The organism is Halopenitus sp. POP-27 (assembly GCF_029889855.1).
GTDB lineage: Archaea > Halobacteriota > Halobacteria > Halobacteriales > Haloferacaceae > Halopenitus > Halopenitus malekzadehii.
Window position 1 is genome coordinate 1 of record NZ_JARANU010000009.1, and the last position, 55,119, is coordinate 55,119.

At 68.1% G+C, this 55,119-nt stretch carries 59 protein-coding genes (1 of these 59 only partly in view); 25 read left to right on the forward strand and 34 right to left on the reverse strand.

Annotation, left to right across the window (positions count from 1 at the left end):
* The 3 genes from OQF70_RS06940 to OQF70_RS06950 form a co-directional block, all read right to left on the reverse strand.
* Positions 1–665 (reverse strand): hypothetical protein (locus OQF70_RS06940; RefSeq protein ID WP_280536658.1); only part of this gene is annotated, 665 nt, incomplete at its 3' end.
* Positions 666–775: 110 nt separating this feature from the next.
* Complete coding sequence (locus OQF70_RS06945) at positions 776–1,306, reverse strand: hypothetical protein (RefSeq protein WP_280536659.1); 531 nt, start codon at positions 1,304–1,306, stop codon at positions 776–778.
* A gap of 238 nt (positions 1,307–1,544) precedes the next feature.
* Positions 1,545–1,904, reverse strand: coding sequence for a response regulator (locus tag OQF70_RS06950; protein WP_280536660.1), 360 nt, complete (start codon positions 1,902–1,904; stop codon positions 1,545–1,547).
* A gap of 150 nt (positions 1,905–2,054) precedes the next feature.
* Between OQF70_RS06950 and OQF70_RS06955 the strand changes: the two genes are divergently transcribed.
* Positions 2,055–2,690 carry a hypothetical protein gene (locus OQF70_RS06955; protein WP_280536661.1) on the forward strand — a complete coding sequence of 212 codons (636 nt, stop codon included), beginning with the start codon at positions 2,055–2,057 and terminating at the stop codon, positions 2,688–2,690.
* A 56-nt stretch (positions 2,691–2,746) separates the two neighbouring features.
* On the opposite strand, the gene OQF70_RS06960 is transcribed toward OQF70_RS06955, so the two are convergent.
* Both OQF70_RS06960 and OQF70_RS06965 read right to left on the reverse strand, forming a co-directional pair.
* Entirely contained in the window at positions 2,747–3,253 is a 507-nt protein-coding gene (locus tag OQF70_RS06960; RefSeq protein WP_280536663.1) for a PUA domain-containing protein, read from the reverse strand.
* Between the two features lie 175 nt (positions 3,254–3,428).
* Complete coding sequence (locus tag OQF70_RS06965) at positions 3,429–3,764, reverse strand: cupredoxin domain-containing protein (protein WP_280536664.1); 336 nt, start codon at positions 3,762–3,764, stop codon at positions 3,429–3,431.
* 446 nt (positions 3,765–4,210) lie between these two features.
* On the opposite strand from OQF70_RS06965, the gene OQF70_RS06970 reads away from it, so the two are divergent.
* Entirely contained in the window at positions 4,211–5,629 is a 1,419-nt protein-coding gene (locus OQF70_RS06970; RefSeq protein ID WP_280536665.1) for an MFS transporter, read from the forward strand.
* Positions 5,630–5,710: 81 nt separating this feature from the next.
* Here OQF70_RS06970 and OQF70_RS06975 read toward each other — a convergent pair whose 3' ends face one another.
* Both OQF70_RS06975 and OQF70_RS06980 read right to left on the reverse strand, forming a co-directional pair.
* Entirely contained in the window at positions 5,711–5,896 is a 186-nt protein-coding gene (locus OQF70_RS06975; RefSeq protein WP_092813882.1) for a hypothetical protein, read from the reverse strand.
* Positions 5,897–5,918: 22 nt separating this feature from the next.
* On the reverse strand, positions 5,919–6,416 hold the full coding sequence (locus OQF70_RS06980) for an NYN domain-containing protein (RefSeq protein ID WP_280536666.1): 498 nt from the start codon (positions 6,414–6,416) through the stop codon (positions 5,919–5,921).
* A gap of 463 nt (positions 6,417–6,879) precedes the next feature.
* Here OQF70_RS06980 and OQF70_RS06985 point away from each other — a divergent pair, with 463 nt between their 5' ends.
* On the forward strand, positions 6,880–8,193 hold the full coding sequence (locus OQF70_RS06985) for a transposase (protein ID WP_280536667.1): 1,314 nt from the start codon (positions 6,880–6,882) through the stop codon (positions 8,191–8,193).
* Positions 8,194–8,252: 59 nt separating this feature from the next.
* Here the strand turns inward: OQF70_RS06985 and OQF70_RS06990 are convergent, their stop codons facing one another.
* Complete coding sequence (locus OQF70_RS06990; protein ID WP_280536668.1) at positions 8,253–8,714, reverse strand: pyridoxamine 5'-phosphate oxidase family protein; 462 nt, start codon at positions 8,712–8,714, stop codon at positions 8,253–8,255.
* 288 nt (positions 8,715–9,002) lie between these two features.
* Between OQF70_RS06990 and OQF70_RS06995 the strand changes: the two genes are divergently transcribed.
* Complete coding sequence (locus OQF70_RS06995; protein WP_280536669.1) at positions 9,003–9,929, forward strand: DUF6293 family protein; 927 nt, start codon at positions 9,003–9,005, stop codon at positions 9,927–9,929.
* A gap of 49 nt (positions 9,930–9,978) precedes the next feature.
* Here the strand turns inward: OQF70_RS06995 and nadC are convergent, their stop codons facing one another.
* From nadC to nadA, 3 genes are read right to left on the reverse strand one after another with little or no spacing between them, the layout of a single operon-like run.
* Positions 9,979–10,827 (reverse strand): carboxylating nicotinate-nucleotide diphosphorylase, encoded by an 849-nt coding sequence (nadC, locus tag OQF70_RS07000; protein WP_280536670.1) that lies wholly within the window; start codon positions 10,825–10,827, stop codon positions 9,979–9,981.
* Positions 10,817–12,385 (reverse strand): FAD-dependent oxidoreductase, encoded by a 1,569-nt coding sequence (locus OQF70_RS07005; protein WP_280536671.1) that lies wholly within the window; start codon positions 12,383–12,385, stop codon positions 10,817–10,819. The genes nadC and OQF70_RS07005 overlap by 11 nt, the downstream gene beginning before the upstream one ends.
* A 5-nt stretch (positions 12,386–12,390) precedes the next feature.
* Positions 12,391–13,524 carry a quinolinate synthase NadA gene (gene nadA, locus OQF70_RS07010; protein ID WP_280536672.1) on the reverse strand — a complete coding sequence of 378 codons (1,134 nt, stop codon included), beginning with the start codon at positions 13,522–13,524 and terminating at the stop codon, positions 12,391–12,393.
* A gap of 303 nt (positions 13,525–13,827) precedes the next feature.
* Between nadA and OQF70_RS07015 the strand changes: the two genes are divergently transcribed.
* The 9 genes from OQF70_RS07015 to OQF70_RS07055 all read left to right on the forward strand — a co-directional run bounded on the left by OQF70_RS07015 (position 13,828) and on the right by OQF70_RS07055 (position 21,675).
* Entirely contained in the window at positions 13,828–14,226 is a 399-nt protein-coding gene (locus OQF70_RS07015) for a hypothetical protein (protein ID WP_280536673.1), read from the forward strand.
* A 149-nt stretch (positions 14,227–14,375) separates the two neighbouring features.
* A complete protein-coding gene (locus tag OQF70_RS07020; RefSeq protein WP_280536674.1) occupies positions 14,376–14,681 on the forward strand; it encodes a hypothetical protein in 306 nt (101 codons plus the stop codon).
* 222 nt (positions 14,682–14,903) lie between these two features.
* Complete coding sequence (locus tag OQF70_RS07025; protein ID WP_280536675.1) at positions 14,904–15,032, forward strand: hypothetical protein; 129 nt, start codon at positions 14,904–14,906, stop codon at positions 15,030–15,032.
* Positions 15,033–15,171: 139 nt separating this feature from the next.
* Positions 15,172–16,107: a 4-hydroxy-tetrahydrodipicolinate synthase gene (gene dapA, locus OQF70_RS07030; RefSeq protein WP_280536676.1), complete on the forward strand. Its 936-nt coding sequence runs from the start codon at positions 15,172–15,174 to the stop codon at positions 16,105–16,107.
* The gene (dapB, locus tag OQF70_RS07035; RefSeq protein ID WP_280536677.1) at positions 16,104–16,922 is read left to right on the forward strand and encodes a 4-hydroxy-tetrahydrodipicolinate reductase; all 819 of its coding nucleotides are present in this window, start codon (positions 16,104–16,106) and stop codon (positions 16,920–16,922) included. Before dapA ends, dapB begins: the two co-directional genes overlap by 4 nt.
* A 58-nt stretch (positions 16,923–16,980) precedes the next feature.
* Positions 16,981–17,820: a 2,3,4,5-tetrahydropyridine-2,6-dicarboxylate N-succinyltransferase gene (locus OQF70_RS07040; protein WP_280536679.1), complete on the forward strand. Its 840-nt coding sequence runs from the start codon at positions 16,981–16,983 to the stop codon at positions 17,818–17,820.
* Positions 17,817–19,313 (forward strand): diaminopimelate decarboxylase, encoded by a 1,497-nt coding sequence (gene lysA / locus OQF70_RS07045; protein WP_280536680.1) that lies wholly within the window; start codon positions 17,817–17,819, stop codon positions 19,311–19,313. The genes OQF70_RS07040 and lysA overlap by 4 nt, the downstream gene beginning before the upstream one ends.
* Entirely contained in the window at positions 19,310–20,425 is a 1,116-nt protein-coding gene (gene dapF / locus OQF70_RS07050) for a diaminopimelate epimerase (RefSeq protein ID WP_280536682.1), read from the forward strand. Before lysA ends, dapF begins: the two co-directional genes overlap by 4 nt.
* On the forward strand, positions 20,422–21,675 hold the full coding sequence (locus OQF70_RS07055) for a M20/M25/M40 family metallo-hydrolase (protein ID WP_280536683.1): 1,254 nt from the start codon (positions 20,422–20,424) through the stop codon (positions 21,673–21,675). Before dapF ends, OQF70_RS07055 begins: the two co-directional genes overlap by 4 nt.
* A 25-nt stretch (positions 21,676–21,700) precedes the next feature.
* Here the strand turns inward: OQF70_RS07055 and OQF70_RS07060 are convergent, their stop codons facing one another.
* A complete protein-coding gene (locus OQF70_RS07060; RefSeq protein ID WP_280536685.1) occupies positions 21,701–22,705 on the reverse strand; it encodes an agmatinase family protein in 1,005 nt (334 codons plus the stop codon).
* Between the two features lie 256 nt (positions 22,706–22,961).
* Here OQF70_RS07060 and OQF70_RS07065 point away from each other — a divergent pair, with 256 nt between their 5' ends.
* The 4 genes from OQF70_RS07065 to OQF70_RS07080 all read left to right on the forward strand — a co-directional run bounded on the left by OQF70_RS07065 (position 22,962) and on the right by OQF70_RS07080 (position 27,314).
* Positions 22,962–24,152, forward strand: coding sequence for an NrpR regulatory domain-containing protein (locus tag OQF70_RS07065; RefSeq protein WP_280536686.1), 1,191 nt, complete (start codon positions 22,962–22,964; stop codon positions 24,150–24,152).
* Between the two features lie 135 nt (positions 24,153–24,287).
* The gene (locus tag OQF70_RS07070) at positions 24,288–25,721 is read left to right on the forward strand and encodes a sodium:solute symporter (protein ID WP_280536687.1); all 1,434 of its coding nucleotides are present in this window, start codon (positions 24,288–24,290) and stop codon (positions 25,719–25,721) included.
* A 106-nt stretch (positions 25,722–25,827) separates the two neighbouring features.
* Positions 25,828–26,544 (forward strand): cyclase family protein, encoded by a 717-nt coding sequence (locus tag OQF70_RS07075; RefSeq protein ID WP_280536688.1) that lies wholly within the window; start codon positions 25,828–25,830, stop codon positions 26,542–26,544.
* Between the two features lie 149 nt (positions 26,545–26,693).
* Entirely contained in the window at positions 26,694–27,314 is a 621-nt protein-coding gene (locus OQF70_RS07080; RefSeq protein ID WP_280536689.1) for a halocyanin domain-containing protein, read from the forward strand.
* A gap of 118 nt (positions 27,315–27,432) precedes the next feature.
* Here OQF70_RS07080 and OQF70_RS07085 read toward each other — a convergent pair whose 3' ends face one another.
* The 11 genes from OQF70_RS07085 to OQF70_RS07135 form a co-directional block, all read right to left on the reverse strand.
* A complete protein-coding gene (locus tag OQF70_RS07085; RefSeq protein ID WP_280536690.1) occupies positions 27,433–28,491 on the reverse strand; it encodes a glycosyltransferase family 4 protein in 1,059 nt (352 codons plus the stop codon).
* Between the two features lie 94 nt (positions 28,492–28,585).
* Positions 28,586–30,310, reverse strand: a complete 1,725-nt coding sequence (locus OQF70_RS07090; RefSeq protein WP_280536691.1) for a cobyric acid synthase — start codon at positions 30,308–30,310, stop codon at positions 28,586–28,588.
* A gap of 18 nt (positions 30,311–30,328) precedes the next feature.
* Positions 30,329–31,048 (reverse strand): cob(I)yrinic acid a,c-diamide adenosyltransferase, encoded by a 720-nt coding sequence (locus OQF70_RS07095; protein ID WP_280536692.1) that lies wholly within the window; start codon positions 31,046–31,048, stop codon positions 30,329–30,331.
* 5 nt (positions 31,049–31,053) lie between these two features.
* On the reverse strand, positions 31,054–31,347 hold the full coding sequence (locus tag OQF70_RS07100) for a hypothetical protein (RefSeq protein ID WP_280536693.1): 294 nt from the start codon (positions 31,345–31,347) through the stop codon (positions 31,054–31,056).
* A 56-nt stretch (positions 31,348–31,403) separates the two neighbouring features.
* A complete protein-coding gene (locus OQF70_RS07105) occupies positions 31,404–31,859 on the reverse strand; it encodes a Rieske 2Fe-2S domain-containing protein (protein WP_280536694.1) in 456 nt (151 codons plus the stop codon).
* 142 nt (positions 31,860–32,001) lie between these two features.
* The gene (locus OQF70_RS07110) at positions 32,002–32,607 is read right to left on the reverse strand and encodes a helix-hairpin-helix domain-containing protein (RefSeq protein WP_280536696.1); all 606 of its coding nucleotides are present in this window, start codon (positions 32,605–32,607) and stop codon (positions 32,002–32,004) included.
* A 145-nt stretch (positions 32,608–32,752) separates the two neighbouring features.
* Positions 32,753–33,208 carry a transcription elongation factor Spt5 gene (locus OQF70_RS07115; protein WP_021075180.1) on the reverse strand — a complete coding sequence of 152 codons (456 nt, stop codon included), beginning with the start codon at positions 33,206–33,208 and terminating at the stop codon, positions 32,753–32,755.
* A complete protein-coding gene (locus OQF70_RS07120; RefSeq protein ID WP_280536697.1) occupies positions 33,208–33,384 on the reverse strand; it encodes a protein translocase SEC61 complex subunit gamma in 177 nt (58 codons plus the stop codon). The genes OQF70_RS07115 and OQF70_RS07120 overlap by 1 nt, the downstream gene beginning before the upstream one ends.
* Before the next feature lie 160 nt (positions 33,385–33,544).
* Complete coding sequence (gene ftsZ / locus OQF70_RS07125) at positions 33,545–34,759, reverse strand: cell division protein FtsZ (RefSeq protein WP_280536698.1); 1,215 nt, start codon at positions 34,757–34,759, stop codon at positions 33,545–33,547.
* A gap of 147 nt (positions 34,760–34,906) precedes the next feature.
* A complete protein-coding gene (locus OQF70_RS07130) occupies positions 34,907–36,469 on the reverse strand; it encodes a D-aminoacyl-tRNA deacylase (protein WP_280536700.1) in 1,563 nt (520 codons plus the stop codon).
* Between the two features lie 95 nt (positions 36,470–36,564).
* Positions 36,565–36,855 carry a hypothetical protein gene (locus tag OQF70_RS07135; RefSeq protein WP_092813802.1) on the reverse strand — a complete coding sequence of 97 codons (291 nt, stop codon included), beginning with the start codon at positions 36,853–36,855 and terminating at the stop codon, positions 36,565–36,567.
* 138 nt (positions 36,856–36,993) lie between these two features.
* Here OQF70_RS07135 and OQF70_RS07140 point away from each other — a divergent pair, with 138 nt between their 5' ends.
* Positions 36,994–37,755 carry a PHP-associated domain-containing protein gene (locus OQF70_RS07140; RefSeq protein WP_280536701.1) on the forward strand — a complete coding sequence of 254 codons (762 nt, stop codon included), beginning with the start codon at positions 36,994–36,996 and terminating at the stop codon, positions 37,753–37,755.
* Positions 37,756–37,822: 67 nt separating this feature from the next.
* Here the strand turns inward: OQF70_RS07140 and OQF70_RS07145 are convergent, their stop codons facing one another.
* Positions 37,823–38,317 carry a metal-dependent hydrolase gene (locus OQF70_RS07145; protein ID WP_280536702.1) on the reverse strand — a complete coding sequence of 165 codons (495 nt, stop codon included), beginning with the start codon at positions 38,315–38,317 and terminating at the stop codon, positions 37,823–37,825.
* A gap of 161 nt (positions 38,318–38,478) precedes the next feature.
* Here OQF70_RS07145 and OQF70_RS07150 point away from each other — a divergent pair, with 161 nt between their 5' ends.
* Complete coding sequence (locus OQF70_RS07150; RefSeq protein ID WP_280536703.1) at positions 38,479–39,405, forward strand: sulfide-dependent adenosine diphosphate thiazole synthase; 927 nt, start codon at positions 38,479–38,481, stop codon at positions 39,403–39,405.
* Positions 39,406–39,438: 33 nt separating this feature from the next.
* On the opposite strand, the gene OQF70_RS07155 is transcribed toward OQF70_RS07150, so the two are convergent.
* The 3 genes from OQF70_RS07155 to pth2 all read right to left on the reverse strand — a co-directional run bounded on the left by OQF70_RS07155 (position 39,439) and on the right by pth2 (position 41,818).
* Positions 39,439–39,897 (reverse strand): transporter, encoded by a 459-nt coding sequence (locus OQF70_RS07155; protein ID WP_280536704.1) that lies wholly within the window; start codon positions 39,895–39,897, stop codon positions 39,439–39,441.
* Between the two features lie 76 nt (positions 39,898–39,973).
* A complete protein-coding gene (truD, locus tag OQF70_RS07160; RefSeq protein WP_280536705.1) occupies positions 39,974–41,476 on the reverse strand; it encodes a tRNA pseudouridine(13) synthase TruD in 1,503 nt (500 codons plus the stop codon).
* 3 nt (positions 41,477–41,479) lie between these two features.
* The gene (pth2, locus tag OQF70_RS07165) at positions 41,480–41,818 is read right to left on the reverse strand and encodes a peptidyl-tRNA hydrolase Pth2 (protein ID WP_280536706.1); all 339 of its coding nucleotides are present in this window, start codon (positions 41,816–41,818) and stop codon (positions 41,480–41,482) included.
* 53 nt (positions 41,819–41,871) lie between these two features.
* Here pth2 and OQF70_RS07170 point away from each other — a divergent pair, with 53 nt between their 5' ends.
* From OQF70_RS07170 to OQF70_RS07180, 3 genes are read left to right on the forward strand one after another with little or no spacing between them, the layout of a single operon-like run.
* A complete protein-coding gene (locus OQF70_RS07170) occupies positions 41,872–42,660 on the forward strand; it encodes a YIP1 family protein (protein ID WP_280536707.1) in 789 nt (262 codons plus the stop codon).
* Between the two features lie 57 nt (positions 42,661–42,717).
* Positions 42,718–43,368, forward strand: a complete 651-nt coding sequence (gene dcd / locus OQF70_RS07175; RefSeq protein WP_280536709.1) for a dCTP deaminase — start codon at positions 42,718–42,720, stop codon at positions 43,366–43,368.
* 3 nt (positions 43,369–43,371) lie between these two features.
* Positions 43,372–44,271 carry a thiamine-phosphate synthase family protein gene (locus tag OQF70_RS07180; RefSeq protein ID WP_280536710.1) on the forward strand — a complete coding sequence of 300 codons (900 nt, stop codon included), beginning with the start codon at positions 43,372–43,374 and terminating at the stop codon, positions 44,269–44,271.
* Between the two features lie 27 nt (positions 44,272–44,298).
* On the opposite strand, the gene OQF70_RS07185 is transcribed toward OQF70_RS07180, so the two are convergent.
* Positions 44,299–45,144: a shikimate dehydrogenase gene (locus OQF70_RS07185; RefSeq protein WP_280536711.1), complete on the reverse strand. Its 846-nt coding sequence runs from the start codon at positions 45,142–45,144 to the stop codon at positions 44,299–44,301.
* Positions 45,145–45,319: 175 nt separating this feature from the next.
* Here OQF70_RS07185 and OQF70_RS07190 point away from each other — a divergent pair, with 175 nt between their 5' ends.
* Both OQF70_RS07190 and OQF70_RS07195 read left to right on the forward strand, forming a co-directional pair.
* Positions 45,320–46,270, forward strand: coding sequence for a calcium/sodium antiporter (locus OQF70_RS07190; protein WP_280536713.1), 951 nt, complete (start codon positions 45,320–45,322; stop codon positions 46,268–46,270).
* 94 nt (positions 46,271–46,364) lie between these two features.
* A complete protein-coding gene (locus OQF70_RS07195; RefSeq protein ID WP_280536715.1) occupies positions 46,365–47,465 on the forward strand; it encodes a pyridoxal phosphate-dependent aminotransferase in 1,101 nt (366 codons plus the stop codon).
* 66 nt (positions 47,466–47,531) lie between these two features.
* Here OQF70_RS07195 and OQF70_RS07200 read toward each other — a convergent pair whose 3' ends face one another.
* Positions 47,532–48,281, reverse strand: a complete 750-nt coding sequence (locus OQF70_RS07200) for a DUF2103 domain-containing protein (protein WP_280536716.1) — start codon at positions 48,279–48,281, stop codon at positions 47,532–47,534.
* A gap of 194 nt (positions 48,282–48,475) precedes the next feature.
* Here OQF70_RS07200 and OQF70_RS07205 point away from each other — a divergent pair, with 194 nt between their 5' ends.
* Positions 48,476–49,927 carry an MATE family efflux transporter gene (locus tag OQF70_RS07205; RefSeq protein ID WP_280536717.1) on the forward strand — a complete coding sequence of 484 codons (1,452 nt, stop codon included), beginning with the start codon at positions 48,476–48,478 and terminating at the stop codon, positions 49,925–49,927.
* A gap of 125 nt (positions 49,928–50,052) precedes the next feature.
* On the opposite strand, the gene gatB is transcribed toward OQF70_RS07205, so the two are convergent.
* The 5 genes from gatB to OQF70_RS07230 all read right to left on the reverse strand — a co-directional run.
* Entirely contained in the window at positions 50,053–51,540 is a 1,488-nt protein-coding gene (gatB, locus tag OQF70_RS07210; RefSeq protein WP_280536718.1) for an Asp-tRNA(Asn)/Glu-tRNA(Gln) amidotransferase subunit GatB, read from the reverse strand.
* Positions 51,541–51,642: 102 nt separating this feature from the next.
* On the reverse strand, positions 51,643–52,755 hold the full coding sequence (locus tag OQF70_RS07215) for a Brp/Blh family beta-carotene 15,15'-dioxygenase (protein ID WP_280536719.1): 1,113 nt from the start codon (positions 52,753–52,755) through the stop codon (positions 51,643–51,645).
* On the reverse strand, positions 52,745–53,503 hold the full coding sequence (locus OQF70_RS07220; protein WP_280536721.1) for a lycopene cyclase domain-containing protein: 759 nt from the start codon (positions 53,501–53,503) through the stop codon (positions 52,745–52,747). Before OQF70_RS07220 ends, OQF70_RS07215 begins: the two co-directional genes overlap by 11 nt.
* A 665-nt stretch (positions 53,504–54,168) precedes the next feature.
* A complete protein-coding gene (locus OQF70_RS07225) occupies positions 54,169–54,906 on the reverse strand; it encodes a hypothetical protein (protein ID WP_092813749.1) in 738 nt (245 codons plus the stop codon).
* A gap of 109 nt (positions 54,907–55,015) precedes the next feature.
* Positions 55,016–55,119 carry the 3' end of an aldo/keto reductase gene (locus tag OQF70_RS07230; RefSeq protein ID WP_280536783.1) on the reverse strand. The gene runs 682 nt beyond the window's last position, so only the last 104 of its 786 coding nucleotides appear in the window; the start codon falls outside the window, past its right edge; the stop codon is at positions 55,016–55,018.

A 55,119-nucleotide genomic window follows, 5' to 3' on the forward strand; every position in this document is an offset into this window, starting at 1 on the left:
TCTGGTGCGGCCTCGGTGGGGTCCTCGTCCGGCACGCCGCCGACTCCGCCACTGCCGCCACCACCGCCACCACCGCCGACGCCGTCTTCATCGTCCTCACCGTCTCCAGGTGCGGGCGTGCCAGGACCGTCGTCAGTTTCGTTGTCGTCGGTCTCGTTGCCGTCCTCGATATCGTCCTCGAGCTCGTAGCCGGTATGGATCGTCACGCTCGTGAGAAGCTGATCGCCCTCGTCGATCCCCCGACTATCCAGGCCGACGTCCACGACCACGCGCTCGCCCGGCGTGAGTTCGATCGCGTTCTCCTCGCCCTCGATCGAACCGCCGCCCTCCGCGGACGTCATCGAGACCGTCCCGCCGCCGTCGTGGGTCACCCACACGAGGACGTCCTGGGTGTCCTGGTTGTGCAGGTAGAAGATCCGGTCGACGGTCGTGTACGACTCCGCGTTCACGCCCGGATCCGTGAGGTCGATCCGGAGCTCGCCGTCGTCGTCGCTCAGCACGTAGTTCCCGTTCGTCCCGTTCGTGGCGCCGAACTCCACGTCCGGCTCGCCGTTGAAAAGGGTCTCCGTCGGCGACCCGGCCGTCCCCAGCACCGCTCCGGTCGCCACTACCGCGCCGATCGCGAGCACGACGGCGAGGGCAGCGGTGATGGTGCGGGTGTTCATCGTGGCGTGGTGGCTGGTGGTTCGATGGTTATCGGATTACTTCGGTATGAAACCGCAACGACAGAATTTGGTGCTATCCAAAGATGGCGTTGTGATCTATTGTATATGATCTAGCTTGCCGTCGCGTTGATCACGATCGTGAGACCGTTCAAATCACCTTCGGATGCAGCTCCGAGGAGGTTAATCTCGATCCCGAACGTTTCAGTATCCCCCGGAGTGAGGGTTTGAGATCCAGTGCTACCGTCCGACCAGACCATATTTATTCCGGAGACGGAATTTCCGCTTGAATCTTCCACATTCAGGGTAACACTAACGTCCTGGTTACCTTGATTTGTGACGTTTATCGCGTTCTGGATCGTGGTATTCGCGTTCGCGTTGATACCGCTTGCACCTTCCCCGGTGCTCATATTCTCACCAAGAACCATCACGATCTGTCCATCGTCGGTCGTCCTTGCGTACGGCGTGTTACCGTTACTGTCGTTATACTCCGTCAGACCAAGCAACGCGTTCGCGTCACCGGAGACGTTCACTTCGGCGGTCCGCTCCGCTTCCACCGTGGTGAACGCGCCCGTGGCCGTAACGACGGTGATCGCTCCGAAGACCAGTACCAGCGCAAGCAGCTTTCCTTTGGGTCGTGCCATAGTTGTTGTCTCCTCGTGTACGCGTCGGCGCGGTGGGCATCGGTTCCCCCGGCCGGCGTCTCTATTGCATACATATACCCCTACCCTCTTTGTAAGCCCGGCCTACTCGGGGGTTATGCCTCCCTAACGATCCGGGATCGGGCGGTTAGGGTGCCCTAATACGCCGAATTCGTGGGGGAGAGGAGTTCGGTGTGTTGGCGTGTGACGTGGTGTGATGACGTGGTATATCACACCGCGATCAACGTGAACACGCCTCGGTGATCGTGTCGAGGAGGTCCTTCTTGCTGAAGGGTTTCATAAGGTACGCGTCCGCGCCGGCGCCGGCGGCGCGCTCGCGGGACTCGTCGGACACCATCGCGGTGCTCATCACGACCGCGACGTCGGGACTGGCGCGTTTGATCGCCCGGGTGGCCTCGATCCCGTCGGTGCCGGGGAGGTCGATGTCCATCACGACCACGTCGGGGGCGGTGCGGTCCGCCTCGCGGATCGCCTCATCGCCGGTCGTTGCGACCCCCACGACCGTGTGTTCGGGGATGAGAAACCCATACAGGAGGGCACGCTGCATATCAGTATCTTCCACGAGGAGGACGTCGACCATTCCGGGGAGTCACCGGATCCTGTTAGTGAATGATTAAAAATCCAACCATTCTCGGACCGTGATCCGTCTGTAGGACCGAAACGTCACTCGTCCGAACGGATGGGAACACTTACAGGAACTCGTTCGGGTTATACGACTACCGTCGCTGCTATGGACCTCCCATCGCCGTCGTCGATTCTCACCACGCTCCGGTCGTCGATCCGGTCCCGGGTCGGACCGTCGCTTCCGGGTGGCGGCCAGGGCGACGATCGACTCACCCAGGACGACGTCTACGACGTTCTCTCGAACAAGCGCCGCCGATATGCGATCCACTACCTCAAACAGGTCGACGAGCGTGTGGACGTCCGCGATCTCGCCGAGCAGGTGGCGGCCTGGGAGAACGACAAGCCCGTCGAGGCGCTCACCGCCCAGGAGCGCAAGCGCGTCTACATCTCGCTGTACCAGGGCCATCTCTCGTCGATGGACGACCGCGGGCTGGTGGCGTACGACGAGGACCGCGGGACGGTGGCGCTGCGGGACGCGGTCCGAAACGCCGACATCCATCTCGAGGTCGTCGACCCGCGGGATATCCCCTGGGGGCAGTTCTACCTCGGGCTCAGCGTCGCGAACGCGCTCCTGATCGGGCTGGCGTGGCTCGACGTCGGCGTGTTCGGCGAGATCGGCAACCTCCAGATCGCGGCCGTCACCGTCGCGATCGTCGCGATCTCGGCGACCGTCCAGACGCTTCGTGACGACCGGATCCGGCTGGGCGATGCGGGCCCGCCGCCGGAACTCCGATCGACGTAGCGTGCGTGTTCCGGCCAGGGGCTGGCGTGTGGCTGGGTCGACGGCTCGCGCGTCGATCAGTCGGCCGCCGCACCGACGCCGCCACGCACCTTCACGCCCATCCCGGTGTCGAACGTCCGCAGCTCCGCGGCGGCAAGCTCCGCACGGCCGACCGCCAACAGATCGTCGTCGGGGTCGACCACGAGCACCTCGTCGCCCGGACGAGCCGCGTCGTCGACCGACTGCACGAACTTTGCGAACGCGTTCTTCCCGTCCCGGACGAAGGGCTCGCTCTCGGCGCCGACGACGACGCGGTAGGCCGGCGGATCGAGGGACGCCAGAAGCCGCCGCCCGCCGGCGATACCGAGGGTGAACCGCCCGTCGGTCCCGTAGGAGACGAGTCGCTCGCCCGCGTCACCCCCGGAGGCGTCGACGTCGCCGGCAAGCACCTGACGCGGGCGGCCGCCGCTTGACCGCCGGATCGAGTGGGGCTCCCCGGGTGGAAACAGCGCCGCGCCGGCGCCCGCGCCGAACTGGTAGTCCGCGACCACCCGCAGGTCGGACAGCGTCGTCGTGTCGCTCATACGCCAGCCTGGCCGCCGCGACGTATAAAGGACCCGAGGCCGAGTACGAAGGACCCGAGGCCGAGTACGAATTTCGGACCCAGCGACCGGTATCAACCGATCGTCGGGCGTTTCCCCAACTGATGGGCCGGTCGTCGCGGCCCACAAGGAAGGGGAAACTGAGGGATCATCGTCGCTAATATCCGCCGCTCCCGCCTCCACCACCACTACCGCCGAGCGGGTCATTGATGGAGGTGTTTCCGACGGCGATCTTCATACTCATCCCGCTGAGGGAGTCTGCGGAGCCGTGGTATCGGCAGTACACGTCGTAGACGCCCGACTGCGTGAACGTGTGGGAGGTCGACTCGTCCCCGCCGACCTCGACGTCCTTTTTCCAGTCGTCGGAGGCGTTCGTCACCGTGTGCTCGCTGCTGTCCTCGTTCGTCCACGTGACGGTCGATCCCGCGTCAACGGTGATGTTTCGCGGACTGTACTGCGAGTTCTTCATCGTCACCGTGGTGGTCTCAACCACGTGAGTACTACCGCTCCCACCATTGCTATCCCCACCAGTACATCCCGAAACAAGGGGAGTCGTGGCGACCGTTACACCGAGAAACTGACGACGATTCATAGATGTTAACGTTCAACACACACGATCAAAAAGATTCTGTTTGCACGGTCTGTCATCAAGCGGATTAGGTCGCTGAAGCGCGGGGATACAGCGTCCTAATCCGCTTGATAAGAGTATGCGATGCAGAAATGCGTACCGTCGATACGGTACCCCCGACCGTGTCTCTCCTCACCGTGCCTCGATCGGAAACCGGCCTCGCGAACGCGATCTACCATCCAACGCATCCGGATCCGGTGGGTTCTTTGGGGTACCGGTCCCTCTCGGTATCGATCGCCGCCGATGTTCACCTGCTCACACTCAACACACGATCGGCGTACCCGCACCCATCACCTCGCGGGCTCCGAACCGTGAACGCGAACGACCGTTCGATCACGGCGTTCACGATGGCCGGCCACGGGCTCGTCCACGTCTACGAGCTGTCGATCCCGATCCTGATGACGGTCTGGCTGGCGGAGTTCTCGGTCACGGCCGCCGTCCTCGGCGGAGTCGTCACGGTGGGCTACGGGCTCTTCGGCGTGGGCGCGCTTCCCGGTGGGCTGCTCGCGGACGTGTTCGGCTCGAAGCGTCTGATCGTCGGCTGCCTGTTCGGGATGGGCGCGGCCTTTTTCGCCCTCGCCCTCGCGCCGGGACTCGTGGGGATCGCGCTGGCGCTTGCGGGCTGGGGGATCGCCGCCAGCGTCTATCACCCGGCCGGGCTCGCGCTCATCAGCAACGGCGTCGACCCGGATCGACGCGGCGCGGCCTTCGGCTACCACGGAATGGCGGGCAACGTCGGTATCGCCTTTGGCCCGCTGGCCGCGGCGGTGCTGCTGCTCGTCGTCGACTGGCGGGTCGTCGCCGCTGCCCTCGGCGCGATCTCGATCGTCGCCGGCGTCATCGGGCTCTCCGCCGACTTCGACGAGACCGCGGGGATCGACGCGGGAGCTAATGCGGACACGGGTGCGGGGACGAACACGGGGACCGACGCGGCCACGGGAGCGGACGCAGACACGGGAACCGACGCCACCGCCGCCGAGGCCGACGGCGGATCCACGGGCGGGGACACGAACACGAACCCGGATGCGGGGACGGAACCGGACACGGACACGAACCCGGACACGGACATCCGGTCGCTTCGCGACTTCCTCGCGGGAAGCCGTCGGGTGTTCACCACCGGATTCGCGCTCGTCTTCCTCGTGGTGTTGTGCAACGGGCTCGTCTACCGCGGAATGGTGACCTTCCTTCCGGAGCTGTTGCGCGAGTTCCTCCTGGCCGCGGTGGGCGACGTCCGGCTCGGCCTCTTTGCCCCCGACAGCCCGCTCGCCGAGGAGTTCGACGTCTCGCGATACGTCTACGTGGGGCTGTTGACGATCGGGATCGCCGGCCAGTACACGAGCGGGCGCCTCCTCGACCGGATCGATCCCGAGCGTGGGCTCGCGATCGTCCTGTTCCTTCTCGCGGCAGTCGCGGTCGCGTTCGTCCCGCTTGCGGGGGCCGGCATCGGTCCACTGCTCGCGATCAGCGCCGTCCTCGGGTTCGTGCTGTTCGGCATCCAGCCGTTCAGCCAGGCGACCGTCGCGGCCTATTCCCCGCCCGAGTCACGCGGCCTCTCGTTCGGATTTACCTACCTCGGGACCTTCGGGATCGGCGCGCTCGGCGCGACGATCGTCGGCGTCGTCCTCACCTACGCGACCGCGGACGCGGCCGTCTTCCTCGTGCTGGCCGCCGTCGCGCTCGTCGGCTGTGCGATCGCGACCCTACTTCGCCGCGGCGATCTGCGTCCGTGACGCGATCTGCGTCCGTGATGCGATCTACGTCCGTGATGCGATCTACATCCGTGACGCGATCTCCATCCGTGAGTGTGCCCGTCACCGTGCGAGCGCGATCAATCCCCGCCGGAGTACGGCGAAGACCGCGACGAGCGCCAGCCCGAGCGGCACGCCGATGTGGAGTCCGCCGAGAAACCGGCCGATCGTCAACCCGAGTGCCATCCCGAGGATGAACGGCATCGCGAGCGCCTCGGCGATCGCCGCCGGTGGCCGATCGATGCTCATACTCCCCGTTCGTGCCCCCAGTTTAAAGGAGGAACGTGTCCTCGCGCTCGCCGAGATCCACGAACGTGTCGGCGGCGTCGACCAGCTCGTCGGCCGTCGAGGAGCCGAACCCCATCGCCTCCACGCGCACGCCCTCGTGTCGGAGGTGTGAACAGAGCCGCGCGAAGTCGCCGTCGCCGGTGCACAAGACGACGACGTCGACGTGGCTGGCAAGCGTCACCGCGTCGAGGCTCATTCCGAGGTCCCAGTCGGCCTTCTTGCTCCCGTCCGGGAACGTCTTGATGTCCTTGATCTTCGTCTCGAAGCCGATGTCCCGCAGCGCCTCGAAGAAGCGCTCCTCCTCGGGCGACTCCGCCCGGATCACGTAGGCAATCGCCCGCACGAGTTCGCGGTCCTGGACGGCCTTTTCGAGGAGGGCCGAATAGTCGATGTTTCGCGAGTACCGGCTCTGCGCGCTGTGGTAGAGATTCTGTGAATCCGTCAACACCGCGACGCGTTGGCCCGGGTGGATCTCGGTCATAGGCTCGCTTCCGCGCCCGCTCTTAAGGGGTTTCCCACTGCGCGACCACGCTCGACTTGCCGGGCGGCACTACGTCGACGACGTCGTCCCGGTTTCACGACGACGGGCTGATCGGGAAAACCAGCGACGGCGTGTTCCACAGCCTCGGACACCGAGATGATCGACAGACGCTCATCCTGATCCGGTCGAACGCCGTACACAACGTGGACGGCACGGAGAGATCGGCCGCGTTGAGACCCATCTCCCCGATTATAGAGAGTCGAGGAGAATACCTGCGCCTTCAGGCGTCCTCGGAACGCTCCGCGTTTCGATGTGCGAACGAGACGCGAAGCGTCTCGTCAACGCAGGATGAATCCAACACTACACGTCACAGTCCACCATCTATTGCTGGCCCGGATATTCTACCCTCTAAACCCGTGCTTTTACAAGAGATATAAATGTAAGATATTATACAGCGTTTCAGATGTTGGACGTCCACAGAACCCACCGGGCGACAATCCGCAACCACTCACAGGTGGCGGAGTCGCTCGACCGGCATGGGTGGTCGGCCAGTAAACTCTGGAACGTCGCGAATTACTACGCCCGCAGCGTGTGGGATGACACGGGTAAGATACCCGACCACGGCAGACTCAAAGACGAGTTGAAGTCACATACCAACTACAAGGGACTCCACTCACAGTCCAGTCAGCGCGTTCTGGAGGAACTCGCTGAAGCCTTCACCTCGTGGTACGAGTCTGATGACGATCGGGACAATCCGCCGGGCTACCGCAAACAAAACTACTACGACTCGCAGGGTCGCCGTGTCCACGAAGAACACCCGCGCAGTACGGTGACGTGGAAGCAAAACGGCATCAAACACGACACCACAAACAACCGTGTTCGACTCTCAAAAGGTGCCAATCACAAGGAACACCCCAAAGCGTGGGAGTACATCCTTGTCGAGTACGAGACCCGCCCCGGCGTCACCGTCGAGAACCTCCAGCAGGTTCGTGCCGTCTACAATCGACAGAAGGGTCGGTGGGAACTCCACCTCGTCTGCATCGAAGAGGTGGAAACGCCCGACGCACCCGGCGAGGAAACAGCTGGTGTCGATCTTGGCATCTGTAACTTTGCCGCGGTCGCGTACAGCACCGAGGAAGCCGACCTATACCCCGGCAATCGTCTGAAGCAAGATGGGTACTACTTCCCGAAAGAGATTGCCAAGTGTGATGATTCGGGCGGCGATCGGGCCACTCAGCTTCACCACACATGGTCAGAGCGGCGCACGCACGTCTTCCATAGTCTCGCGAAACACATCGTTGAGCGGTGTGTCGAGAAGAGCGTCGGACGTATCACCGTCGGAGATCTCGAAGGTGTCCGCGACGACAAGAACGGTGACGCAACGAACTGGGGGCGTCACGGGAATCTCGATCTCCACGGGTGGGCGTTCAACCGGTTTACGTCGATCCTTGAGTACAAAGCAAAAGTAGAGGGGATCGAAGTCGTGGAAGTATCTGAGCGCGACACGAGTAAGACGTGTTGCGTGTGTGGGAGAGAAGACGAGACCCAACGCGTTGAACGCGGGTTGTATGTGTGTGAGGAGTGTGACGCAGCGTTCAATGCAGACGTGAATGGGGCGGAGAACATCCGTCTCGACATAAACACAAGTAACTCCGAGTCTTCGGCCAGTTCGGACGAAGATAGGAGTACCGGCTGGTTGGCACAGCCTGGAGTCTACCTGTATGACTTGTCCAGCGGATTCCAACCGCAGGATCAAGTGGTAGACTGCAAACCCTAATATCCCAACTCAGCGGTGCGGTACCGTGGGATTCCCGCGTCTTCAGGCGCAGGAGGATGTCAATGTGCCGGTGTGTGGCGACCGGTTATCGTATCGATTTCGAGTTTGACGATGGAGATCTCAGTGTCCTCAATGGCTTCATCGAAGACACGGATGGGTGAGAAATGGCGATTGATCTCGGCGGTATCGAACCGCTCGTGTTCGGTTTCTGGCAGTTCGTGGAGCTGCCCCCTGACGATTATACTCCAGGAATCCAGTCCGCGTGGATCGTCAGTCGGCTCGGCTCCATACAGGACGTAACATGCCGTCTCGGTCGTCTCTCGGAACGCTTGTTTCGTGCTTCCCTCGGTCACGCCGAGGCGGAAATACAGACCGTTTCCGTCGTAGTAGTGCGCGAGTGGAATCGCATACGCCTCGCCAGTATCCGAGAGCGCGAGGACGCCAGTCTCAGCGGTCTGGAGTCGCTCTTCGACCTCTGCGTCGTCCATACCGGTCGTGTACGCGTATTCGACGTGTTCCATGAGAACGACTTTTATTTACTCTCTGATCGTTATATAGGTGTACCCACCTATCGAATGACGTCGAACTTCCAAACAACTCGAAAAAACGGGGAGAGGTAGCTGACTACAACTGCTACATCTTGCACGGGTGTCTCATCAGTTAGTCGGTCGTTTGTCGTTTCCCGCGTTACGTTGCTCGCCCGTCTTGGGCGGTTCCTGGGAGCGAAGGAGCGGTATGCGACTCGTTCGGTGGCACCCTGACGATCGTCGTGAGAAATCGTTTATAAACGACCCGCCGTAGGATAACGTATGCAGACCCACATCGTCCCGGTCGGCTTCGATTACGACCGGCTGATCGCCCCGCTCGTGCGGGACCAACTCGACGTCGACCACGTGGTGTTGCTCGAGGGCGCCGTGGGCAGCGAGGCCAACGTCGAGTACTCCCGCCGGCTCGCCGAGAAGCTGGAGAAGGACTTCCGCAACCTGCTCGGCGCCGACACCGAGCGGTTCGTCGTCGAGGACGTCTACGACTACGACGCCGCCTTCGAGCAGGCCTACGGGCTGATCAACGACGAGCTCGACGCCGGCAGCGAGGTGTGGGTGAACGTCTCCGCGATGCCGCGGACGGTCTCGTTCGCCTTCGCGACCGCGGCCCACTCGATCATGGTCGAGCGGGAGGGCGACCGCGATCGCATCCACACCTACTACACCGTCCCGGAGAAGTACCTCGAGACCGAGCTGGCCGAGACGCTGCGCACCCAGTGTGACCGCCTCGAGGACGTCCTCGCCGGCGATCTCGCGGACGCCGACCGGGAGGACCTCGCGGACCACCTCGAAGAGGCGCGTGACCTCCTCGCGGAGTTCGACGAGCGCGGCACGACGATCGGCGCCAAGCAGTTCGGCGAGGACCACATCATCGAGCTCCCGGTTGCCTCCTTCTCGAACGTCAAGCCCTTCGAGGAGCTGATCCTCTTCACCCTCGGCGAACACGGCGTCTTCGAGTCCGTCTCCGAACTCGCCGGGACGCTGGCCCGCGAGCTCGGCGAGGAGTACACCGACTCCTTCCGCTCGAAGGTCATCTACAACGTCGACCAACTCGGCCCCGGCGGCAAGGGCTACATCGAACGCGAGGAACACGGCAAGTCCTACCGAACCCGCCTCTCGCGCATCGGCGAGCTCTGGGTCCGCTCACACGCCGACGAGTCCGAGACGGACGGTCGGTCGACGACGAAGTGATCAGACGGACGCGACTGCGGTCAGTGTCCCCGTCGATCGTCGACCAGCCTCACTCCCCCGTCCGGAACGAGTAATCCAGCGCCGACGCGCTGTGGGTCAACGACCCCATCGAGACGACGTCGACGCCGGTGGCGGCGTACGCCTCGAGATCGTCGATCGTGATCCCGCCGCTGGCCTCCGTCAGCACGCGGTCGCTCGGAACCTCGACCGACCCGTCACTCGCCAGATCACCCAGGACGGACACCGCACGCTCGACGGTCTCGGGCAGGAGGTTGTCGAGCAGGACGACGTCGGCGCCGGCCAGCGCGGCCGCCCGAGCGGTCTCCACGTCCTCGGCCTCGACCTCGATCCGCGTCGCGAAGGAGCTCCGGTCACGAACGCGTTCGACCGCTCGCTCCAGGCCGAGTTCGGCGATGTGGTTGTCCTTCACCATCGCCATGTGCGAGAGATCGAGCCGGTGGGTGTCGCCGCCGCCGGCCGCGATCGCCCGCTTTTCGAGACCGCGTAGCCCCGGCGTCGTCTTGCGCGTGCCCGCGATCCGGACGGTCTCCGAGACTCCGCGAGCCGTCTCGACCGCCCGCCGGGTGCGCGTCGCGACCCCGGAGGCGTGCCCGACCAGGTTGGCTGCGACGCGCTCGCCGCGGAGAACGTCCTCGGTGGGACCGGCAACCGACATCGCGACGTCGCCGGGCTCGACCGGCGCCCCGGCATCGAGGCAGTCGGTGACCGTGACGCCGAGGTACTCGAAGACGGCGACCGCGGCCTCGGTTCCCGCGACCACGCCCGGCTCCGTCGCGACGAGTCGCCCCGACGTCTCGCCCGGGACGTCGTTCGTGACGTCGTGGTGGCCCACGTCCTCGCGCAGCCATCGCTCGACCGCGGAGCGCTCAATCGGCATCGACGGGGGCCCCCTCCGTGAGCTGGTGGCAGCCGCGGGACTCCTCGTTTGCGGCTGCGGCCCGTGCGATCAACAGCGCGGACACGCAGGCCCCGCGGAGTTCGTAGAGTGCCCGGCTCGTCCGGGTTCGCGTGTAGGCGTCGACCTCACCCTTGAGCCGACGGATCGTCGCCTGTGCCCGTTCGATCCCGGCCGGATCGCGGACGATTCCGAGCTCCTCGTCCATCACCCGGCGGAGCCGATGGAACTTCTCCGCGGCGAACCGGTCCGGAAGGGCCGGGTCGCGATCGAGAAGCTCGGGCGGCTCGATCGGCTCGGGACCGGCCTCGACGCCCGCGTCCGCCGCCGTCTCGCCGGCGCGCAGCCCCCACACGAGTCCCTCGAGGAGGCTCGTCGACGCCAGCCGGTTGGCCCCGTGGACGCCGGTCCGGGCACACTCGCCGACCGCGTAGAGCCGGTCGAGCGACGTTCGCCCCTCGAGGTCGACGTCGATCCCGCCACAGAGGAAGTGCTCGGCGGGTGCGACCGGGATCCCGTCCTCGAGGGAAACCCCGCGATCGGCACATTCGGACGCGAGGGCCGGAAACTCGCCTGCGAAGTCGATCGGCGTCACGTCGAGGACGACCTCCCCCGTGCGCTCACGCTCGGCCGCGACGGCCCGCGCGACCACGTCACGAGGCGCGAGCTCGGCGTCCGGGTGGTACTCGGGCATGAACCGCTCGCCGGTCGCGTCGCGCAGCACCGCTCCCTCCCCGCGGATCGCCTCGCTCAGGAGGAACGTCCCGCGGTCCGGCGTCGACCCGGATCCGTCGGGTTCGTTCCCGGTCGCACGCTCGTCCGTTCCCTCGCCCGCGAAGGCGGTCGGGTGGAACTGCACGTACTCCATATCGGCGACGTCGGCGCCGGCCAGCGCGGCCATCGCGATCCCGTCGCCGGTCGCGGTCCGGGGGTTCGTCGAGCGCGGGTAGCAGGCGCCGATCCCGCCGGTCGCGAGGACCGTCGCGCCGGCGAACCACGGGGTCACCTCGCCGTCACGCTCGAGCAGGGCACCGTGGACGCGCCCCTCGTGGGTACACAGTTCGAGGGCCGCGGTGTCCTCCAGGATCTCGACGGCCGACAGTCCGCGGAGGTGTTCGAGGAACGGAACCAGTACGTGTCGCCCCGTGGCGGCGTCGACGTGGCGGATCCGCGCCTCGTCGTGGGCGGCCTCGCGGCCGTACCCCTCGTCGAAGGCGACGCCGAGCGTGTCGATCAGGACGTCCTGAACGGCCGCGTCGGCCCCCGAGACGAGGACGTCCACCGCAGCCGGGTCGGCCGTGCCGTCGCTGGCGTCGATCACGTCACGCTTCAGGGCTTCCGGGTCGTCCCGGGTGACCGCGATCCCGCCCTGGGCCCAGTAGCTCGTCGCGTCCGCCGGCCGGCTCGCTTCGGTGGCGAGGGTGACGTTCGCGCCCGCTCGCGCGCCGGCCAGCGCTGCCGCACAGCCCGCGATCCCGCTGCCAACCACGAGCAGGTCGGTCGTTTCCCCATCGATGGGTGCGTCGGTTCGGTCGGCCATCGGGATCAGAGCTCCAACATCCGCTCGATCGCCAGCGACGCGAGCTCGGCCTCGCGGTCGGGAACCTCGATCACGTTCCGCGGCTCGTCCTCGAGGAGCCCCTCGAGCACCCACGTCAGGTAGTTCGGGTCGACCTGCCGCATCGCGTTGCAGTCCATACAGGCGTCCCCACACAGCGGTACCACGTTCACCTCGGGATACCAGCGCGCCAGGTGGTTGGCGAGGTGGATCTCGGTGCCGATCGCCCAGGTCTCGCCGGGATCGGCATCCGCGACCGTCTCGCGGATCGTCGCGGTGGAGCCGACGACGTCCGCCGCCGCGACGACCTCGCGGCGACACTCGGGGTGAACGATGACGTTCGCGTCGGGGTGGCGCTCGCGGACGTCCGCGACGTGGTCCGCGGTGAAGCGCTCGTGGACCTGACAGTACCCGTCCCAGAGCACGATCTCCGCGTCAGCGACCGCGTCGGCGTCGGCGCCGTCGGGATCCCAGGGGTCCCACTCGACGACCGCGTCGGCCATCCCGAGCCGGTGGGCCGTGTTCTCCCCGAGGTGCTTGTCGGGGAGAAACAGGACGGTGTCACCCCGATCGAGGGCGTACTCGAAGGCCTCGTGGGCGTTCGAGGAGGTACAGACCAGCCCGCCCTGTTCGGCACAGAAGGCCTTCAGATCGGCGTAGCTGTTCATATAGGTGATCGGGACGATCTCCGCGCCCGGGGCCGCCGCGGTCAACGTCTCCCAGGCGTCGTCGACCTGCAGCGCCTCGGCCATCCCAGCCATCGGACAGGACGCCTCCATGCTCGGGAGGATCACGGTTTGGTCGTCGTCGGTGATGACGTCCGCGGACTCGGCCATGAACGTGACCCCACAGAAGACGACGTACTCGGCGTCCGCGGCCGCGGCGCGCTCGCTCAGGCCGTAGGAGTCGCCGACGAAGTCGGCGTGCTCGACGATCTCCCGGCGCTGATAGTTGTGTCCCAGGATGACCACGTCATCGCCGAGCGCCGAGCGTGCCGTCTCGATCCGTTCCGTTCGCTCCGCCTCGTTCAGATCCCGATATCGCGGCGGAAGCCGCTCGAGATCGTCGTATTTGAAGAGGCTGAGATCCGTTTCGAGGGAAACCGATTTCATTTCGGGCATCGTTCTTGTCTCGTCTCGTGATCTAACCGACGAACTACCGTATTGATAAGATTTTATCTTCAATAGTCGGATCGAAGCGATCGAGATCGTTCGTGATGGCATATACAACCAAATTATACACGAATATGCATTACTGAACGAATATACAGGTTCGAAACAGCTAGGCCGAGGTCGATGAGGGATCGATCATCGAACCTGGAGCGACGTCGAAGACGGACCGATCCGATCGACCGGCTTCACGGGCGGTCGGCAGCGTCGACGGGCGGGTGCTCATTTATATAGATAAACGTTCAATGCTACCGTATGTTTCGAATTCTCATCGGGTTGCTCGGCGCCGTCCTGGCGGCCCGACCCGACGACACGATCACGGTCTATGAGTCGATCGCCTTCGAGTCCGCCGGCGACGCGACGCCGAAACCCTGGATCGAATCCGTCGTCCGCGCGGAGGGTGTCGCGTATCTCGGCGTCGCGCTTCTCGGGGGACGACCGTACCGCGTTCTGGCCTCACTCGTCGGCGTGATCGGCGCGATCGTCCTGGCAGTCCCTCGGCAGTACCTCGACGTCGGCGCCGCGATCGCCTACGACCGCCCCGACGACATCGAGTGGTCCGACGGGTTCGTGTCCGCCGTCCGCGCGATCGGCGCGTGCTGTGTCCTGGTCGCGATCGCGGCGGTTCGTGGTCGCCAGGGCGAGGAGCGGTGACTTGACTGGGAAACCGATCGCAAGGTGAGTTGCGTCCGAAGCGTCGATGCGTGCCGGTGACCTCGAAGCCTCTGAACGTCCTCGAAACGTGGATGTTTGAAGTCCTCTCGGCCGAACTGCTTTGTATTCGGACGCAAAAATGGAGACGTATGGGAAGGATCTCGGTCCACATTCCGGACGAGTTGGCGGACCAACTCGAGTCGTATCTCGAGGCCGAGCGACTCGATCGGCACACCGGGATCCGAACGTTGCTGTCCAAGGGGATCGACGAATGGCGTCGCGAACACGCGCTCAAGCGCCTGGAAGCAGGCGAGGTGTCCGTTATCGGAGCTGCGGAGATCTCGGGCGTTTCCCCGTGGGAACTCGCCCGGATCGCGACGGAACGTGACGTCACGTGGGTCTCGGAGGAGCACCTCCGGGATGATCTCGAGGATCTGTTAGCGGTCACCGACTGAGAAAACGAGCATCCGCCTCGAATCTCCGTGGTCTCGGCACCGTCCCCCGTCATCCATACCACCCCTCCGTTATCCGGGATCGGCGGCCATCACGGCTCAGAACGAGCCGAAAGCCGCAACGTATAAGAAACCGAAGCACCCACCGTGGACCGTGACGATGTCCGCGTCCGACCCGGCCTCGCCGTCGCCGCAAGCGACGCGGCTCTTCTCGAAAAAACGCGTGTGAGACGCCCACCGGCGGGAGTGGCGACCCCGTCCCGGGCGGTCCCCGATCCAGTACCCAGCGACGCGTTCGTGTTCGACCGGACGACGGCGATCGCGGTCGGCGTCGACCGAATCGACGTCGGCTGACTACGGACCAACCGGACGCCACGCGACACCACCACACGATCACCACACGGCCACACCACGCGACACCACGCGACACCACGCGACACCACGCGATACCACGCGACACCACGCGATACCACCACACACCCACGATCCACCGATGACAACCACGACACCTTTCGAGGGCGTGATGCCCGCGATGACGACCCCCTTCGACGAGCACAACGAGATCGACCACGACCAGCTGGCCGCCAACGCGCGGTATCTGGAGGCCGCCGGCGTCGACGGGCTGGTGCCCGTCGGCTCGACCGGCGAGTCGGCCACGCTCACCCACGACGAGCACGTCGAGGTGATCGAGACCGTCTCCGCGGCCGTCGACGACGTCCCCGTGATCGCGGGGACCGGCTCGAACAACACGGCGGAGGCGCTCTCGCTGTCCGAGCGCGCGGCCGCCGCCGACGCGGACGGCCTGCTGCTCATCTCGCCGTACTACAACAAGCCCGAGCCCGAGGGGTTCTACGAGCACTACACCGCGATCGCGGACGCAGTCGACCTCCCGCAGATCGTCTACAACGTTCCCTCCCGAACGGGTCGGTCGATCCCGGTCGACGTCACCGCCCGCCTCGCCGAACACGAGAACGTCGTCGGCTACAAGGCCGCTTCGGGCGATCTCGGCCTGATAAGCGAGGTCATCGAGCGGACCGCGGACGAGGAGTTCGCCGTCCTCTCGGGCGACGACGGGCTCACCCTCCCCATCCTGTCGGTCGGCGGCACGGGAACCATCAGCGTCGTCGCCAACGTCGAGCCCGAGCGCACCTGCGCGATGGTCGGCGCCGCGCTCGCGGGCGATTACGAGCGTGCCCGCGCCATCCACCACGAGCTCTCGCCGCTGTGCCGGGAGCTCTTCGTCGAGACGAACCCCATCCCGGTCAAGGAGGCGATGTCGATCCGCGACCGCGGTCGACCCGACGTCCGGTCGCCGCTCACCCGTCTCTCCGTGGAGCACCGCGAGTCGCTCGCCGACCTGCTCGCGGAGTACGAGACGGCCGCACCCGGTGAGATCGGTCCGTTCGCAACCGAGGAGACGTCGCGATGAGCGAGGACGCCGAAACGGACGAAATCGCCGACGCGGATCCGAACCTCCGCATCGCCGTGACCGGTGCCGGCGGCCGGATGGGCACCGAGGTGATCGCGGCGGCCGTCGATCGCGGGGACCTGGCGGTCGCGCTGGCGGTCAACCGCTCGGAGACGGAGCCCGTCTCGGGCGTCGCGGTCGACCCCGCAGACGAGTTCGCCGAGCGGCTCGACGCGGTCGATCCCGACGTCGTCGTCGACTTCACCGGTCCCGAGTCGGCGGCCGCGTACGCGGAGGCCTGTGCCGACGCCGGCGTCCCGCTGGTGACCGGCACCACCGGGTTCTCGGACGCGCAGCTCGCCGCCCTCGAGGACGCCGCCGCGTCGGTGCCGGTGCTCAAGGCGGCCAACTTCTCGCGGGGGATCGCCGCGTTGCGCCGTGCGGTCCGAGAGGCGGCCGCGGCGGTTCCCGACTACGACGTTGAGGTGACCGAAACGCACCACAACGGCAAGCGGGATGCGCCCTCGGGCACCGCGAACACGCTCCTCGAGGATCTCGAGAACGTCCGCGAGGACCTCTCGCGGAACGGCCGCGTCCACGGGCGCGAGGGCGACGCGCCCCGCCAGCCGGGCGAGATCGGCGTGCACGCTCGGCGGGCCGGCGACGTCACCGGCGAGCACGAGGTGCTGCTCGCGGGCAACCACGAGGTCCTCGAGCTCACCCATCGGGCCGGCGATCGTGGCGTGTTCGCCGCGGGCGCGCTCGACGCGGCCGTCTGGCTGGCCGACCGGGAGGCCGGCTGGTACGACTTCGGCGACGTGATCGACGATGCGTGAGATCGCGACCGCTCCCGGAACCGACGGCTAAAAACCCCCACTCACCCATTGGTTCACCATGACGCTCGAAGCAGACGTCACCGACCTCTGGCGGCGCTCCGAACAGGGACTTTCGGCGAGTGGGACGACCGCGGACGACGAAGCGGTCCTCGACGACTTCCTCGACGCCCTCGAGACCGGCGAGGTCCGTGCGGCCGAGAAGACGGGCATCGACGTGACCTCCTGGGAGGCGAACGCCTGGGTGAAGCGGGGGATTCTCCTCAACTTCGGGCTCCGCGAGACCGAGGGACGGACATACGGCGACGTCACCTACCACGACGTCCTCCCGCTACGGGACACCGCCGATCTGGGCGAGCGCGGCACCCGGAACACGCCGGACGGCACCGCGATCCGGCGGGGCGCCTACCTCGGGAGCGACTGCATTATGATGAGCCCCTCGTTCGTCAACGTGGGCGCGTACGTCGGCGACGGGACGCTCGTCGACTCCTGTGACACGGTCGGCTCCTGTGCCCAGATCGGCGCGAACGTCAAGCTCGGCGCGAACACGCTGATCGGCGGCGTGCTCGAGCCGGTTGAGGACGCACCGGTGGTCATCGAGGACGGCGTCGCGCTGGGTGCCGGCTGCCGTGTCACCTCCGGCTTCCGGATCGGCGAGAACTCGATCGTCGGCGAGAACACGCTGCTCACCCCGCGGATCCCCGTCTACGACCTCGTCGAGGAGGAGGTCGTCTTCGGCCACCTTCCCGCGAACCGCCGTGCGTTCACCCGGATGGTCGAATCCTCGGTGAGCGACCACGACCTCTTCGAGGGCGGCGCCTACAAGCCCGCCGTCGTCGCGACCGACGTCGAGGACGAGACCCTCGAGGCCACCCAGCGGGAGGAGGCGCTCCGGGAATGAGCGGTCCCACGCCCGAGGACGCATCGTCGTCGAATCCGCCGGTTCGCCGGCTCGCCGACTGGGATGCGGACCGCCTGGCGGCCCTCGCCGACCGGTACGAAACGCCCCTGTACGTGATCGACCGCGATCGGGTCCGGGAGAACTGCGCCCGGCTGCGGGACGCCTTCCCGGACGCCGACGTCCGGTACGCGGTGAAGGCCCACACCGGCCAGTCGGTCCTCCGAACGGTCGAGCGGGCGGGCCTCGCAGCGGAGTGTGCCTCCGCGGGCGAGCTCGAACGCGCGCTCGCGGCCGGCTTTTCCGGCGACCGACTCCACTACACCGCCGTCAACCCGCCCGCGAGAGATCTCGACCACGTCGTCGATCGATGGCGCGAGCACCCCGAAATCACGATCACCGCCGGCGCGGTCGACACCCTCGACCGGCTGGCCGACCGCGGCTTCGACGGCCGGGTCTGCATCCGGGTGACCCCGGGCGTCGACGCCGGCCATCACGAGAAGGTCCGAACCGGCGCCCACGCCAAGTTCGGCGTCCCCTACGACCGCGCCGCGAACGTCGTCCGGGAGGCAACCGATCGGTTCGACGTCGTCGGGATCCACGCCCACGCCGGCTCCGGGATCGATGCCGACGGACTCGACCGCCACCGCGAACTCGTCTCGCGGATGGGTGCGCTGGCCGCCGCCCTCGTCGATCCGGCAGCCGGGGATCGTGAGGACGCCGACGCGGACCCCATCACCCTCGAGTACGTCGACGTCGGCGGCGGCTTCGGCGTTCCCTACCGCGATGACGAACCGCCGCTCGACCTTCCGGCGGTCGCCGACGCGACGCGGGAGGCGTTCGAGACCGCCCTGGAGGACGCCGACGTCGATCGCGACGCCGGCCTCGACCTCGCCGTCGAACCCGGCCGCTACGTGGTCGCCGACGCAGGCGTCCTCCTGACGCGAGTCAACACCGTCAAGCCGGCGCCGGAGACAACCGTCGTCGGCGTCGACGCCGGGATGACCGATCTGCTCCGCCTCGCGATGTACGACGCGTTTCACCCGATCCGGAACGTCTCATCGGCGTCCCACAGCGGGGAGAACCGGGGCGACGTCATCGACGATCGGGGCGACCGGGATCCCATCCCGGTCACGGTCACCGGCCCCATCTGTGAGACGGCGGACGTGTTCTGTGAGGACCGGCCGCTTCCGGCTCCCGAACGCGGCGACGTCCTGGCGATCGGGATCGCGGGCGCCTACGGCTACGAGATGGCCAGCCAGTACAACTCCCGGCCACGACCGGCCGAGGTCGCGGTCGGCGTCGGGGGGGATACGACCACGGGAACCGACGAGAGCCCCGATGCGGCCGATCCCGGCCCGACCCTGGTCCGCGATCGCGAGACGATCGCCGACGTGACCGCCGTCGAGCGCCGGGCGGGCTACGAGGGGTTCGCGGCGCTCGAGGACCCGGTGCGTCCCGCCGGCGACGTGAGTTCAACGGAGGATGCGGAATGACGGTCCCGTTCCGGAAGTACCACGGCACGGGCAACGACTTCATCGTCGTCGACGAGGTCGACGCCGAGCGATCCGGCCTCGCCGCGTTCGCTGACCGCCGGACGTTCGCGATCGCCCACTGTGACCGCGAGACCGGCGCCGAATCGCCGGGCACGGGGCGTCGCGGCGCCGACGGCGTGTTGTTCCTCGGGATCGATGCGGAATCCGGCTCGCACTCCGACCCGACTCGCGTCACGATGTCGCTCGTCCAGCCGGACGGCTCGACCGCGGCGATGTGTGGCAACGGCGCGCGCGTCGTCGCCGCCTGGGCCCACGACCGCACCGGCGAGACCGAGTTCGTGATCGAGACGCCAGCCGGCGACCGGCGCGCCGCGGTCGACGCGAACGGCCGGGACGTCACGATCGAGATGGGGATCCCCCGGTTCGATCCCGCGGACGTCCCGGTCGATCGCTCGCGCGCGGACGACCCTGAACTCCGGGACGGCGATCCCGACGCGCCCCTCATCGAGACCGATGTCGAGGGGCTCACCGTCTCCGCGGTGAACACCGGCGTCCCGCACGCGGTGGCGTTCATCGAGGAGGACGGCGATGCGGACGCTGAGGCGATCGACGACATCGATCTCGAAGCGGTCGCCGAGCCGGTTCGCCACGCCGACGTCTTTCCGGAGGGGGCGAACGTGAATCTCGCGCAGCGCGTCAGTTATACGCCCGACGACGGGTCGGCCGACGACCGCGAGTTCGACGGCCTCGTCCCCACCTACCGCCAGCGCACCTTCGAGCGCGGCGTCGAGGGCGAAACGCGGTCGTGTGGCACCGGCGCGGTCGCGATCGCTGCGGTCGCGCGCCGGACCGGCCGGGTCGACGCCGAAACCGTCCGATCGCGCCCGCCGGGTGGCGAGCTCGAGATCACCGTTCCCGATGAGGGTCCCGCGACCCTTTCCGGCCCGGTCGCCGAGGAGGGCGCCGGCGAACTCGCCGTCGATCCGGAGGTCGATGAGGCGGCCGCCGCCGACGCGACCCCCGCGGTCGATCCGGGGACCGGTTCCGGAGCCGATACTGACGGCCCAGACGCCGCTGACTCGAACCGGAACGCGGAGGACGATCCGCGATGACCCGGTCCGACGGCGACGGCTTCGATCCGATCGCGTTTCTGGAGACCGCGGTCCGTCATCCGTCCCACGAGGACGTCGGGGACATGCGCGAGTTCCTCGTCGAGACGCTCGCCGAGCACGGGATCGAGGCCCGGGTCGACGACGCCGGCAACGTGCTCGCGAGCAAGCCGTCGGCCGACCTCGACGCCGGCCCGCACGTCGTTTGTAACACCCACATCGACACCGTAACCCCCCACATCCCGTTCGAGCGCGACCCGGATTCGACGGTCGAGGGCGAAGCGGGCGTCGACGTGATCCGCGGTCGTGGGTCCTGCGACGCCAAGGGCCCGCTTGCAGCGCTGCTCGTCGGCTTTCTCGCGACCGATCCCGATCGCGGTCGGCTCACGCTCGCGATCACGCCCGACGAGGAGGTACACTCCCTCGGCGCCGCGGCGCTCACCGGGGGGCTCGAGGGGACCGAGGACGAACTCGACGGCGATCTGTACATCGTCGGCGAGCCGACCGGTCTCGACGTCTGTACGGCCGCGAAGGGACGCTTCGAGGGGACCATCGAGTTGTCGGGCGAGACGGCTCACGCCGCCGAGGACGCGGGAGCCAACGCGGTGGCGGCCGCCGAAGGGGTGCTCGGTGCCGTCCGCGAGTTCGACGCGGACCGGCCGCCCCACGACCAACTCGGCCCGGCGCGGCTCACGCCGACGGTGATCGAGGGCGGCAGCGCGACCAACCAGGTCCCGGATCGGTGTGCGATCGTCGTCGACCGGCGGTCGATCCCACCCGAGACGGCCGCGGGCTTCCGCGAGTCGCTGGCGAACGACGTCCGGGCGGCCGTCCCCGATGACGTCGGCGTCGGGGTCGAACTCACCGACCGCGAGTCGCCGTTCCTCGAGGCCTTCTCGACCGATCCCGACCACGAGCTCGTTCGGCTGCTCGCGGACGCGATCGACGTGACGCGCCCTGCGGACGAGGACACACCTGTGGGCGAGAGCACGTCCGCGGACGAGGACGCTCACGGGGGCGAGGACGCTCCCGCTGCCGTTCGCGATCGGGGCGGGAACGTTCGCCCGTTCTCGGCTGCCACCGAAGCGTCCTACTTCTCGCCGACTCCGACCGTGGTCTTCGGCCCGGGAGACCTGGCTGACGCCGAGGGCGCGGTGGCCCACGCCGATCGCGAGTACGTCCGCGTGCGCGAGGTGGAGTGGGCCGGCGACGCGGTCGCGTGGACGCTGTCCGGGCTGCTCGAAGCGGAGTGATACGCGGGCAGCGGCGGCGGCAGGGTTAGACCGCGAACTTGCGCTCGAGGAACGCCACGAGCAGGTTCGCCGCCAGCCGCGAGGTGTTCCCGGCCGGGTCGTAGTCCGGAGCGACCTCCATCAGGTCGACGGCGCCGACGGCGTCGTGGCCGCCGAGGACCTCCATCGCCGTCAGCGCCTGCGAGGCCGAGAGCCCGGCCGGTTCGGGCGTCCCCGTTCCGGGCGCCACGCTCGGGTCGACGGAGTCGATGTCGAAGGTGACGTAGACCGCGTCGGTCCCCTCGGCGGCAGCCGCGATCGCGTCGCGGATCACCGCGTCCATTCCGCGCTCCTCGATCTCGGGCATCGCGAAGAGGTTGAGTCCGGTCTCCTCGGCGAACTCGAAGAACGCCGGGGATTCGTAGCCACGAATGGCGACCTGGCTCACGTTCTCGAGATCGCCGTACTGCGAGTCGGCCATCAGCGCCGTGCTCGAGCCGTGGAACTCCCGGCCGAAGATCGGACTCTCGGAGACGGTGTCGGTGTGGGCGTCGATCTGAACGAGCCCGACGTCGTCGTGGCCCGCCCCCTCCGCGAACCCGCGGAAGGCGGGGAACGTACAGTAGTGGTCGCCGCCGATGAGGACGGGAAACGCCTGCTCGGCGACGGTTGCGACGTGTGCCGTGATGCTCTCGGCGGTCGTCTCCTGGTCCATCGGGAACACCGGCACGTCGCCACAGTCGGCGACCGAGAGCGAACCGAAGTCGACGTCCTCGCCGGTCCGCATGTTCGTCAGCCCGCCCTTGTACCCCGAGAGGTAGTCCCACCAGCCGCTGGCCTCCCGGACCGCCCGCGGTCCGTAGCGTGCTCCAGGCCGGTTGCTGACGGCCGAGTCGTACGGGACGCCGACGACGCCGGCGTTGTAGTCCGCGATGTCCTCGACGTCGCGATGATCGGCCTTCAGGAAGGTCGGGATCCCCGCGTACGCGAACTCGAGCGACGAGGCCGGGTGATCCCCGCGGAAGCGACCGGCGGGCGTCTGGCGGCTCACCGGACCACCTCGGTGCGGCTTCCGTCGAATCGGTGGGTGATCGTTGCCCGCCCCGTGTGCTCTACGTCGGTCGAACCGGGTCGCGTGACCGTCATTGGTGGAACCTCATTGCCACCGATTCGTCACGGAATCCGCATAAACCTTCCTCCTCGATCGGCGATCGCGTCCCCGTAAGCGTGGACATCGTCGCGAACGGGACGCCACCGCGCCCGGGAGACCGCCGAAGTCTTGTAGGCCGTGCCCGTGGGACGGAACGATGGACCGCGACCTCGACGGTCGGACGTACGACCTGCTGTGGCTCGTCGATCGACACGAGCCGGTCGGGAGCATCCGGCTCGTCGAACTGATGCGGCGGCACGGCTACTCGATCACCGGACGGACGATCCGGCTCACGCTTGCCGACCTCGACGAGGCGGGGCTCACCGAGAAGGTCCCCGGCCAGGGACGCCGCCTCACCGCTGCCGGACGGACCGAGCTCGAACGGGGAAACGTCAGCAGCCGGCTCGACCACGTTCGCTCGCGGATCGCGACGTTGCGAAGCCGGGTGACCTACGATCCCCTCGAGGATACCGGCGTGCTGCTCGTCTCGAGCGCGCTCGTCGACACCGCCGACCTCGATCCCGCCCTGGAGGCGATCCGGTCGCTGCACACGAGTCCGCTCGGTCCCGTCCCCGCCGCGATCGAGCCGGTCGGTGACGGCGCCGACCGCCATCGCGTCCTCGTTCCCTCGAGTCTCACCCTCGACGGGACCCTCCTCTCACACGGGATCGACACCGACCTCCGGACCGCAGGTGTGGTGGCGTACACGCCGCCTACGGCTCGACCCGATCGCTTCGACGGCGCCGAGGCTGGAGGCGCCGCCGACGTGGACATGGCGAGCACGGATGCGGACGATTTCGAGGGCGGAGACGACAGCGAGGGCGGAGACGACAGCGAGGGCGGAGACGACAGCGAGGGCGGAGACGACAGCGAGGGCGATGGAACCGGCGAGGAGGGTCGATTCGGCGGCCGGATCGACAGATACGTCGACGTGATCAGCGGCGAGGACGCCTCCGTCGACGTCCTCTCGCTCCTCATCGAGGCGGGCCGTACCGACACGACCCCGATCCTCGAGGAGGATGATAGCGGCGTTCTCGCTGTCGACTACCGGGAGTTTCCGCTCACTCGATACTCCGAAGCTCGCGATCTCGTGGTCGCGACGCGCGACGCGCTCGGCGGCGTGATCGACGTTCGTCGCCCACGGGAAGGCGGTCCCTTCCCCCTCGGACCACCGGGCTGGGAGTTTGGGGCCGCGACGTACGGCGGATCCGGCGAACTCGCCATCGCCGTGCTCGCCGAGCGCGGCCTGTCGTCGGAGTGGGACACGCTGTACGACACGATCGATCGGGGTCGGCTCCGCCCGGCCGACCGCCTCGAGACTGACGGACCGTTCGGGGACGACCGGTGAGCGGGACGTCCGGTGAGCGGGACGACCGGTGAGCGGGACGACCGGTGAGCGGGACGACTGACGAGCGGCGCTGACTGACGAGCGATCGCTCGTGGAGCGAAACGTTTACAACCGGACTGGTGGCAAACAATTTCCATGTCACTCGTCGGCATCGACTTCGGCATCATCGTGCTCTACATGATCGGCCTGTTGGGCGTCGGTTACTGGGGGTACCGACGTTCGGATACCCTCGACGACTATCTCGTCGCCGGACGGGACATCCCGATCTGGATGTACGTGCCGGTGATGTCCGCGGTCATCCTCGGCGGCGCATCGACGATCGGCGGCGGCGGATTGGGGTACCAACACGGCGTCTCCGGCGCCTGGCTCGTCGTCTGGCTCGGGCTGGGCGTCGCGGCGATCGGCTTTCTCATCTCGACCGAACTCGCGAACCTCAAGGCGTACACGCTCGGCGAGATCCTCGAACGACGCTTCGAGAAGTACTCGGCGACCGTCGGCGCGCTCGTCGCCGGCATCTACGCGCTGACGATCGCGATCACGCAGGTGATCTCGATCGGAACCGTGCTCACGGCGCTGCTCGACTACCAGCTCAACACGATGATCCTCGTGGCCGGAATCATCGTCATCGGGTACACCGCACTCGGCGGGATGTTCTCGGTCACGATCACCGACTTCGTCCAGTGGATCATCATGACGATCGGCGTCTTCGTGTTTGCCTTGCCGCTTGGTCTGCTCGAGGTCGGCGGGATCTCGGGGCTCACGGCCGAGCTCGACCCCTCCTACTTCAGCCCGACCGGCATCGGGATCGACACCGTGATCAGCTACTTCCTGTTGTACTTCCTGGGGATCATGATCGGCCAGGACATCTGGCAGCGCGTCTTCACGGCCGACAGCCCGCGGACGGCTCGGGTCGGGAACATTGCCACGGGCGCGTACGCGGTCGTCTACGGGATCGCGACCGCGGTGCTCGGGATGATCGCCCTGGTGCTGTTCCCCGGGCTCGAGAACGCCGATCTCGCGCTTCCGCAGCTGGTCCTCGAGACGGTTCCCACCGGCCTCTCGGGACTCATCCTCGCCGGGTTCATCTCGGCGATGATGTCGACCGCAGACTCGGCGCTGCTCGCCTCGAGCACGCTGTTCACCAACGACGTGTACAAGCGGTTCATCGACCCCGACGCCAGCGAGCAGCGGTATACGTTGGTCTCCCGGGTCGGGATCCTCGTGCTCGGTGTGGGAATGATCGGGGTGGCGATCCTGATCGGGGACGTCGTCAACGCGCTCACGCTGGCGTACAACCTGCTGACTGGCGCGATCTTCGTGCCCCTGATGGCGGCGTTCTTCTGGCGCGGCGGGACCTGGCAGGGGGCCGTCGCGTCGATCCTTGGTAGCTCCGTCGTCGTCGTGGCGTCGATGGCCGTCTACGGCTTCGGCTCGAACCGCCCGATCATCTACGGGCTCGTCGCCAGCCTCGTGCTCTTCGTGAGCGTGAGCCTGGTCACCGGTCCGCCGCCGCGCGAGAAGCTCGAGGCCTGGCTCGAGAGCATCTCCGACGGACCGTCGATCGAGTGACCGCGTAGCGTGACGGTTTGGCCACTACCGGCCCTCCGCTTCCCCCATTGACCGACTATCCCCACGATCCGCACGTTTCTCGGGGATCCTCGTCGAAGGGCCCGGTATGCCCCACCGATCCGACGCGTATCGCGACCTCTCACAGCCGATCGAGTCCGGAATGTCCACGTTCCCCGGCGATCCGCCGGTCGAACTCACGCCGGCCGCGACGATCGCCGACGACGGCGCCGCCGTCCACGAACTGCACTGCGGCAGCCACACCGGCACGCACATCGACGCGCCGAGCCACACCGAATCCGGCGGGGCGGACCTCGATGACCGGCCGGTCGGCGAGTACGTCTTCGACGCCCGGTTCCTCGACGTCACGCCGTGTTCGGCCCGCGAGCCCATCGGCGCCGACGCCCTCCCGAACCCGGACGCGCTCGCGGCCGCCGACCTCCTCGTGGTCCGAACCGGCTGGGACGCCCACTGGAACGCCGACCGCTACCGGGATCATCCCTACCTAACGCCGGCGGCGGCACGAGCGCTCCGCGAGGCCGACTGTGGGGTCGCGATCGACGCGCTCAACCCGGATCCGACGCCCACCGGGGACGCCACGTCCGGCGGGTCGGACGAACCAGATCAGCCGGACGAACCCGACGGGTTTCCGGTCCACCACGCGCTTCTCGGGGCCGGCCTCCCGATCGTCGAGAACCTCACGAACCTCGCGGGACTTCCCGACAGGTTCACGCTGTACGCGTTTCCGCTGCCGATCGCCGGCGGCGACGGCGCGCCCGTGCGCGCGGTGGCGTTCGTCAAGGAGGCGCCAAGCGCCGCTCACTGACCGGCCGAGGGCGAGTCCACGAACCGGTCTCCGGCGTCTCGGATCGTGGATCGATGAACGGCTCGCCGATACCTATGGTGTGACCGAGGCGCTCGATCGGCGGACCGCGAACCAAAGTATTCACTACAGGGCGTCTCCAAGCCACGGGTATGAGTACGGAGGACGTCTCGCGACGGGCGCTGCTTCGCACGGCCGGCGGCACCGCTGCCGCGGCTGGGGTCGCCGCCGGCGCCGCCGGATCGGCAGCGGCACAGGAGGAGGTTCCGGTGTGGCCCTCGTCGGTCGAGGGGAACGTGAACAGCTACACGGACGCCCGCGGACAGGACGAGGTAACGATTTCGGTCGGCGCGGGCGACGGCCTCGCGTTCGACCCCACGAAGGTCTGGATCGATCCCGGAACCACGATCGTCTGGGAGTGGACGGGCAACGGCGGCGACCACAACGTCCACGCGGTCGACGGCCCTGCCTCCTTCGAGAGCGAGATCACCGGCGAGGAAGGGTTCACCTTCGAGTACGAAACCTCCGAGGAGGACGCCGGCATCACCCACTACCAGTGTGACCCACACTCCCAGGTCGGCATGCACGGTGGCATCGCCGTCGGCGGAGACATCGAAACCGAATCGACCGGCGGCGGGGACAGCGCCTCCGGCGTCGTCTTCGTTCCCGAGGGGGCAAAGGCGCTCGGGATCGCGACGTTCATCGCGATGGTCTCGACGCTCGGAATGGCGTTCTTCTTCCTCCGATACGGCGGCGACGGCGGCGGCGAATAGCCACCGGCGCCGGACCGTTCTCGTGTCCCGATCACCGCCACCGAGGCGATGACGCGATCGTCGACGATCAGCCAGTCGTCGACGTCCAGCCAATCGTCGACACACGATCGGGATCGGACTACAACAGGCCGCGATCGGAACGGACCGAGCGATAGCGCTCGAGATACCGCTCCAACACTGTGCGGCGGTCGTACGCCTCGAACCCGTTGCCGGTCGTCCGGTGTGGCCGTGTGGCCGCCTCGCGGAAGGCGGTCGCAAGCTCCTGGGGACTCGTGACGAGGCTGGAACGGGCGTCGCCCTCGACGAGCTCGTGTGCGCTGGATCCGGCCTGGTATTCGACGAGGCCGACGCAACCACACGCGAGCGCCCGGAGGAGATCGACCGCGAACGCCTCGTTGGTCGCAGTTTGGGCGAACACGTGGGCGCCCTTGAACGTCGCGAGGCGATCGGCAAGCGGCTGCTCGCCGAGGAACTCGACCCGGTCCGCGAGCCGAAGGTCGGCAGCGGTCGCCTCGGCGGCAGCCCGCTCGGGACCGTCGCCGATGACCGCCGCGGACCAGTCCGTATCACGCAGCTCCGCGAGACCCAGCAGGAACGAGTCGACGTTCGCGTGCCGGTCGAGCCGTCGGGAGTAGACCACGTCGAACCGGTCATCGACGGGTGTGGAGTCGACGGCGTCGAGGTCGACGCTTTCGGGGATCGTCTCGACGCCGTCACCGGGTGCGCCGTGTTCGCGGACCCGCGTCGCCACCGTCTTGGCCGGCGTCACGACCGCGTCCGCACGTCGAGCCAGGATCCGGTACCCGATCGTGCCGTCCTCGGGACGGTCGCGCCACCAGTCGACGACGACCGGTGCGCCGTGGATCGGCCGGCTCACGGTCGCCGCGATGGCGCCGCCGGGTGGGCTGTTGACGGCGTGGACGACGTCCGGGTCGAACCGCCGCAACGCCGCCGGAATCCGGGCTGTGAACGCGATCGGTTCCGGGTCGGCACCGACGCGCCGGTACTCGATCCCGTCCTCGGTGAACGCGCCGTGGTCGCCGCCCCACCACTGGGCACACAGCCATACGACGTCGTGGCCGCGGTCGGCGAGTGCGTCGGCGAGTCGTCGCGTTCGACGTCGGGCAGGGGTGTCGCCGTGGTGTGGGGTGAAAAGCGAGACGAACGCGACACGCATACGTGGACGGGTCGTCGCCGGACGATAAAAATCCACGCCATCCGGTACGCCGAACGACGCCGCCCGAACGCGTCGGTCGGGTACCGGTTCGAACCTACCGGTCCGGAACCAGCCCGTCGAGATCGACGTGTTCGACGAGCAGATCGGCGGCCGCGTCATACGGAGAGGGGTCCTCGCCAGCGGAGTCGCGGAATCGGTCGATCGATCGATCCGGATCCGAACTGCTCGCTGCTGCGGCAAGGAACGCGGACCGAGCGTCGCGGTTCTCGAAGAGCCCGTGGAGATAGGTCCCGACGACCCCGGACCGGCCGCCGAGCGCGGCCCCGAGGGCGACGCCGTCCCGGTCGTCCCGATCCACTTCATCGCCGTCAGCAGCGTCAGCGTCGTCGGCATCGCCACCGACGTCGTCGGTGTCGGTCATTGGCGAGAACGGGGTCTGCAGCGCCGGGTCGACGCCCGCCGCAGGAGGAGCGTCGCGAGACGCCGGTCGCGTCTCACCCATATGGATCTCATAGCCCCGGACCGTCCCCGTTGCGCCGGCGAGCGGACCAGCTCCGTCGATCCGAAGCGTGGTTTCGACGACGTGCTTGTCGTGTGAAAAGACCGTCTCGACCGGCAACAGCCCCAGCCCCTCGACCGTCGAGGCGTCGGTCGTCCCCTCGACGTCGGCGTTCAGGATCCGGTCGCCGAGCAGCTGGTAGCCGCCACAGAGGCCGACGACCGGCCCCTCGAAGTCGCGGATCGCCGCGGTGAACCCGGCGTCCCGAAGGGCGATCAGGTCGTCGACGGTGTTCTTCGTTCCGGGGAGGACGACGGCGTCGGCGTCCACAAGCGGTTCGGCGGATCCGGAGCCGACGTCTCGGCGGTCCCCAACCGGCAGGTACTGCACGTGGACGCCCGGTTCGGCCGCAAGCGGTTCGAGGTCCGTGACGTTGGAGATCCGCGGTAACCGCGGCACCGCGATCGTGATCGCATCGGCGTGAGAAACGCCGTCATCATCCCCGCGAACCGTCGGCGTCCGGGCATCGGCCGCCGGGAGGTCGACGCTGTCCTCCGCCGGCAAGCCCGGATCGTCGAAGGGGAGCACCCCGCGAACCGGCACGCCCGTCCGGTCCTCGAACGCCTCGAGACCGGGCTTCAGGAGGGATCGATCCCCACGGAACTTGGTTATCACGGCGCCGACGACGCGATCACGGATGTCGTCCGGAAGCAACTCGAGCGTTCCCACGAGCGATGCGAAGACGCCGCCACGCTCGATGTCGGCCACGAGAAGCACGTCGGCGTCGGCGATCCGGGCGGTCTCGACGTTGGCGAGGTCCCGATCGTGAAGGTTGATCTCCGCGATCGAGCCGGCCCCCTCGGCGACGATCATCTCCGCATCGGCCGCGAGTCGGGTGTGAGCGTCGACGACGGCGTTCCGGGCCGTCTCCCAGTGGTCGTCGTAATACTCGCCGGCGGGAACGGTCGCCGCCGGCACTCCGTCGATGACGACCTGCGACTCGCCGCCACCGCTGGGCTTGAGCAACACGGGGTTGTGGTCGGTCGTCGGGGGCACGCGGGCCGCACGAGCCTGGGTGTACTGGGAGACGCCGATCTCGCCGAAGCCGGAGCCGGCATCCGACTCGGCCGCCGGGGAGTGATCCGACCCGGTCGTGCGGGGAACGGCTCGAGCGTTGTTCGACATGTTCTGTGCCTTGAACGGCGCGACGTCGACGCCCCGGTCGGAGAGGAGCCGACAGAGTCCGGCGGCGACGGTGCTTTTGCCGACGTGGCTGGCCGTGCCGGCGACGAGCAGCGTGCGCGTGTCCGATCGGGTCATCGAATCACGGGTTCCGGCTCAGAACTCGGTCCCCTTTCGCGCCCGAATCCCGGCGTCGATCGGGTGTTTCTCCTTCCCGACGCGGGTCATCAGATCGACGTCGTCCTCGAGGTAGTCGGGACGCGTGTGGCTCCCGGTCACGACGAGTTCGAGATCGGCCGGCTTCGCCTCGATCAGCTCGCGGACGTCGGCGGCGTCGATGAGTCCCTTGTCGGCGGCGTACAGGATCTCATCGAGGATCAACAGGTGGACCCCGTCCGCGGGATCGCCGGCCAGGGGGAGCGGATCGGTCAGGTCGGCGTCAGCGGCCGCGTCGATGAGCTCCCGGGCTCGCGCCAGTCCGCCGGCGGCCTTCGCAGCGTGATCGTCGTCGGCCGAGCCGTCCCGAAACCCGTGCCAGCCGTAGTGGCCGGTGTTCTCATAGGACATCCCGGGGAGTGCGGCGATCGCGTTGTACTCGCCGCGGTCCGGCTCGACGGAGTCGGCGCCACCCTTCATAAACTGCAGGAGGTGGACCCGGTAGCCGTGTCCGGCGGCCCGCATCCCCATTCCGAGCGCCGCGGTGGTCTTCCCCTTGCCGTCTCCCCACCAGACCTGGATGAGGCCGAACTCCTCGGGGGCGGCCGGGGCGATCTCCCGCGCGGTCGGGGTGACGCCGGCGCCGGGCGTTCCGCGATCGGCGTCGCCGGACGGTCCTCGGTCGGCAGCCTCCTCGTGGTGGTCGGATGTGCCGTCCACCGGGATCACTCCTCGTGGATGAACACGAGTCGCGTGTCGTCGGTCGAGGTGAGACAGAGGTGGACGCCCTCGCGGGTGGCGCCGAGCTCCTGCCAGCCCGTGTCGCTGACGAACAGCGTCCGGAAGATGCCGCGGTCGCAGTTCGGGTTCGGACAGCCAACACCCGCGGCGTTCTTGTACACCGTCGTCCCGCCGCCGGAGGAGTGTTTCACGAGTCCGTCGGTCAGCTCCTGGAGGTCCGCTTCAGTCAGTCCGTCCTGGGTTCCGTCAGCGTCATCGTCACCGGTCTCGGGTGGCATACCGATCCCTTCTCGATACCGCTACCTGAATGTTACTCCGGACGTCGATCGCGTCGCTACGATCCGGTGAAGTCGATCCGCGAGCCGCCCGCGGCGTCCGGCCGCTCCGTGGGACCGAGACGTTCGAAAGCGTACTCGGGATCGGCCAACACCACGTGGCCGTCTCGAACCGCCACGTCGATCGCATCCAGGACCGACCCCTCACACGGGCCGAACGAACAGACGCCGGTGTCGGACGCGAAGTACGCGCCGTGTTTCTCACAGACGATCTCCCCGTTGCGAACGGTCGCGCCGTTTCCACGATCGATCCGAACGTCCGTCCAGTGTTGACAGTAGTTGCGGTAGCAGGCGATGCCGTCGGCCAGCTCGATGAGCATCGCCTCAAGCTCCTCGCCGTCGCCGCCCCGGTCTCCGGTTTCGGTTTCGACGTCCCCGACCGGCCGTAGCGTCACGAGTACCGTTCCGTCCGTCGGCACGTCCGCCGCAGGAAGCATCCGACGATCCTCGTCCATACGATCCGGTGCTCGGCGGGCGGTTTGAACGTTGCGAGACGCTCACGGTCCGCTGTGTCTCCGACGCTGCTCCGACCGCTCCGACTGCTCCGGCGACGTCACCCCGCTCCGATCCCCGACCGGGGGGACAGTCGGTTGGGGATCAGGCCTCGTTCGCGCGTTCGATCCAGGTGGCTGCCCGGGACTCCCCGACGTTCGCGCCCTCGCCGACCGCAGCGGCGTCCGCGCCGGCGAGGTCCTCGACCGAGTCGATCCCGATCTCGGCGAGCCGCTCGGCGTAGGCGGGGCCGATACCCTTGATCGTGTCGACCGGCGTGCCGGAGGCACCGTCGGCGTCCTCGGGTTCGTCCACGTCGTCCTCCTCCGTGGTGGACTCGTTCCCGTCCGCCGCAGCCGACTCCGTGTCGACGGTCTCGGAGGCATCCCCGTTCTCTGCGGTCGTCTCCGCGTCAGCACCGTCGGCCGTCGCCTCGCGATCCTGTGCGTCCGGACCGGCGGCCTCGGCCGGTTCGGCCGCCTCCTCGGGCTCCGTGGCGGCCGCCTCGTCGACGAGCGTCTCCGTCGAGGCGGCCGCATCCGTCTCCGCCGCGGCACCCTGATCCGGGTCCGCGGCCGAATCGCCCGCGTCCTGCGCGACCGCCTCGTCGGGGTCGTGCTCGACGGTGACCTCGGTGTCGGTGTCGGTATGGTCGGTCGTCGACGTGCCGCCGATACCGAGTTTCTCTTTGAGCTTCTGTAGGAGTGCCATTGTGACTCCGTATGAACGGTGTACAGTTAAAAGGCACCGACGGATCGGCCGGACACTGCCGCGACTGGGGTCGATACGGTCGGGTCCGTCGTGGGCGGTTCCGTTCGAGCGCTCTCGCGTCCCTCGTCGCGTGAACGACCGGTTGCTACCGTTCGTCGCTGTCGAGCACGCGGATCTGGTCGCCCCGGACCGTCACCGGAATGGGGACGGTTGCCTCGTAGAGCTCGACGGTGACCTGGTCTTTCCCCTCGTCGATCCGCTGGACGCGCGCCTTCTCGCCCTTGAACGGGCCGGCGATGAGCTCGACGATGTCGCCCTCGGCGATCCCCTCGACGTCGGGGGTCGGCGAGAGGAAGTGTTCGACCTCCGAGAAGCCGCTCTCGGCGGGGCCGTCGGAGCCGGAGATGACGCCGCGAGCGTGCGGGATCTCGTCGAGGACGCGGGCGAAGACGCTGCCGTCGTCGGCCTCGACCATCACGTAGCTCGTGAGCTGGTCGGGCGCGAGGACCGCGTGGATCTCCGGCATCTCCTTTTCGGCGAGCATGTCCGCGACCGTCCGCTCCTGGCTCGCGGTCGTCTTGACCGCGAAGATCGACGACATCAGACGCCGACCCCCGGCAGCAGGCTCATGATCATGTAGATCAGGAAGCCGAGGAATCCGATGAGGATGATGCCGGCGCCGGCGATCTTCGACACCTGCAGGAACTCCTCGGAGGAGGGGGTACTTGCCAGCTTCAGCACCCGAATGTAACTGTTGAGGTCGTAGGGAACGTCCATATTGGAAGACCGTACACGATGGGGCGTTTTTTACCTTGTGATGTGTCCCCCGGCCGGAAACGCGGAGACGGGCCGTCGTGTCTGGCGATCTCGGGGAGGGTTCGACGGCGTCAGAACGAGGTGCGAGCGTCAGAACGAGGTGCGAGCGTCGGACTGACGACTACTCGACGTAGTCGATGTCGTCGGTCGGATCCTCGACGGTGTCGCCTTCGGCAGGCCCGTCGACGCCCTGCGGCTGGGGCGCCTCCTCGCCGTTCCGGCCGTAGATCTGGGGCGACTCGACGCCGGTGACGACGATCATCGTCCGCATCTGGCCGTCGATCTCCTCGTCGACCGAGGTCCCCCAGATGATCCGCGCGTCGGGGTCGATCCGGTCGTAGATCTCCTCGACGACGCCCTCGGCCTCCTCGATGCTCATGTCGGAGCCGCCGGTGACGTTGACGAGCGCGGAGTTGGCGCCGGAGATGTCGACGTCGAGCAGCGGCGACCGCAGGGCCGATTTCACGGAGTCCTGCGCCTTCGAGTCGGAGTCGGACTCGCCGAGGCCGATCATCGCGACGCCGCCCTTCTCCATCACGGTCCGGACGTCGGCGAAGTCGAGGTTGACGAGGCCGGGTTTGGTGATGAGCTCCGTGATCCCCTTCACCGAGCGCATCAGGACCTCGTCGGAGACCTTGAACGCCTGGCGGACGGGGAGCTTGCCGACGGCGTCGAGCAGCCGGTCGTTGGGGACGACGATGACGGTGTCGGCGACGTCGCGGAGGCGCTCGAGACCCGCTTCGGCGTTGGTTCGGCGGACCTCGCCCTCGGCGGTGAAGGGCGTGGTGACGATCGCGATCGTGAGCGCGCCCGACTCGCGGGCGGCCTTTGCGACGACCGGCGCCGAGCCGGTCCCGGTCCCGCCGCCGAGGCCGGCGGTGACGAAGACCATATCCGAGCCCTCGATGGCGTCGTAGATCTCCTCTTGGGACTCGATGGCGGCCTCCTCGCCCACCTGCGGGAGCGACCCGGCGCCGCGGCCCTGGGTCTTCTGTTGGCCCATCAGGATCTTCGTGTCCGCCTCGATGTTGACGAGGTGCTGGACGTCGGTGTTGGCCGCCACGAGCTTGGCGCCGTGGATCCCCTCCTCGGTCATCCGGTTGACCGTGTTGCCGCCCGCGCCGCCGCAGCCGACCACGGTGATGTTCGTCTGCAGGTCCTGGAGGACGTCCTGCAGCTCGTCGTCGGTCATCATTCCGGTCTGTGGCGTTCCGCCGGCGTTCGAGCCGCCGCCGGCGCTCGATCCCCCGCTCGCGTCCGCCTCGCCGATCTCGCCGGACCCAGCGGATCCGGACTCCTCGGCCTCGTCGATCGCGTCCTCAACGATAGAGTCCATCTTGGCGAAGGGTTATGCAGCGAGGTTAATTACCTTTCCCCATTCGTCAGACTCCCGTCAGACGCTGATCCGCGAGTTTTCGGCGGTTCGACGGGAACGGACCGGGGAACGAGCGTCGTCGTGTGTCACCGCCGAGGGCGAACGACGTCACCGTCGGAAGCGAACGTCCCGATCACGCGTCACGTCCTCGGGCGCCACGGTCCGCCCGTCGACCTCGACGGCGTCACCCGCAGTGAGTCGACCGAACTTCGGCCCCTCGGGGACGCCGTGCTCGGCCGCCAGCTCCGGATCGAACGCCGCCTCGCTGGCGACGACCGCGTCCGCAGTGAGCGTCACCTCGTCGAATCGCTCCCGAAGGACGTCGGCGAGTGCCCGAACGAGGGCGTCGTATCCATCGGCGGCGTCGTTGTCACCGTCGTCGGCGTTATCGGCGGCGTCGGCGTCGGCACCATCGGTCGCAAACGCCGCCCGCCCAGTGGCTCGCGTTCCCGACTCTTCCGTCTCGAAGGCGACGGTGTGTCGCTCGACGGCCGCCCGAGTCGTCTCGTGGTCGATCCCCTGCGCCCGCGATATCAGGTCCGCAGGAAGCTCCCGAACCGTGACCGACTCGGGCGATTCCGGGACGACGTCGCCGAACCGCAGCCCGTCCGCGACGGGCGCGATCGCCTCCTCGAGGCGCTCGACGAGCGCGAGCGGTCTGTCGCCGACCTCCCGGACCCACGTCTCGCCGACGACGCGATACCCGAGGTCGTCGATCGTCTCACGGAGGGTCGGATGGTCGCCCTCGATGACGGCGTACTCGGCGGCACTCGCCGTGAAGGCGCGCTCGACGACGTCGGCGTGCTCGGCGGGGGATCCCAGCTCAGCCAGCTGCCAGTCCGAGCCGATGTGGCCGACGCCCCACGCCGTCTCCTCGACGATCCGGGTGAACCGCGGCGCGTAGTGGCCGCCGCCGAATCCGACGGCGTGTCTGGGTGTCCCGTCGTCACCGACGAGATCGGCCGGGGCGGAGGGGGCGGCGTCCCCGGTCGAACCGGCGGTGTGGTCGTCAGAACCGGCGGCGTGGCCGTCGGAACCGGCAACGTGCTCGTCGATCAGATCCGAGACGGCGCGGGCGACGGCCCGGGCACCCGCGGGGTCATCCCACTGCTCGTCGTCCGACCCGAGCTCCGCGAACAGCGAGGGAACGGCGGTCTCGCTGGGACCGTGATGGGTGCACTCGATCCCGACGTCGTAGTCGGCCGGGGCGTGCTCGGTGAACCCGGCGACCAGCCGCTTCTGGGCCGCCGGGGCAGCGCGTGCGAGCGCCCCGTCGTCCCCGCCGTACTCTGCGGGCCCGAAGTTTCCGGTGAAGTGGGCAGTCAACAGGGGCCCCGTCTCGCCGGCGTGCCTGGAGACGAAGACGAGCAGTTCGGGCTCGCGGTCGGCAAGGAGGCCGGGCTCACGATCCTCGGGAAGGGCGGTCGTCGAGCCGTCCACCGCCTCGACGGCCGAGGTGACGCTTCCGAAGGCGGGCGTCGGGTCGTCGAGGTGGATGTGGAGGTCCTCGAACGTTCGCAGCTCCGCGCCCGGACGGCGGTAAACGGTCCCACCGCCATCGGCGTCGGGACGTGACTCGTCCACGCAGGCGTCCCAGTCATCGAGTTCAAGAAGCCGGTCGCCGATGTGTTCGGACGCGCGGTCCGCGCGGCTGACGACGATCGCGATCACTGACTAATGGTCGACGGGGCGCGATTGAATAGGCGTCGATCGCGGACGACGAGGCGTCAGCTCGGATCACCGATCGATCCCAAAGTCGGGTCGGATCACCCGTTGATCCGGTCGACGACCGACTGGAGGTCGGCGGTCGACTCGACCGTCTCCTTGATCTGCTCGCGCTCGCGGACGTCCTCGGAGTCGGCGTCGTACGCGCGGACGTACTCGGCGCGGGTGTGCTCGTCGAAGGCATGACGGATCGCGAAGTAACCGTCCGGAATGACGGTGCCACACACCTTACACTCGTGGCGCTGGTGCTCGGTCGTCTGGTGAACGATCGCCGACTCGACGTCCTCGAAGGCGGCGCGACATCCGCTGATCCCACACGTCCAGCCGGGCATACCCGAAGCGACGGACCGAGTCGCATTAACGGTTTTCCCCGCGGACGCTGAGCCGTCACCACGGACGCTGAGCCGTCACCACGGACACCGTCGTCGGGGAACGACACGCATTTGCTGGACGACGCCGACATCCCGAACGTGCCACACACCGGGACCCGGATCGACGCCCACGTGAAGGTACTCGACGAGACCGTCGTCGAGCGCGCGAAGGAACGCGGGCTCGACGCGATCGTCTACGCGCCACACTTCGAGCGGCTGCCGACGATCCGCGAGCGTGCCGATCGGTTCTCCGACGACGAACTGCTCGTCGTCCCCGCTCGAGAGGTCTTCACCGGCGACTGGCGGAACCGCCGACACCTCCTCGCGCTCGGACTCTCCGAGCCGATCCCGGACTTCATCACCTTCGAGGGAGCGATGGCGGAGCTGGAGCGTCAGGACGCGGCGATCCTCGTTCCCCACCCGACGTTCGCGACCGTCTCGCTCACCCGACCGGAGCTGGACGCCCATCGCGACCGGATCGACGCGGTCGGGGGATACAACGCGAAACTGTTGCCCCACCAGAACCGGCGGGCTCGCCGGGTGGCTCGTGACCTCGATCTGCCGGCGTTCGGCAGCTCATACGCCCACCTCAGGGACACCGTCGGCGAGGCCTGGACCGCCTTCGAGACGGACCTGGAGACGCCGGCGGCGGTCGTCGAGGCGTTCAAAAGCGACGTCGACCGCCGCGTGGTTCACCGGGCCGGGATCGAACACCGCGCACGGGGCGCGATCGAGTACGCCCATCTCGCCTACGAGAACACCTGGAAGCGCCTCGACCGGCTCTTCCTGTCGGGCGACGACCCGACGAATCCGCACAGCGTCTTCTACGAGGGTCGGTTCGACGACGTCGCCGTGTACTAAATCCGGGGAGACGTGTGTTGACCCCGACGAGACGTGTACTAAACCCGGTGGGAGATCGGGTGTGTGATCACGACATCCCGATGGCCTGTGAAACCGTCGCGACGTCGACGTTCAGGTCGACGACGTAGGTGTGGACCGCCCAGAACGCGGCGATCTCCAGAGCCGTGATGACGACGGTGACGAGGTCGGCGTAGTCGCTCGAGGTCGTGACGCCGAACGGCAGCGAGTACTCCGAACTCGACAGCGGGTGAAACAGTGCGATCCCGCGCCGGCTCCCGATCAGGTCGAGGATATAGTGCGTGAGAACGCCGACCCAGACGTACTGCAGGTTGCCGAAGACGATGGGGTACGCCGCCACGATCCCGAGCACGGTGAGGCTGTGCAACGTCTTTCGATGCTTCCCGAAGGCGGTGTCGACGTCCGGGAACAGCGCACCCAGGACGATCGGGACGGTGACCTGGGCGATCTTGATCGCCGTGTTGCGGTCGACGGCCGGTTCGAGGACGAATCCGACGCCGACGGCGAGCAACAACGCGTTGAGTACGTGACCGCGTTTGTTCATCACCGGATGCTCGAAGGCGGACCGACTCAAGCGTTTCCCCCCGCGATCCGCGGTCCACGCTCCGCACCCCGTGCCCGCCCTCAACGAGGAGTGCCCACGAGCCCCGGACACGGATACCGACCATAACCACTAATACAACTCGTGAATATTCATTAGTTGTAATGAGCGACTTCGATTCGTTCAGCGACGTCAGCGAGGCGAACGTGACCAAGGCGATCGGCAACGCCTGGAGCGAGGAGTTCCAGGAGTTCACCGAGTCCGAGGTGATCATCGTCGGCGGCGGCCCCTCCGGGCTGATGGCCGCAAAGGAACTGGCCGAGCGCGGCGTGAAGGTGATGGTCGTCGAGAAGAACAACTACCTCGGCGGCGGCTTCTGGCTCGGCGGCTTCCTGATGAACAAGGTGACCGTCCGGGACCCGGCCCAGGAGGTCCTCGACGAACTCGACGTCGACTACGAGCCGACCGAGGAGGCCGACGGGCTCTACGTCTCGAACGGGCCTGAGGCCTGTTCCGGGCTGATCAAGGCGGCCTGTGACGCCGGCGCGAAGATCCAGAACATGACGGAGTTCACCGACATCGTCGTCCGCGACGACCACCGCGTCGGCGGCATCGTGATGAACTGGACGCCGGTCCACGCGCTGCCCCGCGAGATCACCTGCGTCGACCCGATCGCGGTCGAGTCCGATCTCGTCATCGACGCGACGGGCCACGAGGCGGTCGCGATCAGCAAGCTCGACGAGCGCGGCGTCTTCGAGGCGCCCGGCATCGAGCACGCCAAGGAGCACAACACGGGAATGGACGCGACCGGCGACGACCAGTACGGCGCGCCTGGCCACGACTCGCCCGGCCACGACTCGATGTGGGTCTCCGAGAGTGAGGACGCCGTCGTCGACCACACCGGCGTCGTTCACGACGGCCTGATCGCCACCGGAATGTCGGTCGCCACGGCCTACGGGCTCCCGCGGATGGGGCCGACCTTCGGCGCGATGTTGGTCTCCGGCAAGCGCGCCGCCCAGGCCGCCATCGACGAGCTCGGCGTCGACGCCGCGGACGTCGGGTTCTCCGCGCCCGCGCCCGCCGACGACTGAGACGGTTCGACCGTCACCAACCCGGTCCGAACGTCACGCGACGACGTTGCTCGCGAGCACGCCGGCCGTGACGAGCAGGAGCACGGAGACCGCCGCCGCACCCAGGAAGAGTGGCCGAGCGTCGCGGGCGGGCTCGCGGAGTTTGTCGGTCGCCACGCCCGACAGCAGTTTCTTCGAGCCGATCTCGACCAGTGCGGCGAGCACGAACCAGAGGACGAGCATCGTCAACACGAGGTGGCCGCGTCCGGTGCCGGTCAGCCGCTCGATCGTGTAGGTCGTCCCGGCCATATGGCCGCCGGTCGCGAACAGCACGACCGCCGACAGCCGGGTCACCAGCTGCAACCGGCCGACGATCGACGCGATCGCGTCGGTCCCGATCGTCGCGCTGGTCGCCGCGGGCACCACCGTCGCCGAGACGAACAACACGCTGCCGGTCCACAGGGCTGCGAAGGCGACGTGGAGCGTCCACACCGCCGCAGGAATGAGGTCCATAACCACGGTACGATCGCCGGATCCTTAAATACCGTTCACCCGTCTCGACGGACCGCCCTCGGCACTCGAGTCGGCCTCAGAGGTCGACCGGACCGCTCTTCAGGAACTCACGCAGCAGGACGGTCGCGTAGCTCCCGCTCGGCAGCGCGAACGCGAACTCGAGGTCCTCGGAGACGGACAGGTCCGTCGTCACGAGGAGCGCCCGGCGGGTCCCGGTCGAGTCGAACTCGCCGGGCAGCGAGAAGTCCGCCGGCTCGATCCCGGCCTCCGCGAGCACCTCGCGCTCGATCTCGCCGGGCTCGCCGTCGGCGAGTTCGGTCTCGGTCCCGATCAGGGGCGCGGTGACGAACGCCCGCTGCCGGGAACAGTGGCGCCGCAACACCGGCACGCGGTCCTCGGTGACGTGCTGGAGGCGGTCGACGTCGGGCGCGTACAGCTCCGCGGGCGCCTCATCATCCGCGAAACAGACGACGTCGCCGGCGACCGGCTCGTGGAAGGGGATCCCACGGTCGAGACGCTCGCTCAGGATCCGGTTGAACAGCGCCGACTGGGCTGCGTTGACGAACAGTCGCTGGAGGTTCGAGGGGACCGCCTCGAGCGCGTGCCGCCAGCGGCCGCCGGCCGTTTCCGAATCGGCATATTCCTCGGGCGTCGGCTCCGTCAGCCGGTGGAGCATCGCACGCTCGAACCGGAGCCGGCCCGGCATCCGGTCGAGGCAAGCCTCCCAGTCGGGCGACTCGCTCGCGAACTGTTCGTCGACGAACGCCCGCGCCTCGCGGGTGTCCGTCGGTTCGGCGTCGTCGGGGTTCCCGACGTAGGTTCGCACCGCCTCGTGCCACTCGCCGCGGACGATCGCCAGCCCGACTTCGTGGGTGACCGGGCGAATGCTCCCGAACCGCTGTTGGCCGAAGTAGTTCGGAACGGCGGCGGGATCGTCGGAATCGACCGACTCGGGCCCGTCGGCGCCGGTCGCGAACGCGCGCAGCTCGTCGGCGATCGCGGCAGCCCGATCGTCGGGGGCGGCACCGGCGTCAGTACGCCGCCCCTCGTCGCCGCCGACGTCCGGATCCCGAACCCGGATCTCGAAGGCATTGCCGGCGAGGTCGCCGAAGGAGATCGGCCGGCCGGCCACGCCGACGACCTCGATCGACGCGCCGTCGATCCCGTCGGCGACTTCGCGGACGGCAGTCGGGTCTGCGTCCCGGACGGTCATCAACTGGGTCGTCACGGCATGTTTGTCCTTCGTGCCGGCCCAGGAGACGCGCTCGCGGCTGATCCCGAGAGCGTCGGTGAGCCGGCGGGCGAAGTCGTTCGTGTCCCACTCGGTTAGCCGGACGCGGATCACCAGCTCGGGATACGCGCCCCGGTCGGGATACGCGCCCCGGTCGGGATACGCGCCCCGGTCGGGATCCTCGTCATTCGGTTCGTTCGCGTCGCCGAGCGATTCGGCGTCGAAGGCTTCGAGCTCGCGGACGCGGAAGTCCGCGGGCGAGACGCGGAGCCGACCGCCGATCCCGTCCGTCTCCGAGACGTACTGGTCGATCCCGACCGCCCGCTCGCGGGGGTGTGCCTCGCGCATCGGTCAGTACAGGGGGAGATCGCCGGTGACGCGGTCGACCAGTTCCTCGGAGCCCGGCCCGACCGCGAGTGCGCTGACTGTTCCGGGCTCGAGTTCGGTGTGGCCGGCATCCCGGACGATCGCGTACGGGAGCCCCTTGCGCTCGGCCTTGTCCGCGAGCTCGAACAGTTGGCTCTCGGAGTCGCCCCGCAGGACGACCTTCTTCTGTCCGCTGCCCTTCCACCGCTTGCGCGCCTTGCGGCCCGCGTCCTCGTACGCGGACAGCGAGGCGTGTGCGACCTGTGCTGCCAGCTTCCCCTCGCCCATTCCGAGGTCCGCCCGGGCGACGATGGCCTGTTTCATACTCCATCGTTCGTGGCCACGGTTTTATAAGCGCGTTTCGAGAATCGCGATCCGTGTCCCTCCAGCGTGACGCGCGGGCGCTGCTCGACGGCGTCCGATCCGCCCTGACGACGGTTCGGACCGCCCTGTTCTCGCCACGCCGGTTCTTCGGCGCGTCCCCGTACGGAGACTCCCTCGCGGTCGGGATCGGCGTGGTCCTGTTCGTCGCGATCGCGCTCACCGTCGGGATCCTCACGCTCGGCGTCGTCTTCGACGCGACGATCGACGCGACGGTCACGGTGGACAACCCGGACCGTCCCGACGACGTGATCTGTGAGGGGCTGGGCGCGGACGCCGACTCGCCGATGTACGAGGCCTGCCAGGAGCCGGCACAGGTCGAACGCGATCTCGGGTCGATGCTTCGGGAAGCGACGTCCGGGTTCCTCCACTACGGGTTCCTCGGCGTCGGGCTCTGGTGGGTGCTGGGCGCGGGCGTGATCCACATCGGCGCTCGCGTCGCCGGCGGCGCCGGAGGGGAAACGGGGACGATCGGGGATTCACTCACGGTGGCGGCGTGGGCCCTGCTGCCGGAGCTGTTGCGGCTGGTCGTGGGGATCGCGGCCATCTACTACGCCATCGAGAACGCGACGATCCAGGCCGCTTCGCCGGAGGCCTTCCGGGACGAGCTGCTCGCCGCCCTCGCCGGGATCGAGACGCCGCTGCTCGTCGTCTCCGTCGTCACGATCGTCTGGCAGTGGTGGATCCTTCGGGGCGGGATCGCGGAGCGACACGACGTCTCGACGCTCGCGGCCGGAACCGTGGCGGGCGTCTTCGCCGTGATCGCGTTGCTGGTCGCGGCGTGACTCCCGACCGCCGCGGAAATTCCGAGCATTAACGTTGCGGCGATCCGTGGTGCCGGTATGATACTCTCGGACGTCGACATCCTCCGCCGCCTCGAGAAGGGGGATCTCGCCATCGAGCCGATCGACGACCTCGACCAGCAGGTCCAACCCGCAAGCGTCGACCTCCGGCTCGGCGAGCGGTTTCTGGAGTTCCAGCGCGCGAACATCCCCTGCATCCACCCCGCCAGCGCGGACGAGGTGAGCGAGTACGTCACGGAAACCTTCGTCGAGGAGGGCGACGAGTTCGTCCTCCATCCGGGCGATTTCGTCCTCGGGACGACCACGGAGCGCGTGGCGATCCCCGACGACCTCGTCGCGCACGTCGAGGGGCGGTCCTCGCTCGGCCGCCTCGCGATCGTCGTGCACGCGACCGCGGGGCTGGCGGATCCGGGGTACGAGGGCCAGATCACCCTCGAGCTGTCGAACCTCGGAACCGCGCCGGTCGCGCTCTCGCCGGGAATGCGCGTCTCCCAGCTTACCTTCACGAAGCTGACCACGCCCGCCGATCGCCCTTACGGCGAGGAGCGCGGATCGAAGTATCAGAACCAGGACGGCCCTCAAGCCTCCCGGATCGGCAGCGATCCGGAGTTCGACGACAACGATCCGGAGATCGACGAGGGGGACGTCGATGCCGACGCTGGCGCCGACGGCGTGGACCGGGAGCGATAAGCCATGCGCTTCATCGAGGAGGTCGTCGTCGACGAGTTCCTGCCGACCGTGCGGTCGATGCTGGCCGAGGACCTCCGCGAGCGCGGGCTGACCCAACACGAGGTCGCGGAGGCGCTCGGCATCTCCCAGTCGGCGGTCTCGAAGTACGCCCACGGCGAGGTCGCTCGCCATCCCCGAATCGTCGCCGACGACCGCGTTCAGGAGCTCGTCGACCGAGTAGGGGAGGGACTGGCCACCGGCGACGTGAGCCGGGTCGCGGCGCTCGTGGAGATCGAGGTCCTGATCCGTCGGCTGGAGGCGGGCGACCTGCTCGCTGACCTCCACGAGGAGGCGATGCCCGAGCTCGCGGACGCGGACGTCGAGTTCGCCGTACACGATCCCGACAACGCCCTCCGTGAGCGCGAGCGCGTGGTTGCGTCGGTTCGGCGCGGGCTCCGCACGCTGCAGAACGCCTCCGGCTTCGCCGCGCTCATCCCGAACGTTGGCGCCAACGTCGCGGAGGCGCTCCCCGAGGCCGAGACCATCGACGACGTCGCCGCGATTCCCGGTCGGCTCGTCGACGTCAAGGGGTCCACGATGGTCCCCGGCGACCCCGAGTTCGGCGTGAGCGAACACGTCGCGACGGTCCTGCTGGCCGCGCGGAAGGCCGGCGCACCCGTCCGCGGTGCGGTCAACCTCCGGTACGATCCGGACCTCCTCGCGGAGATCGGCGAGACGTACCCGACCGTGGAGTTCGACGCCAAGGCCCCATCCGCCGAGGCGGTCCGCGACGCCCTCGAGGGCTGGACCGGCGACGCACCGGTCGTGATCTACCAGACGGGCGCGGTCGGCGTCGAACCGATCGTCTACGTGCTCGCGAGCGACGCCGTCGAGGCCGCGCGGATCGTCCGGGAGTATTTATAAGACACCGGACGTACACTCTCCGTCAATTCACTCCAACCCGGCCCGGAGCGCGTCGTTCATCGCGTCCACCGGCGCGTCGCGGCCGGTCCAGATCTCGAAGGCCTCGACGCCCTGAAACAGCAGCATCCACGCGCCGTCGATCGTCGTCGCCCCGGCCGCGTTCGCCGCCCGGAGCAGCCGCGTCTCGATGGGCGAGTAGACCGCGTCGAGCACGGCGAGGTCGGCGTGCAGCAGATCCGGATCGACCGGCGTCTCGTCCGACTCCATCCCGACGCTGGTCGCGTTGACGAGTACGTCCGCCGCCGGGATCCGGTCGGCGAGCGTGTCGAGGCCGCCGCCGGCGGCGTTCGGAACTGCCTCCGCGAGCGAGTGCGCGCGCTCGGCGGTCCGGTTGGCGACGTGCACGCGCGAGCCCGCATCAGCGAGCGCGAACGCGGCGGCACGGCCCGCCCCGCCGGCGCCGACCACGACCGCGTCGGTTCCCGAGAGGGCCACGTCGTGATGGTCGAAGGCGCGCTGCACGCCGGCCGCGTCGGTGTTGTAGCCTCGCGGACGAGGTGGATCGGCGTCGGTACCCGTTTCGTGGTCGTCGTCCGCCACCGGACCGAAGTCGATCGTGTTCACCGCGCCGATTCGCTCGGCGAGGTCGTCGGTCCGCACGTGCTCGACGACGTCCCGTTTAAAGGGGATCGTGACGTTGAGCCCGCGAACGCCGAGCGCGGCGGCGCCGTCGATCGCCTGGCCCGCCGCGTCGCGGTCGGGCTCGAACGTGACGTATCGCGCGTCGATCCCCAGCTCCGCGTAGGCCGCCTCGTGCATCGGCGGCGACAGGGAGTGCTCGACCGGATTCCCGATCAGGCCGTAAACGTCCATACCGGAACGGACGTCCGGGGGAGCAAAAAGCCGTGGTTCGATCGGTTCCGAGCACGGCCTCGACACGGGCCGGACCACGCGCCCGACACGGGCCAGACCACGCGAACGGGACGCGCGGCACGAATCCGCGACCCGGACCGACGCCGTTTTGCCGCCGGTGCCGGAAGGAACGGGCGTGCCACTCGCCGCGCCGATCGTCGACGTGTTGCTGCTGGCAGCGGGGATCGCCCTCCTGTACGCCGGCGCCGAGCTGCTCGTGAAGGGTGCCGCCGAGCTCGCGTTGGGGTTCGGCCTACGTGCCTCGACTGTCGGCGTCACGGTGGTCGCGTTCGCGACGACGACCCCGGAGCTGTTCGTCACGCTCGTGGGCGCGTTCACCGTCTCGACGGACATCGGCCTCGGCGCGATCCTCGGGTCGAACGTGGCCAACATCGGCCTCGTTCTCGGGATCTCCGCGCTCATCCGGCCGTTGGATGTCACCGAGACCGTGTTAAAGAGCCACGTTCCGTTCATGATCCTCGCCGCGCTCCTGCTCGTGGGACTCGGACTCGACGGACGGCTGGACGCGGTCGACGGAGTGATCCTGCTCGCGGCGCTCGTCGCGTTTACCTGGGTCGTCCTGCGGCGTATTCAGCGAACGCAGGCCTCCATCTCCGCAGCCGAGCGCGACCGGATGCCGGACCCGACCCTCCTCGACGTCGGCTACATCGTCGGTGGGTTGATCGCGCTGCTCGCGGGGTCCAGCTGGCTCATCGACGGGGGGCAGGGGCTGTTGGCCGCTGCCGGGTTCTCCGAGCTGTTCATCGGGCTCACCGTGTTGGCGCTGGGTACCTCGCTGCCCGAACTCGCCGCCTCGGCCGTCTCCGCGGTCCGCGGAGAGGCCGAGTTCAGCGTCGGCAACGTGGTCGGCTCGAACATCTACAACGTCCTGGCCGTGATCGGCGTCCTCGCGGTGATCACGCCCGTCGAGATCTCGGCCGGGGTACGGTCCTTCGAGTTCCCCGCCCTCATCGCGTTCACCCTCCTCGTCGTCGCTCTGATGCTTCGCGGTCGGTGGATCTCCCGAGTCGACGGCGCGATCCTGCTCGTCGCCTACGTGGCGTTCGTGTACCTGCTGTTCCCGTGAGGTGTGACTGCCGGCGGCGACCACGGGGAATGACCTCGGGGTTACCCTCGAGTGATCGCGAAACACACACGGGGATCCGCGACGATCGGCACCCATGGACTACGAGGAGCCGCAGTTCTTCCGCGTGATGCAGTACGCGGCGACCGCGGACCGGGACGTGATCGATATGGTGAGCGGCAACCCGGACTGGGAGCCACCCGAGGCACTCCGGGACGCGCTCCGGGAGTACGCCGGGCTCGACCCGGCGGCGTTCCAGTACCCCGCCAGCGACGGACTGCCCGAGCTGCGCGAGGCGATCGCCGCCCGTCGAGGAGTCGATCCGGACCAGGTGGTCGTCACCGTCGGCACCGGCGAGGCGAACTACCTCGCGATGGCGCGCGCCTTCGAGCGCGACGCCGGCGACGAGGCGATCCTGCTCGACCCGGTCTACCCGTACTACCCCGGCAAGGTCGAGCTGCTCGGCGGGACCCAGCGACTCGTCCCGACCGCCCGCGACGGTGGCATCGACCTCGCGGCGATCCGGGAGGCGATGAGCGACCGAACCGCGCTCGTGATGGTGAACACGCCGAACAACCCGACCGGCGCGGTCTACGACCCCGACGCGGTCGCCGAGGTGGTCCGGCTCGCCGAGCGACACGACGCGCTCGTCGTCGTCGACGAGGTCTACGACCGGTTCGACCACTCCGGACGCTTCGAGAGCGCGCTCGCCATCGACTCCCCGAACCGGATCGTCACCGGCGGCTTCTCGAAGTCGTTGGCGATCACCGGATTCCGGGTCGGCTACGCCATCACGCCGCCCGAACACGCCGATTCCCTTCGCGCGCGACACATGCTCGTCAACGTCACCGGTCCCGCGCCCTCACAGTATGCGGTCCACCACGCGCTGCAGTCGACGGGTCGGGAGTACTTCGCGGCGTCCCGCGAGCTGCTTGCCGACCGGATCGACGCGTTCACTGACGCCCTCGAGGCCGCCGGCGCCGAGTACACGACGCCGGATGGCGGGTTCTACGTGCTCGCCCGGTTCGATGGCTTTCCCGGAACGATGGCGAACGTGGAGCAGCTGATCGACGAGGCGGGGGTCGCCGGGATGCCCGGCGAGACGTTCGGAACCGCCCGCGAGGAGTGGATCCGGTTCGCGCTCGTGACCCCGCGAGCGCGGGAGGCGGCCGAACGGCTGGCGGCGTACTTCGAGTGAGTCGGGTCGTGGGCGGCACCGAGCCCGACGCGGTCGACGCCGACTCCCACGCGGTCGCTCCCGACCTCACGCCTCACGGAGCTCGGCCTCGACGAGCGCCTCGTTCAGATCCTCCCGGACGCGCTCGCCGGTCTCCCGGTCCATCGCGGTCGTCACGACGCGGTTCTCCTGCACGCTCGATCCGTCACGCAGGAGGAGCCGGACGTTCCCGTTCGTGTCGGCGCGGGTCGCCTTCGCGCGGAGGCCGGTCCGCGAGCCCGTCCCGCCGGCGTCGATCGGTCCGGGAACGATCTTCTTGACGTGGGGGTGTTCGGCCACGGTGCGGATCGCCGTCCGACCGGTACGCCCGCCGATGAGCGTCGAGTGGGTGCCGCCGATCTTCTCCCTGGGGGCGGCATCGACGACCGCAAGCGAGCGCTCCCCGCGTCGATCCCGAACCCACTCGACGAGGCCGTCGCCGTCGCGCCGGTCCGCGTTCGGGACGCGGTAGAACTCGTAATGTAGTTGTGCTCGCGCCTCCCGAAGCGGACCGCGCTCGCCGGCGGCGTAGACGGTCTCGGGGCGCTTGCGGCGCACCTCGTCGGCGACGCGCCCGGCGAAGTTCCGGACCTGCACGACGCCGCGCTCGCCGGGGTCCTCGCGCTCCGGCGTCGTGGTGACGGACGTTCGGCCGACGACGTCGTCCTCCTCCAGCATCGTCACCTCGGCTCGGTCGGGCCGGAACTCGATGACGACGCCGTCGCAGTTGGCGGTGTCACAGGTGAGACAGTAGTCCCCCGGTTTCTCGAGTGGCGTGCCACACCGCCGACAGTCCATATCCGATCGCAGGGACGGGGCGAGTAAAAGCGCGTTGTCCGCGACCGACGGGCCGAACGAGCGTAGATACGGTTGGGGGCCACTCCACGTAGGCACAAGCGCGGAGCACGTCGCGTGGTCGCGGGCGTGAACCACGCCACGAAGTCACAAGACCTACACGGTCGCCGATCGATCCGATCGACGGAGCGAGATCCGTGGCCAACCAGGACGCGCGCGTGGACACGACGACGGGACCGATCGCGCCCAGACTGTTCAGCCTGGCCTGGCCGCTCGTCCTTGGGAACCTGTTGCAGACGCTGTACAACCTCGCGGACATGTTCTGGGTCGGCCGGGTGAGCCCGGAGGCGGTCGCGGCGGTCTCGTTGATGTTCCCGCTGTCGTGGATGTTCGTCTCGACGGCGATGGGCGTCACCGCCGCCACGATCGCGCTGGTCTCCCAGCACGTCGGGGCCGGCAACGATCGACGGGCCGACCGGATCGTCGCCCAGACGTGCCTGCTCGCGACGGTCGTCTCGGTCGTCCTCGCGGTCGTCGGGTTCCTCGGCCGCCACTGGCTGCTCTACTGGATCGGTGCCCGCGGGCAGGTCTTGACCGAGTCGCTCGCGTACATCGAGGTGATCCTCGCGGCGCTCCCGTTGACCTTCCTCTTCTTCGCGTTCCGGGCCTCCCTGCAGGGGGCCGGCGACACCAAGACCGCGATGTGGCTCGTGGCGGCCTCCGCCGGTCTCAACATCGTGATCGATCCGTTCCTCGTTCTCGGTTGGGGGCCCGTCCCCGCGATGGGGACTCGGGGGGCGGCGATCGCAACGTTCGTCTCGCGGCTCTTCGCGGCCGTTCTCGGGATCTACGTCCTCGTCCGGGGCGACTGGGGCGTCCAGCTACATCCGCGTGATCTCCGGCCGGATCCCGAGATCCTCGGCCGGCTCGTCGACGTCGGCTATCCGGCGACGCTCGACGGGTGGGCCCGGTCGTTCGCCGCGGTGGCGATGGCCGCGCTCGTCGCCCGGTTCGGCCCCGTCGCCACCGCGGCCTACGGCATCGGCGTGCGATTGATGTCCGTCTCCTGGACCGTCTCGGGCGCCGTCGGGCAGGCGACCGCGACCGGCGTCGGACAGAACCTGGGCGCGGAGACGCCCGATCGGGCTCACCGGGTGACGATGGTCGCGACGGCCGCGACGATGGCCCTCCTGACGGCCGCCGGAGGTGCCGTGTGGCTCCGGCCGGCCGTCGCGATCGGCGTGTTCATCGACGACCCCGCCGTGATCGGCGAGGGCGTCGTGTTTCTCCGCGTCATCGCGCTCTCGTGGGGCTTCTTCGGCGGCCTGATGGTGTTACAGGGTGCGTTTCGCGGCGCCGGCGACACCCGGATCGCGATGGTTCTCTCCCTCCTCTCGCGGTGGATCCTGCGGATCCCGCTCGCCGCGATCCTGGCGTTCGGGACCGTCACGATCCCCGTGATCGGCCTCACCTACACCGGGCTCGACTGGGGCGTCGTCGGGCTTTGGTGGGCCTATGCGGCCGCGGCCGTGGCGTCGTTCGTCGTCGGGATCGCGTGGTTCCTGCGTGGAACGTGGCGGGAGGGCGTCATCGAGGGGGACGGCGAGACGGAGACCGCCGAGCCCGACGTCGTCCCGATCGACGACTGAACCGGGCAACGGACGGAAAGAGAAGAAGGAGAAGAGGGAGAAGAGGGAGAAGAAGGAAAAGAAGGAAAAGAAGGAAAAGAAGGAGAAGAAGCCGGAACGGCTGCGACGACCACGTCGCGAGCGACTCACTCCGCGAGCCGCTCGCGCAACAGCGCGTTGACCTCGCCGGGGTCGGCGGAGCCGCCGGTCCGCTGCATCACCTGGCCGACGAGGAAGTTGATCGCGCCGTCGTCGCCGTCGTGGTAGTCGGCGACAGCCTCGGGGTTGTCGTCGATCGCGTCCGCGACGGCGGCTTCGACCTCGCCGGTGTCGGCGGTCCCGAGTCCCTCACGCTCGACGATCGTGTCGGGGTCGTCGCCGTCGTCCAACATCCCGCGGAGCACGACCTCCTCGGCGTTCTTCGTCGTGAGATCGTCGGCGTCGACGAGCTCGATCAGGCGGGCGAACTCCTCGAGGCGATCGTCGACGTCGGTGATCGCCATATCGCGGTAGTTGAGCTCGCCGAGCAGGTTGTCGGCGACCCAGGTGGCCGCCAGATCCGGATCGAACCGGTCGGCGACGTCCTCATAGAAATCCGCGACGGCCTTGCGCGAGGTGAGTTTGTCGGCCGCCTCGGCACCCAGGCCGTACTCCGCACGGAAGCGCTCGCGGCGGGCGTCCGGCAGCTCGGGGATCGGGATCGACTCGCGCCAGTCGCTCACCTCGAGGGGCGGCAGGTCCGCCTCGCGGAAGTACCGGTAGTCCTTTTCGGCCTCCTTCGAGCGCATCGAGACGGTGATTCCCCGCGATTCGTCCCAGTGGCGCGTCTCCTGTTCGACCGCGCGACCGCGGCGCAGGGCGTTCCGCTGCCGGGTGACCTCGTAGGCGAGCGCCTTCTCGGCACCCTTGTGGCTCGAGATGTTCTTGACCTCGGTGCGATTGGCCGCCGCGAGGGCGTCGTCGTCGATCGACCCGTCCTTGGCGACCGACTCGCCGGGCACGAGCGAGATGTTCGCGTCCACTCGGAGACTGCCGTCGCGGGTCGCGTCGAAGACGCCGAGATACTCGAGGACCTCCTCGAGCTTCGCGAGGAAGGCCCGGGTCTCGGCGGGCGACCGGAAGTCCGGCTCCGTGACGATCTCCACGAGCGGAGTTCCGGCACGGTTGTAATCGACGAGCGTGTGGTCGGCGGTGTCGATCGACCCGCCCGCGTGCTGGAGGCTCCCCGGGTCCTCCTCGAGGTGGGCGCGAGTGATCCCGATCGTTCGTCGGGAGTCCTCCACGGCGACCTCGAGTTCGCCGTCCGCACAGATCGGAGCGTCGTACTGGGTGATCTGGAAGTTCTTCGGGAGGTCGGGGTAGTAGTAGTTCTTCCGGTGGAAGTCGGTCCGTTCGGGGATGTCGGCCTCGAGGGCCTTGCCGATCTTGACCGCCGCCTCGACGGCGCCCTCGTTGAGCACCGGGAGGGCGCCCGGCAGCCCGAGACAGACCGGACAGGTCCGGGTGTTCGGCTCCTCGTCCTCGGTCGGCTCGGTCGAACAGCCGCAGAAGATCTTCGTGTCCGTCTCGAGTTGCACGTGCACCTCGAGTCCGATGACGACCGCCCGCTCGTCGGTCGCGGTCCGCGTACTCATTGCGGAGTCGTTGTGAGTGTGGGGTGTAAAGCGTGTCGAGTCGGCCGCCTGGGCCTGCCCGGTGGCGGCTGCCGGTCGTGTCGAGAACCGATCTCCAGTGGGTCACCGGAGGCCGATCCCCTGATCGCGATCGGCCAGCGCCACGAGGACGGTGTGTGGAAGCGTTAAGACGGCGATCGCTGCGAGGTACACCCCGATCGACTCGATCGGCGTTCCAGGGGACCGAGGGACCGCGAGGAACAGTCCCACGACCACGAGCAAGCCACCCGCAGTGAGCGGGAGCGCATCCCGTCCGAACCGCCACAGGGGCTGCCCGATCCGTCGGTCGGCGAGGTCCGCGGTCGACCGCTCGTCCACCGCGATCAGCCGGGCAACGTGACGCAGCGAGTGCCAGAGACAAAAGTACGTCCCCACGGCCAGGACCGGGGGGACGACGAGGAAGAACGCACACAACAGCACGGTCTCACAGGCGTCCAGCAGCCAGCCGCCGACCGCGGTCCGTGGCCGAACGATCGCGTCCACCCGGGAGGTGGGCTGGGTCCCGTGGGGTGGCACCGCATCCACCGCGCGCGCCCGGACTGCACCGAACGCGAGCGTCGCGATGACGGCAACCGCGACCGACGTGGCGATCGCGGCACGAACCTGTGGGTCACCCAGGGCGGCGACCCACGGCGGGGAGGTTCCAAGGAACGGAGTGACGAGCAACGAGACCACCGACGAAAACCGGTCCGGGAAGGCGACGAGGGGCCCGAGAACGGGAAGGACGCCCCGGATCGCCGCGGTGGCGAGTCGGGACGTCGACGATCCGAGGTGGTCGACGCCCGCGATCCCGATGAGTGGATACAGTTCACCGGTTCCCCAGTGGACGATCGTCACCAGCAGGAACACGGTGACTGCCACCCGCGGCAGGAAGAACCACGCAAGCGCGTATCCGCCGCCGAGGACGGCGTAGGTGGCTCCGACGCGGGCCAGGGCTCCACGGGGTGTGGAGTCGTCGCGCACCCGAGCGAGGAGGTGATGATCGACCGCCCCGTGTGGGAACCCGACCACGAGCACGCTCACGGCCAGCGGAACCCACCGATACCGGAGCGGGATGGATACTCCAGCGGCGACGATGCTGATGAGCACGCCGACGGCGATCCAGCCGGGAACGAGGGCGAACGCGGCGAGCGTGCGATCGGCCTCGCCGGTGGCGGTCACGGTCTCATCCCTCATTCTCCGCCGTCGGGCGTTCGATCCCTCGTCGGTCCAACAGGTCGTCGTACAACAGGTAGCCCTGGACGAGGAACACGTTGGTCACGAGAAAGAAGACGGCCTCCTCCACGGGCAGTCCGCCGACCGTGAGGCCGGTCGTGTACGTCCTCGAAACGGTCCAGACGCCGGCGTCGATCGCGACCCGATCGACCAGACAGAGATAGCCGGTCGGTACGAGGACGCCGACCGTGAGGGGCCATCGACGACGGCGGAGGCTCGGCCAGTCGTAGGCCCACTGGATCGCGAGCACCGGTCCCGCCCACAGAAGAATGGCACCGAGGTACAACCACGTTCGTGGGCCAGCAAGAAGCAGCCAGCCGCCGACGCCGACGGAGACCCCCGCCAGGAGGCCGACGATCCGGTCGCTGCGGGACGGTCGCGCTGGAACGCGGAGTCGATCCCCGCGAGTGATACAGCCCACCCACAACAGCGTCACCACCGATTGTAGCAGGAAGAAGGCGTACTCGCCGAGGGGCACTCCGAGGAATCGTCGAGACACGGAGCCATCCCCGTACCACCAGACACCAACCGCGATGAGCCGTGCGTCCCACGGCGTCGTGTATCCGACCGCGAGCACGGTCAGTATCGCGACTGCGCCGAGAAACCGTCGATCAAGCACCGATCGACGCCACGCGAGGAAGCCGAGACCGGCGATCAGCGGGAACAGAAACAGCAGATGAACGTCGAAATACGTCGTCACGTCGATCATGGAGGAGTTCCGGATCCCTCGATCCCCCGTCCCGGCCGGGGACCCGATATCCGTATCGATAATTCGGCCCGTAGGTTCTTAATGCTGTACGAAAAAGCCAGGCGTGCGCACGACAGTGCGCGAGAGGGAACGGAGCCCACCAAGCTTCGGCGTTCCCTCTCGGACAGCCCCCACGGTGGGAGCGGTCGAGCGTTACCGGTGCGACGGTAAAGATGTGGCGTGTTGCCACGGTATACCATCCCGCTTCAGGCGGAACGCCGCCGGTATCGACGCGATCGTCGCCTTCCAGGGGTGTTCACCGCGGAGAGGAGACCACCCAATGGATATCGGACTCGAATGCCCGTCGTGTGGATCGACGATCGAATACGTCACCGAAGACCCCGAACCGAACACCACGATCCCGTGTGACTGTGGCGCGCTGTATGCGGTCACGGTGTCGATAGTGCGGCGCTAGCTTCCGGTTCGGGCCTCTCGCCACCGCTGGCCCTCATCACCATCGACCGGTACTATCGCTGGCCCTGACCACCGTCGGCGACGCGTTTTTGACGGTCGCTCGCACGCGGTGGTATGGGGCGGACACCGACCGGGACGCCCGTCGGCGTCGACGACCCCTCCGACGTCGTGGAAGTCCGTGACCACCTGACTGATGCCGGGCGGTAGGGAATTCACTCGTCCGGTTTCGGTCGAATGACGTCGGCGAGTGCCACGAGCAGGCCGAGCAGCCAACCGGTCGGGATCGCGAGACCGAACCACATCAGGACGTAGCCGGTTCCTTCAAGCGTGAAGTTGGCGCGCAGCCAGTCGTTGAGTCCGCCGACGGCCAACAGCGTATCGAGGATCCAGACGGCGAGCTCGGTGCTGTTCGGGAAGATGACCTCCCCGAGCGAGGGCGTAAAGAGGGCGGCGACGACCGGCGGCAGGAACAGCGCCGTCATCGCGAACGGGTACGCAAGCAGGACGCTCGTGGCTCGGCCGCCGACCTTCGAGAACAGCGCGGCAAGCCCCGCGGATACGATCGCGACCACGCTGGCGGCCCCCACCGCGAGAAACGCCTCCGTGGTGAGCTGTAGCCGCGTGATGAGCGTCAGGGTACCCCAGACGAGCGTCGCGACGAGGAGGACGCCGAGGACGCCGATCCGCGTCACCGCGGAGTCGAGTCGTGTCGCGTAATACCGCGTCGCGAACCCGACCAGCAGCAACGGGTAGCCGAACAGGACGAGGGGGATCCCGATCGCCGCCCACAGCTTGTAGGCGATCCGCTGCGGGGTCGTCTCCGGTTGCCACTTGCCGAGCACGCTGCTGGCGTCGAGCTGGCGGGGGAAGGCGACCTCCATCCACGTATCGTGTAGCCGGGTGACGTCGATGCGTATCGCGCCGAGCAACCCCGGGGACCGTCGTTCCATCGGCGTCAACTCTCGCGTGGTGGAACGTGAACCTTGTGCCTCGTGTCGATCGCGGGGCGGATCGAACCACCGCCGTCGGCGGCGATCGGTCGGGGGCTGCCGGCGTGGGTCAGTTCCACGGCGCGAACTCCGGATTTACCTTCCGGGACCGCGTTTCGATCGCGTCGATGGCGTCCAGCTCCGCCTCCGTGAGGGTGCACGACAGCGACGCCC

What these genes read in the sequence shown, in the direction of transcription:
- OQF70_RS06945 (WP_280536659.1), bottom strand. Translation starts at nt 1,306, where the DNA reads ATGGCACGACCCAAAGGAAAGCTGCTTGCGCTGGTACTGGTCTTCGGA.
- OQF70_RS06950 (WP_280536660.1), bottom strand. Translation starts at nt 1,904, where the DNA reads ATGGTCGACGTCCTCCTCGTGGAAGATACTGATATGCAGCGTGCCCTC.
- OQF70_RS06955 (WP_280536661.1), top strand. Translation starts at nt 2,055, where the DNA reads ATGGACCTCCCATCGCCGTCGTCGATTCTCACCACGCTCCGGTCGTCG.
- OQF70_RS06960 (WP_280536663.1), bottom strand. Translation starts at nt 3,253, where the DNA reads ATGAGCGACACGACGACGCTGTCCGACCTGCGGGTGGTCGCGGACTAC.
- OQF70_RS06975 (WP_092813882.1), bottom strand. Translation starts at nt 5,896, where the DNA reads ATGAGCATCGATCGGCCACCGGCGGCGATCGCCGAGGCGCTCGCGATG.
- OQF70_RS06980 (WP_280536666.1), bottom strand. Translation starts at nt 6,416, where the DNA reads ATGACCGAGATCCACCCGGGCCAACGCGTCGCGGTGTTGACGGATTCA.
- OQF70_RS06985 (WP_280536667.1), top strand. Translation starts at nt 6,880, where the DNA reads ATGTTGGACGTCCACAGAACCCACCGGGCGACAATCCGCAACCACTCA.
- OQF70_RS06990 (WP_280536668.1), bottom strand. Translation starts at nt 8,714, where the DNA reads ATGGAACACGTCGAATACGCGTACACGACCGGTATGGACGACGCAGAG.
- OQF70_RS06995 (WP_280536669.1), top strand. Translation starts at nt 9,003, where the DNA reads ATGCAGACCCACATCGTCCCGGTCGGCTTCGATTACGACCGGCTGATC.
- nadC (WP_280536670.1), bottom strand. Translation starts at nt 10,827, where the DNA reads ATGCCGATTGAGCGCTCCGCGGTCGAGCGATGGCTGCGCGAGGACGTG.
- OQF70_RS07005 (WP_280536671.1), bottom strand. Translation starts at nt 12,385, where the DNA reads ATGGCCGACCGAACCGACGCACCCATCGATGGGGAAACGACCGACCTG.
- nadA (WP_280536672.1), bottom strand. Translation starts at nt 13,524, where the DNA reads ATGCCCGAAATGAAATCGGTTTCCCTCGAAACGGATCTCAGCCTCTTC.
- OQF70_RS07015 (WP_280536673.1), top strand. Translation starts at nt 13,828, where the DNA reads ATGTTTCGAATTCTCATCGGGTTGCTCGGCGCCGTCCTGGCGGCCCGA.
- OQF70_RS07020 (WP_280536674.1), top strand. Translation starts at nt 14,376, where the DNA reads ATGGGAAGGATCTCGGTCCACATTCCGGACGAGTTGGCGGACCAACTC.
- dapA (WP_280536676.1), top strand. Translation starts at nt 15,172, where the DNA reads ATGACAACCACGACACCTTTCGAGGGCGTGATGCCCGCGATGACGACC.
- dapB (WP_280536677.1), top strand. Translation starts at nt 16,104, where the DNA reads ATGAGCGAGGACGCCGAAACGGACGAAATCGCCGACGCGGATCCGAAC.
- OQF70_RS07040 (WP_280536679.1), top strand. Translation starts at nt 16,981, where the DNA reads ATGACGCTCGAAGCAGACGTCACCGACCTCTGGCGGCGCTCCGAACAG.
- lysA (WP_280536680.1), top strand. Translation starts at nt 17,817, where the DNA reads ATGAGCGGTCCCACGCCCGAGGACGCATCGTCGTCGAATCCGCCGGTT.
- dapF (WP_280536682.1), top strand. Translation starts at nt 19,310, where the DNA reads ATGACGGTCCCGTTCCGGAAGTACCACGGCACGGGCAACGACTTCATC.
- OQF70_RS07055 (WP_280536683.1), top strand. Translation starts at nt 20,422, where the DNA reads ATGACCCGGTCCGACGGCGACGGCTTCGATCCGATCGCGTTTCTGGAG.
- OQF70_RS07065 (WP_280536686.1), top strand. Translation starts at nt 22,962, where the DNA reads ATGGACCGCGACCTCGACGGTCGGACGTACGACCTGCTGTGGCTCGTC.
- OQF70_RS07070 (WP_280536687.1), top strand. Translation starts at nt 24,288, where the DNA reads ATGTCACTCGTCGGCATCGACTTCGGCATCATCGTGCTCTACATGATC.
- OQF70_RS07075 (WP_280536688.1), top strand. Translation starts at nt 25,828, where the DNA reads ATGCCCCACCGATCCGACGCGTATCGCGACCTCTCACAGCCGATCGAG.
- OQF70_RS07080 (WP_280536689.1), top strand. Translation starts at nt 26,694, where the DNA reads ATGAGTACGGAGGACGTCTCGCGACGGGCGCTGCTTCGCACGGCCGGC.
- OQF70_RS07085 (WP_280536690.1), bottom strand. Translation starts at nt 28,491, where the DNA reads ATGCGTGTCGCGTTCGTCTCGCTTTTCACCCCACACCACGGCGACACC.
- OQF70_RS07090 (WP_280536691.1), bottom strand. Translation starts at nt 30,310, where the DNA reads ATGACCCGATCGGACACGCGCACGCTGCTCGTCGCCGGCACGGCCAGC.
- OQF70_RS07100 (WP_280536693.1), bottom strand. Translation starts at nt 31,347, where the DNA reads ATGCCACCCGAGACCGGTGACGATGACGCTGACGGAACCCAGGACGGA.
- OQF70_RS07105 (WP_280536694.1), bottom strand. Translation starts at nt 31,859, where the DNA reads ATGGACGAGGATCGTCGGATGCTTCCTGCGGCGGACGTGCCGACGGAC.
- OQF70_RS07110 (WP_280536696.1), bottom strand. Translation starts at nt 32,607, where the DNA reads ATGGCACTCCTACAGAAGCTCAAAGAGAAACTCGGTATCGGCGGCACG.
- OQF70_RS07115 (WP_021075180.1), bottom strand. Translation starts at nt 33,208, where the DNA reads ATGTCGTCGATCTTCGCGGTCAAGACGACCGCGAGCCAGGAGCGGACG.
- OQF70_RS07120 (WP_280536697.1), bottom strand. Translation starts at nt 33,384, where the DNA reads ATGGACGTTCCCTACGACCTCAACAGTTACATTCGGGTGCTGAAGCTG.
- ftsZ (WP_280536698.1), bottom strand. Translation starts at nt 34,759, where the DNA reads ATGGACTCTATCGTTGAGGACGCGATCGACGAGGCCGAGGAGTCCGGA.
- OQF70_RS07135 (WP_092813802.1), bottom strand. Translation starts at nt 36,855, where the DNA reads ATGCCCGGCTGGACGTGTGGGATCAGCGGATGTCGCGCCGCCTTCGAG.
- OQF70_RS07145 (WP_280536702.1), bottom strand. Translation starts at nt 38,317, where the DNA reads ATGAACAAACGCGGTCACGTACTCAACGCGTTGTTGCTCGCCGTCGGC.
- OQF70_RS07150 (WP_280536703.1), top strand. Translation starts at nt 38,479, where the DNA reads ATGAGCGACTTCGATTCGTTCAGCGACGTCAGCGAGGCGAACGTGACC.
- OQF70_RS07155 (WP_280536704.1), bottom strand. Translation starts at nt 39,897, where the DNA reads ATGGACCTCATTCCTGCGGCGGTGTGGACGCTCCACGTCGCCTTCGCA.
- truD (WP_280536705.1), bottom strand. Translation starts at nt 41,476, where the DNA reads ATGCGCGAGGCACACCCCCGCGAGCGGGCGGTCGGGATCGACCAGTAC.
- pth2 (WP_280536706.1), bottom strand. Translation starts at nt 41,818, where the DNA reads ATGAAACAGGCCATCGTCGCCCGGGCGGACCTCGGAATGGGCGAGGGG.
- dcd (WP_280536709.1), top strand. Translation starts at nt 42,718, where the DNA reads ATGATACTCTCGGACGTCGACATCCTCCGCCGCCTCGAGAAGGGGGAT.
- OQF70_RS07180 (WP_280536710.1), top strand. Translation starts at nt 43,372, where the DNA reads ATGCGCTTCATCGAGGAGGTCGTCGTCGACGAGTTCCTGCCGACCGTG.
- OQF70_RS07185 (WP_280536711.1), bottom strand. Translation starts at nt 45,144, where the DNA reads ATGGACGTTTACGGCCTGATCGGGAATCCGGTCGAGCACTCCCTGTCG.
- OQF70_RS07195 (WP_280536715.1), top strand. Translation starts at nt 46,365, where the DNA reads ATGGACTACGAGGAGCCGCAGTTCTTCCGCGTGATGCAGTACGCGGCG.
- OQF70_RS07200 (WP_280536716.1), bottom strand. Translation starts at nt 48,281, where the DNA reads ATGGACTGTCGGCGGTGTGGCACGCCACTCGAGAAACCGGGGGACTAC.
- gatB (WP_280536718.1), bottom strand. Translation starts at nt 51,540, where the DNA reads ATGAGTACGCGGACCGCGACCGACGAGCGGGCGGTCGTCATCGGACTC.
- OQF70_RS07215 (WP_280536719.1), bottom strand. Translation starts at nt 52,755, where the DNA reads ATGAGGGATGAGACCGTGACCGCCACCGGCGAGGCCGATCGCACGCTC.
- OQF70_RS07220 (WP_280536721.1), bottom strand. Translation starts at nt 53,503, where the DNA reads ATGATCGACGTGACGACGTATTTCGACGTTCATCTGCTGTTTCTGTTC.
- OQF70_RS07225 (WP_092813749.1), bottom strand. Translation starts at nt 54,906, where the DNA reads ATGGAACGACGGTCCCCGGGGTTGCTCGGCGCGATACGCATCGACGTC.